Source organism: Asanoa siamensis, from assembly GCF_016862555.1.
GTDB lineage: Bacteria > Actinomycetota > Actinomycetes > Mycobacteriales > Micromonosporaceae > Asanoa > Asanoa siamensis.
Genome location: NZ_BONE01000047.1, coordinates 1 through 55,938, shown reverse-complemented (window position 1 = coordinate 55,938; position 55,938 = coordinate 1). Strand labels below are relative to the sequence as shown.

Genomic DNA, 55,938 nt, shown 5'->3' with positions numbered 1-55,938 from the left:
GCAGCCCAAACCCCTTTGCAGCAGTCCGCAGTTCCCGCGCAATCTGACTACTACGCAATAACCATCACGGACTGCAACAGCATCACCGAAGCGCGGATCAGCCTCCGGCGCGACTCGCTCAGTATCAAGTACGGACCCAACGGCATCGGGAAGAGCACCATCGCCCGTGCCCTCGTCCTCAATACCCAGGACGAGGGTGCCCTGCGAGAGCTACTCCCTTTCAAGTACCGCCGGGGTGACAGCGGAAAATCGCCGATGGTGCTGGGCGCCGACGAAATCAGGAACGTCTTGGTCTTCGATGAGCGGTACGTCTCCCAGTTCGTCTTCCAACAAGACGAGGTGGTCAAGAACAGTTTCGAGATCTTTATTAAGACGCCGGAGTACCAAGCGGGCGTCGAGGAGCTTGAGGCGATCTTCGAGAACCTGAAGGCACTCTTCTCGGAGAATAAGGCGTTGGATGCTGCGATAGCCAGCTTCACCGAGTTGCGCAACGCCTTCATCATCACCAGATCCGGCGCGATCGCGAAGACCAGCAAGGGATTCAAGGCGCTCAGCATGGGCGGGAAACTAACCATGATCCCGAAGCGCCTCTCTGGCTTCGAGAAGTTCCTCCGCAGCAAGGACCCTGCGGGTTGGCTGTCCTGGCAATCGAAGGGCACGAGCTACCTCGATTTGTCTGATAACTGCCCCTTTTGCTCGATTCCCGGCGTGAACAAGGAGACCGCTGTCCACGTCTCTGCGGAATACGAATCAGCTGCAGTCAAGAATATGAGCGCGCTGCGTCATGCCATCGACCATCTGGCGCTATTCTTCGTGCCCGAGCGTCTTAAACAACTGCGAAAGATCACGACAAGCCTGGATGAGCTGTCCCTAGAGGAAGATCAGTTCCTGGCGAGCTTGCGAGGCCAGGTCGAGACGCTTCTGGACAAGTTCACCGCGCTCAAAGGGCTCTCGTTCGTTTCTCTCCGCGATGAGCCCGACGTAGACAAGGCGCTTCGGGGTCTGAAGATCGAGTTGGAACTTCTTGATGCGCTCAATTCTGAGGACACCCGGGTTGTGGTGGAAGGACTGAACGCGGAGCTTGATCATGTTGCCCAGCGGATCAACGAGATCAAGAGGCGGGTGGGCATCCAGAAGGCAGCGGTGGCGAAGTCGATCCGGCGGAACCAGGATGAGATCAACGAGTACCTTCGGTCCGCTGGCTACAAGTACGCTGTGCGGATCGAGTCCAGGGGCGAGTCCTATCGGATGATCCTTGAACACCAGGATTCTCCGGGTCACCTGGAAGCTGCTGGCAGGCATCTGAGCTACGGCGAGCGTAACGCCTTCGCGCTTGTTCTGTTCATGCATCAGGTCCGCCGCGACGCGCCTGACCTCGTCGTCCTCGATGATCCCGTGTCGAGTTTCGACAAGACGAAGAAGTTCGCCATCCTCCACAAGCTCTTTCACGGCAAGCAGAGCCTCCGGGGATTCACCACGCTGCTCCTGACTCACGACATCGAGCCTGCCATCGACATCGTCCGAACGGCGACGTCGGGGCAATTCCTGGCAGCCACTCCCGCCGTCCACTTCCTCCAGAGCCGGGAGGGTCAGGTGGAGGAGAAGCCCATCAAGCCCGCAGACATCATGACGTTCTCTCAAGTCTGCGACGAGAACATCGGCTCATCCGCCGACCCGGTAATCAAGTGCATCTACCTCCGCCGCCGCTACGAGGTCCACGGCGAGCGCGGGGCGGCGTACGACGTTCTCTCAAGCCTTCTCCACGTTCGGGATGAACCCAGCTCGAAGGGCGAGAAGGGCGAGTTCATCCCCCTTGACGAGGATGAGCGCCAGCAAGCGATCGCCGAAATCCAGAAGGTGATCCCCAGCTTTGACTACGACGTGCTCCTGGCGCAGCTCAAAGACCTGGAGGTCCTGAAGGTCAAGTTCGACGCCACGAACGTGGGCTACGAGAAGGTCCAGATCTTCCGCATCGCCTCAGAGCTTGACCCCGATGCCCCTGGCGGCGATGCCGCCTTCAAGAAGTTTGTCAACGAGTCCTACCACATCGAGAACGAGTACGTGATGCAGCTGAACCCGCGCGAGTTCGACGCGGTCCCGGAGCACGTCGTCCAGATGTGCGCGGACCTTCTCGTTTAGCGCGGCCACAGACCCAGTACGATCGCTTCCGCACCCACCAGGCCGAGTCCTGCAAATCGCGTTGACGGCCAAGCTCGACATTCCGAGACCAATGATTGCGCTCTTGCTATTGCCGACATCTACAGGTGTGCGTTCAGCCCCGGCGGAGTTCCGCCGATGCACTCTCATCGGCAGAACAGGACGCGACGACGCATCAGGGGCGGATGGCGGATCATCAGTTTGCACGCTCGGCCCGGCTAGATCCTGCCGATGCCCGACGCCGAGCGTGGGCGCTGGGTGGCCCAGCTCGTGCCGAACCACCCAACGGCGCGGGGAACGTTTGGTTGTCGCTGCTCAGGGCTGTCGTAGCGGTGGCAAGGCGTACGTCGCTTCGATGATCAACACGCCCTGTGGGGTGGCGCAGTTCTTTTTGGTGCCCCCGGCAGGATTCGAACCTGCGCCCCCGCCTCCGGAGGGCGGTGCTCTATCCCCTGAGCTACGGGGGCTCAGCGACCGAGAAAGAGTAGCAGGGATCGCGCCGGGTGGGTGCGGTGGGCACCCGTGAGGTGCCGTGTCGGGGGTCCGAGCTGCGGTGGAACCTGTCCCTTCAGCGGATGCGCCGGGTGTCAGCCGCCGAGAAGCATGTGTCGTCCGGGCACGTACGGAGGCTGGAGGATCATGCGTTGGCGGCCCACGCTCGCGCTCGCCGCGGTGGCGGTGGGTGCTGGCCTGCTCCTGGGGGCCGGGCCGGCCTTTGCCGACCAACCGGCGCCCGCCGGGTCGGGCGCCCGCCGCGTCGAACTGACCCGCCCTCCCACGCACCCGGCGAAACGCGACCAGGAAGCTCGGGCACAGACGCGGGCCAAGCCATCGGGTACGACCAGCCCCAGCCACCACTCCGCAACGTCACCCACCGATCCGCAACAACGCCTACCGGGATCGTCTGGGACCTCACGCGGGACGGCCGGGACCCCGGCCGCATTGGCCGAGTCCTCGCCCTCGTCGGCGGGACCGGCCTTCGTCGGGGCGGCGGTCAACGCTCCGCATGCTGTGACGAGGCCGGCATCGGCGGGCCGCGCCCAGCCGGTCCCGACTCCGCCAGGAGCGGCAGCTGCGACGCCACCGGGACTGCCGCGACGGACTGTCCCGGGAGCGGCAGCAGCGACGCCACCCGGACTGCCGGGCCGGACTGCGCCAGGAGCGGCAACTGCGGCGGCACCGGGACCGCCTGGCCGAACTGCGCCACCAGCGGCAGCAGGGACACCACCCGGACTGCCGGGACCGACGCCGTCCGGGTCAGTGGGCGGACCAGTGGTCGGAGCCCTGGATGCTCCGCCGGCCGACCTGGCCAAGGATTCAGCCGTAGGGTCGCCGCCGCGAGGTGAGCGTCCGGTCCCCGCGCCGCGGGTCACCGGTGGTCCGGCTCACGCGGTCGTTCGGGTCGCCGCCGACGGGGCCGTCACCGGGGTCTTCCGTCAGGCCGTCCGAGATGGCGACAACGGCGACGTCGAGAGCCCTCCGTCCGTCCCCGGCACCGGTGGCGGCGACGGCGGTACCGGGCCGCAGGCCACCGGCATGGCCGTCGGAGTCGTTCTGCTCGTCGGTGTCGGCCTTATCGCCGCTGGTATCGCGCTCGTTGGCCTTCGTAACCGTCGTGACATGGCCGACCAGAACCACCACCACTAGACCTCGCCGACACCAACCGCGGCCAGGCGGCGCTTGGTCGCGCCGGCCACCAAAGGCCGGTGCCGAACCAGAGCGACCCACGACCAGCAGGCACGACCGCCAAATGCCAGGGAACTACCGCCGCTCGCAGCTTGGCATCGCGTGCAGGACCACCCGGGGTGGCAGGCGCCGGGGTAGCTGCCAGGTCGCCCACGAGCCGTCCACCACCGCGTGCACCGGGCGGGTGGGGTTCAGGCCCAAAAGGAAATCGGTCCGCAGCGTCGCTGACGGGCCGCCGGGGGCTATCACGAAGGACAGGCGCTGCCGCCCAGATGGGCCCGTCACCGCGCAGACCACGTCCGCCGCCGGTGTCACCCCGTAGAGGCGCGAGCGGCCGATCCAGTGCGGCTCCGACCGGTGGGTCGCCGCCTTACGGGCGATGGCCGGGAACGCCGTCTCCACCCACCGCGCCACCGGCGCCGCGCACAGCGGGCACGCCCGCGACGACGGCGGGCGGAAACCGGCACCCCACGACGCCAGCAACCGGGTCGCCCGCGCGGACGACAGCGTCACCCCCAGCAGCGATCCCGCCAGACCCACCACGGACCGCCGGGTCCACAGCGGCCCCGCCAGCGCGTGATCAGCCGGCCGACCCGCGCGGATCGCCTCGATCAGGGCCAACTCCTGCGCCCGCGTCAAACAGAACCCGCCGGAAGCGCGAGGACCCGCGGCCAGGGCGCCGTCACCGCCGATGCGCTCGCGGCGGCACCAGCTCAGCGCCGAGCCGCGCGGGTCGAGCAGTGCCCCCATGACAGCTCAACGACGCACGCCACCAGGAGGTAGCGCAAAGTAGTCAGGAAACTACGCTAAGCACCGATCTTGGTGAGGATCTGCTGGATGAACTCCAGCTCCGAACGCTGGCCCTTGGCCATCGCCTCGGCCAGCCAGGTCACGTCCGGGTCGTGGTTTTCCGCCAGAAGGCCCTCGACCATGTGGATCCCGCCCAGGTGGTGCTGTTGCATCAGGCGCAGGTAGAGCCGGTCGAAAGCAGGCCCCGTGGCGTCCCGCAACGCCGTCATGTCGGCCGGGCTCGCCATTCCCGGCATCAGCCCGTTCTGCAGCAGGCTCGCGCCGTCCTTCATCCAGGCCATCGGCCGCTCGTGGCCGGTCGGCTCGAGCCCCCACGTGCGCAGCCAGGTCTGCATCATGCCGATCTGGGCCTGCTGCGCCTGGACGATCTCGCCCGCCAGCAGGCGCAGGTCGGGCTGGGTGCTCTTGTTGAGCGCCAGCATCGACATCTCGACCGCCTGGGCGTGGTGCGAGGACATGTCGCGGGCGAAGCCCGCCTCCACCGAGCCTTCGCCGGGGTGGTTGCGCGACTGCGCGAACCACCCCGCGCCGAAGGCGACGGTGAGCAGGAGCACGGCCGCGACGACGGCGGCCGCCAGGGTCAGCGGCCGCCAGCGCCGCGGCGGCGCCACCTCGTCATCGTCAGGCGAGGAGGAGGCGTCGACCGCGGCGTCGTACGTCGTGCTCATCGATCACTGCCCTTGCGGTTGCTGCTGAAGCTCTCGAGGGGTCGTGCCGGTCGCGGTGACGCCGCCCGAGCAGCCGACACCGGGCTCCTGGGAGGCGTTGACGCGCAGCGCGCGGATGAACTCGTCGATCCGGCTGTCGCTCGCGTTGTCGACCTTGAGCTGGTAGCCCCAGGCCTGCAGCGAGATCGCCTTGTCGAGCCCCGGGAACGGGCTCATCATGGTGAACTCCTGGCCCTCGACCTTGCCAGCGAGCGCGTCGACCTGGTCCTTGGGCAGGTCAGGCCGGTACGTCACCCAGACAGCGCCGTGCTCGAGGCTGTGTACGGCGTTCTCGTTGGCGATCTGCGCGTCGTACACGTTGCCCATGCAGTTCTGCCACGAGACGTTGTGGTCGCCGGCGACCGGCGGCATCTGCGCGTATTGAATTGTGCCGCTCTTGTGCGACCGCGTGTCGTACAGCTTGGGGTCGCTCGTGCGGAAGTCGCTGATGCCCGAGATGTTCTCGGCCTTCTCCTGCCACGTCTGCGGGCCCACGGTGACGGCGTAGACGCCGTACCCGATGATCGCGGCCGCGATCACACCGACCGCCGTGAACAGCGCGATCGGGCCCCAGCTGCGGCCCTGGCTGACCTTGACCGGCTTGATCGGCTTGCGCGGCCCGCCGCCACCGGGCCGGCCCTTTCCGCCGGGACGGTTGCCGGAACCACCGGAACCACCGGAACCACCGCCGGAACGCGCGCCACCACGCGCGGCGGGTGGGCGACCCGCACCGGCAACGGCCTTCTTGGCAGCGGGCGGCGCGGTCTGACGGCTCGAGTCGCCGGCCGGAGTGCTGATGCTCATGGTGCCTCGTCAGTTCGGTCGGTGATGGGGGGATGCATCATCGGGCGCGCAGGGTCGCCACCGAGTGACAGAGTCTACCCCCGCTAGCATGGATCAGTGACTCCCGCCAAGCTCGCCGAGGTCGTGCTCGCCGCCGCCCGCGCCGTCTTCACCGGACGCGGCCTTGATCTTTCCGCCCTGCCTGAGCGCACCGCGGTCGAGCGACCCCGCAACCCCGAGCACGGCGACTACGCCTCCACGCTGGCCCTTCAGCTCTCCAAGAAGAGCGGCGTGCCGCCGCGCGAGTTGGCCGCGGAGGTCGCCGACCAGCTCGGCCGCGCCCCAGGTATCAAATCGGTAGAGATCGCGGGGCCCGGCTTCCTCAACATCCGGCTCGACGCCGCGGCCGCCGGCCAGCTCGCCCGCGTGGTGGTCGAGGCCGGTGAGGCCTACGGGCACAGTGAGCGGTTCGCGGGCCAGCGGGTCAACCTGGAGTTCGTCTCCGCCAACCCGACCGGCCCCGTGCACATCGGCGGCGTGCGGTGGGCCGCGGTCGGCGACGCGTTGAGCCGGCTGCTGCGGGCGGCGGGCGCCGACGTGACGACCGAGTACTACTTCAACGACGCCGGCTCCCAGATCGACCGGTTCGCCCGGTCGCTGCGGGCGGCCGCCCGCGACGAGCCGACGCCGGAGGACGGCTACCGGGGCGCCTACATCGGCGAGATCGCCGCCGCGGTCGCGGCCAAAAACCCCGAGGCGGCCGAGAAAGACGAGAAGGACAGCCTCGAGATCTTCCGCGTCGACGGCGTCAACATCATGTTCGACGAGATCAAGTCCTCGCTGTCCGACTTCGGCGTGCACTTCGACGTCTACTTCAACGAGAAGCAGCTCCACGACGAGGGCGAGCTCGACCTGGCCCTGGAGCGGCTGCGCGCCGAGGGCCACATCTTCGAGGCCGACGGCGCCGTCTGGCTGCGTACCACCGATTTCGGTGACGACAAGGACCGCGTGCTGCGCAAGTCCGACGGCGACTGGACCTATTTCGCCGGCGACTGCGCCTACTACCTCGACAAGCGGCAGCGCGGCTTCGACCGGGTCGTGATCATGCTGGGCGCCGACCACCACGGGTACGTGGGCCGGATGCGCGCGATGTCCGCGTGCTTCGGCGACGACCCCGACAGCAACCTCGAGATCCTCATCGGACAGTTGGTCAACCTGGTGGAGAACGGCGAGGCGCTGCGGATGTCCAAGCGCGCCGGCACCACGCTGACGCTCGAGGACCTGGTCGACAAGATCGGCGTCGACGCCGCCCGGTACGCGCTGGCCCGCTACTCCATCGACTCCCCGATCGACATCGACGTCGAGCTGTGGACGAGGTCCACCCGGGACAACCCGGTCTACTACGTGCAATATGTGGCCGCGCGCACCGCCAGCGTGGGCCGCAACGCCGCCGACGTCGGGTTGACCCGCGGCGCCAGCGACGCGTTCCACCCCGAGCTGCTCGACCACGAGAAGGAGCTCGACCTCCTCAAGTCGCTCGGCGACTACCCCGCGGTGATCATCGCGGCGGCCGAGCTGCGCGAGCCCCACCGGGTGGCCCGCTACCTCGAGGACCTCGCCGGTGCGTACCACCGGTTCTATGACAACTGCCGGATCCTGCCCTACGGCGACGAGGAGATCACCGACACGCACCGCGCGCGTCTGTGGCTCAACGACGCCACCCGCACGGTCATCGCCAACGGACTGGGGCTGCTCGGCGTCACCGCACCTGAACGGATGTAACAAGGAACATGAGGGCGCACGAAGCTGGCGCGCTGCACGGGGAGCTCGGCAATCGGGGGCCCGCCTGGTTGCGTACCCCTGATGACGTCAATGCGTTGGTGCCACAGCTCTGGCCGAGCGGTGTGACGCGCGACGAGGCCGGCGGGCTCACCGTCAGCGGGCTCACGGTCAAGGACATCCAACAGGAGTACGGCACGCCCGCGTACGTGCTCGACGAGGACGACCTGCGGGCCCGGGCCCGGGCGTTCAAGGCCGCGTTCGCCGGGCACGACGTCTACTACGCGGGCAAGGCGTTCCTCTGCCGCGCCGTCGTGCGTGCGATCGAGGAGGAAGGGCTCTCGCTCGACGTCTGCACCGGCGGCGAGCTGGCCACCGCGCTGTCGGCCGGCATGCCGGCACCGCGGATCGCCTTCCACGGCAACAACAAGTCGCGGGTCGAGCTGGAGCGGGCGGTCGACGCGGGCGTCGGCCGGATCGTGGTCGACTCGTTCGACGAGATCGACCGGCTGACCGCGATCGCCCGCTCGAAAGGCGTCAGGCAACCCGTTCTGGTACGCGTGACCGTCGGCGTCGAGGCGCACACCCACGAGTTCATCGCGACCGCCCACGAGGACCAGAAGTTCGGCTTCTCGGTCGGTGGCGGAGCGGCGTTCAAGGCGGTCGCCAAGATCCTCGACGACGACGTGCTGGACCTGCGCGGCCTGCACTCGCACATCGGCTCCCAGATCTTCGACGCGAGCGGCTTCGAGGTCGCGGCGCGGCGCGTGCTCGCCCTGCAGGCACAGGTCCGCGACGCGCGCGGGATCGAGCTGCCCGAGATCGACCTCGGTGGTGGCTTCGGCATCGCGTACACGACGCAGGACGACCCGGCCTCGCCCGCGGACCTGGCCGAGCGGATGCTCAAGATCGTCGACGACGAGTGTGCGGTTCTGGATCTTGCTGTGCCGAAGCTCTCCGTCGAGCCCGGCCGGGCCATCGTCGGTCCGGCGATGTTCACGCTGTACGAGGTCGGCACCGTCAAGGACGTCGACGGCCTGCGCACCTACGTCAGCGTCGACGGCGGGATGAGCGACAACATCCGGACAGCGTTGTACGGCGCGTCCTACTCGGCGACGGTGGCGGGCCGGGAGTCCGGCGCCGACCCGATCCTTGCCCGGGTGGTGGGAAAACATTGTGAGTCCGGGGACATCGTTGTTAAGGATGAATTCCTGCCCGCCGACGTGCAGCCCGGAGATCTTCTCGCAGTGCCCGGCACCGGTGCCTACTGCCGGAGCATGGCCAGCAACTACAACCACGTGCCACGGCCGCCGGTGGTCGCCGTCCGCGGTGGCGAGGCACGGGTGATCGTCCGGCGGGAGACCGAAGCCGACCTCCTCGCATTGGATGTGGGATGAGTAGAAGCGTGCGCCTGGCTCTGCTGGGTTGCGGCACCGTGGGCACCGAGGTCGTCCGCCTCCTGCACGAGCAGGCGGCCGACCTGACCGCGCGGGTCGGCGCGCCGCTGGAGATCGTCGGCATCGCCGTCCGGCGACCCGGCCGCGACCGGGGCGACCTGCCGGTCGATCCCGGCCTGTTCACCACCGACGCGCTGGGCCTGGTCAAGCGCGAGGACGTCGACGTGGTGGTCGAGGTCGTGGGCGGCATCGAGCCGGCCCGCACGTGGCTGGTCGAGGCGCTGCGGGCCGGCAAGAGCGTGGTCACCGCCAACAAGGCGCTGCTCGCCGAGGACGGTGGCACGCTGCACGACGCGGCCACCGAGGGCGGCGCGGACCTCTACTACGAGGCTTCCGTGGCGGGCGCGATCCCGCTGCTGCGGCCGCTGCGCGAGTCGCTGCAGGGCGACACCGTGACCCGGGTCACCGGCATCGTCAACGGCACCACCAACTTCATCCTCTCGGCCATGGACGCGACCGGCGCCGGCTTCGAGGAGGCGCTGGAGGAGGCGACGGCGCTCGGGTACGCGGAGGCCGACCCGACCGCCGACGTCGAGGGCTTCGACGCCGCGGCCAAGGCGTCGATCCTGGCGTCGCTCGCGTTCCACACCCGGGTCGGGGCGGCCGACGTCTACCGCGAGGGCATCACCGCGGTGTCCGCCCGGGACGTCGCGAGCGCCAAGCAGATGGGCTGCACGATCAAGCTGCTCTGCATCGCCACCCGGGCGCTCGACCAGGACGGCAAGGCGTCGGTCAGTGTCCGGGTCCACCCGGCGATGATCCCGACCAGCCACCCGCTGGCCAGCGTCGGCGACGCGTTCAACGCGGTGTTCGTCGAGGCCGAGGCGGCCGGCCAGCTCATGTTCTACGGCCGGGGCGCGGGCGGCGCGCCGACGGCCAGCGCGGTGCTCGGCGACATCGTCGCCGTGGCCCGCAACCGCCTCGCCGGCACCCGGGCGGCGAGCGAGTCCAACTACGCCGACCTGCCGATCCGCCCGATGGGCGAGGCGGTCACCCGCTACCACGTGAGCCTCGACGTGGCGGACCGCGCCGGCGTGCTGGCCACCGTGGCCGGGATCTTCGCCAAGCACGACGTCTCGATCGCCACGGTCCGCCAGTCGGGCCGCGGCGACGACGCCGTGCTGGTGATCGTCACCCACGGCGCCCCCGACGCGGCCCTGGCGGCGACCGTCGAGGAGCTGCGCGGCCTGGAGTTCGTCCGGGCCATCGCCAGCGTCCTGCGGGTCGAGTTCTAGCCCTCCACCAACAGCCGGGCGTAGTTCGCCATCGATCGCTGGTAGCGCGGCAGGTGCGGGGCGAGCGCCGCGACGGCCACCGAGACGGCCTCCCGCTCGCGCCCGACGTCGGTCAGCGCGAGCGCGAGGGTCGCGGCGATCGCGTCGTCGAGCTCGTCGCTGCCGGCGGCCCGCTCGGCCGTCAGCAGCTCCACGCTCTCCTGCGCCCGCCCGATGTTCCGCAGGGAGCTGGACATCTGGATGACCGCGCGGCGCCGCCGGATGCCGGTCAGCCCGATCTCGAGCGCCCGCCGGTAGAGCGGAACGGCGCGGTCGGAGTGTCCGGTGGAGTCCCAGGCGCAGGCCCGCTCGAACAGCGCTTCGGGGCTGTCGGCGGGCAGCTCGTCCGCGAGCCCGCCGATCAGCCGCACGAACGCGTCCGGCTCGTGGCTGTCCAGCTCGGCCCAGGCCGCGGCCACCCGGCGCTCCCAGTCGGCGGTGGTCATCTCTGCTGTCTCCGTCCCTCGATCGTCACAACGGGCCCCATCCTGGGCGGCCTGGCTAAACTGCCACCAGTGATTCGGCGGTCGCCGAATCTTCTAGCTCACGGGAGCGCGGCATGCCGGTCACCCTGCGGTTCACCGCCGCCGACCTGCTGCGCTGCCGCTTCGCGATCTCGCCGGCGTTCGAGACGATCTCGGCGATCCGGCTGACGTCGGCGGAGGAGGCACCGGGCCAGCACGCACGTTGGCTGACCGGCGTCGCGGACCGGGTCGCCCGCCTGGACCTGCGGCCGATCACGCTGCTGCAGCCGCGGCGGGGTTACACGCCCGACTTCCTGGCGCCACCACCGATCGGCCCGCTGGCGACGATCGACGACGACCTGGCCCGGATCGCGGCGACGCCGCCCGACCGGGTCGCGGCGGAGATCGGCCGCTCGCTCGGCGAGCGCCCCGGCGCGGCCGACACGGAGGTGGGCAGGCGCCTGCTCGGCGACCCGGTCGAGGTGCTGGCCCGGCTGACCGACCTGATCCGCACCGTGTGGCGGGAACTCGTCGAGCCGGTCTGGCCGCGGGTACGCGCCCTGCTCGACGCGGACGTCAGCTTCCAGACGAGACGCCTCGCGGAGGGCGGCCTGGACCGCCTCTTCGCGGAACTGCACCCGACGCTGCGCTGGCACGACAACACCCTGACCCGCACGCGCGGGGACGCGGAACACCGCGACCTCGCGGGCGCGGGCCTGCTGCTGATGCCGAGCGCGTTCAAATGGGACCAGGTGGTGGTGGTCCTCGACGAACCATGGCAGCCGACGGTCATCTACCCGGCCCGCGGCACGGGCGGCCTGTGGCAGGAGCCGCGCGGCACGACGGACGTGGCTTTGGGCCGCCTGATCGGCCGCACGCGGGCGGCGCTGCTGATCGGCCTGACGGACCCGGCCACGACCACGACGCTGGCCCACCGCCACGCCCTGTCGCCGGCAACGGTCTCGGAACACCTGACGGTGCTGCGCGAGGCAGGCTTCGTCACCAGCGAACGCCACCGCCACGAGATCCGCTACCGCCGCTCACCCCTGGGCACCGCGGTGATGGACCGAATGCTCGATTAGCCGGGCGACAGCCACGCGGTGGAATGGCGGCAACACGCAAGGTGACCGCACTCAGATGAACGGCGTACCTCATACGGTGCAAGCTGGATTTGCCCGATGGTGATGATGCCGGCGCCTCCCTATAGTCATACCTATTAGCCCGAATGACCCGCTTATGAGTACCTGACATGCCGAATTGCGACACACCCGTAACCTCGCTAATCCGACCCGGTTAGGCAGGAGTGGTTGACCCGACAGGAGATCTACGAAAAGGATCCGCACAATGGCGGAAGTCAGCGCGAACATTGCCCCGACGTCACGCGCGGACGTCCTTCGTCTCGCCGCGGTCCAATTGTCTTATACGCCGAATCTGAGCACTGTCAGAGGTTCGCATTGGGCGCCTGACGAGCCGTTGCTCGACTGGGCCGCCCCACTGGCGTCGAAGGGCGGCCATGCGATCGCCGACCTGCATCTGGACGGAAGCCTCAGCGATGCCACCGGGCGAGCGATCGACAAGGCGCGGGACCGCGCGATCGAGAATCTCCGCCTGAAACTGAAGCAGATCCTCGACTTCCTCGTCGCCGAGCGCGTGGACGTGGCGGTATTTCCCGAGTATCTGGTGCCGGTCGATCTCGTCGAGATCCTGGTTGGTTACCGCGAGAAACTCGCGTTGTTCGCCGGTATCGGCGAACTCCGCGACGACGCCGATCTGGAGACCTTGAGCAGTTTGGGGTTCGGCGGTTCGGCGGCCGTGCGAAACAACTGCGCCGTCTACGTGGACGCCAAACAGCTCCACCTCGTGACCAAGAAGTTCGGGGCCGAGGGCGAGCATCTAACTCCGGGCACGGGAATCGACGAGGTCAAGCTGACCGCTCACGACCGTCAATATGTCGTGGGTCTGGCGATATGCATGGACTACCTCAAGGCCGGGTACGCGTGGCGGGACAACGGCGGTACGCCACAGCTCGCTCTCGTCGCGGCCATGACGAACCCGGTCGCCGACTTCTACGCCAAGAACCGTGATTTCGTCACCGTCATCGCCAACCGCGCGGACGCGGGTGGCAGTGCGATCGTGGTGCCCCGGATGGGTGGCCTGGACTTCATCGACGACAAGGGGACGCAACCCCTTCCCCCGGCGGAAGGCGTGGTGATAGCCGACTGCACGGGCTACGCGGCCTCGCCGAGCTCGACCACGCCGACGCACAACCGCATCGTCCACCGATCGGCCATGCTCTACGGCGCGCCGGGTCGCGACCGTGCGGAGCTGAGCGCCTCGTCGATCGCGGAAGAGCTGTCCGGTTGGGAGCTCCCGCTCCAGAAGGACGTGGTGGGTGCCTATCTGAGCGCCGCGCAGCGCTATGTCGCCGATACGAAAGGCGTCAACGAGCTGTTGCGCACCGCAGTCGACGCGTTGCACGTCCGTTATCGCAACTTCCGCGACGCGGAGGGCCTGCGGCTCCTCAAGACGCACCTCCGGCTGAGCCAGGTCGAGTCGGAGAGCGAGCAGCGCTACCGGGTGCTGGGCGCGTTGCTGGACATCTGGCAACCGGCGCTGAGTCGGCAGGACTCGCCCCTGGGTCTGGGCGGCCACATCGACGCCCTGCGGAAGCTCCGCGGCAGGCTCGAGCCCGACGTGCGCCCCGAGCTGCGGGCCACCGTCCAGGGCACGCACGTCGACAGCAACGGGGCGATGCCGGGGCTCGGCTCGACGTTCTTCAAACGGCGGCTGATCCCGCGCAACGGGGTCGACCCGCTGGCCGGGTTCGCACAGCAGTTGAACGTCCTGCGTGGACTGTCGTTGAGCCACGACGAGTCGGTGCGCCTGATCTACCGGTTGAGCACGACCGAGCGAACCGGCGGGGGACTCGTGCCGACGCTGGACGCACTGGCGATCACCGAGTCCGACGACCTCGGCCACCAGATGGACCTGGCGGACGGGCTCGGGGCCCAACTGGAGGTGGCGCTGCAGGCCGGTTGGCGGCTGTCACCCACGTCGGCGGAGCCGACGTCCAACCTGCCCTACGGCTACGAGCTCCGCCCGCACAACGACGTCACGCCGTTCAGTGCCGAGGACTGGAGCCACGTGGTCAGCTACCTGCAACTGCAGCGCGGGCCGATGAGCCTCCAGCTCACCTGCCATCGCGTGCTTGCCAAGGATCCCCAACGTGAGCCGAGCCACGAGGACGTGGGGCTGCGGTCCTTCCTGTCGGAGACGGATCGGCGGGCCGCCGCCTTCCTGCGGCGGGCCGCGGCCGAGGATCGCGCCGCGAAAGCGAACCTGGAAGTCGCGATCCTGGTATCCGCCGCGACTGAACTCGGTCCGCACGTGCTGGGTTCGATCGGCAACGCGATCTTCGGCGCCGAGCCGTTCGACGTGGTGCCGGCGGACGGCGCCCACCCCGCCGGCGACGGCCCCGCCCAGACCGGACTCCGCCCCGCGGAAGCCCTTCGTCTTTTCCATCCGCCGTTCGAGTTGCTGCGCCGCGAGGACGATCTGGCCGTCGAGACCGCGCCGCTGGACGGGCTGGCCGAGGTCAACCTGCCGGCGCACGGCGTGTATCTGGGGACATCACCGACCACTGTGGATCGTGCACAGGGCGGCCTGGACATCAGACTGCCCACCGAGGCACGGCTGCGGCATCTGCACATCATGGGGCAGACCGGCGCGGGCAAGACCAACCTGCTGAAGCTGATGGCCCGGGAGGACCTGCGACAGAAACGCGGCATAGCGGTAATAGATCCACACGGTGATCTCGTCGATTTTCTGCTGGGCCATGTCGCGGACCGCGAGAATGTCGTTTTGCTGGATTTCGAGAACGAATCGCATCTGCCGGTACTCAACCCGCTCGACCTGGACGTCAAGGCGGGCGACGACCGTATTCTCGCCATGGAGCGTTTCATCCAGCTGCTGATAAAGCAGTCACCGTACGAGTCGTACGGGTCGCGGTTCGAGGATCTCATGCGGCTCACGCTTGAGTCGATCAACGATGAAAGCTATCCTCTCAAGGAACCAACGATCCTCGATATTGTCCGTATCCTTCGTAACGATAAGAGTCGACGATGGATAAGCCACTCCCTGGCCGACGTCGCGCTCAAGGACCGCTGGTTGAACTTCGACGGACTCAGCCGCGCGGACATCTCACAGGTGCTCACCCGCGCGCTGTCCAAGTTCAGCGAGATCTCCCACGAAGGCGTGCTGGGCCACGTGCTCGCGGGTGGTCCGTCGTCCGTCTCCATCGACCAGGTCGTCCATGGCGGCGGCGTGCTTCTGGTCAAGATCCCGGAATACGCGCTGAGCCGGTCGGCGGCCGCGCTCCTCGGCAACTTCATCCAGGAGCGCATTCTCGCCGCGGTCTACCGGCGGCACGCGGCGGGTGGCGAGCCGCAACCCTTCTATCTCTATGTCGACGAGTTCCAGTTCTTCGCCGAATGCGGCTTCGAAACGATGATCGCGGAGGGCCGGAAATTCGGCCTCGGCCTGGTCCTCGCCAACCAGAGCCTGCATCAGTTGACCGACTCCCGATTCACGAAGAGCGAATCGAAACAGCTTTACGAGGCGGTGATGAGCAACGTGGCCAACCGCGTGGTGTTCAGCGCTTCGCCGAGTGACGCGAAATTGCTCAGCAAAGAAATGGGAGTCGACCCGAAATGGCTGCGGAACCCGGGGCGCTACCACGCGGTGGCCCAGGTGCTCCTCGGCGAACGGAGCACCACGCTGAGCCTCGGCATGCCACCCGCCAGCCCCGACAAGGGCTTTCCCGGCGCACGCCGGCTGATCGAGACCAGCATGATCGACGAGAAGATGTGGCTGAGTCGCGACGAGGTGCGGCAGGCGCGCATCAGCCGTGACAGGCGCATCCGGATCGCGTCCGGCGACTTCTTCCCGCCGACGGAGAGCGACCCGGAGTTTCCCGACGACCCATATCAGACAAACCGGTAGGAAACGACACGGCATGCCATGATTCGAGTTGACGAAGCCGCCGACGGGGCGGGCACGAACCGCGACGGGGCCGGAAGAAGGGGGTCGCGATGACCACGCCGAACACGCCGGAGGAACGGACCATCGTCGACGACCTGGCCCAGGTGCACGCGGCGTTACGCGTGCACTCGCACTTCTTCGAGCAGCACGGCCTGGCCGACCTGACCGACGACGAACGCCTGTCGGTCCGCGAGGATCTGGAGTTCATCATCGGACGGTTGATCGTGCAGAACTGCGACGACACCCAACTCGAGAAACTCGAGCAGGAGGTACGCAGCAACGGCACGATGGCGGCCCTGAGGTGGCTCTACTCCGCGACTCCCCACACCTTCCGCGACGCCGTGCACACAGGCCTCTTCCAGCTCGTCGACAGGCTTCGGAACCGCTACCGCCAGCCGGTCGCGCGGGCGCACAGACCCGTGCTGGCCGGGGAGCGTGGTGGTGAGAGCGTCCTGTCCAGACGCGAGCACAGCGCGCGGTGACGGCGCCATGAGCTCCGCGTCGATCTACGTGGCGGTGCTGTCGCCGGTCGTCAGCCTCTGCGTCGCCGTCTGGGGCTTTCGCCGCACGACCAGGGCCGACCGGCTGAAGATGTTCCTGGACCTGCAGGAGCGCTACCTCGCCTCGTCCGCCCGCGCCGGCCGCCGGGTCATGCACCAGTGCCTGCCGGGCCTGACGGAGGAGACGTTCGACCAGCTCACCGAGGAGCAGCGCCGCGATCTCCATCATGCCTTGGCGGTCATGGAGACCATCGCCATCGCGTGGGAGGCCGGCCATGTCGAACAGTCGATCATCTTGAACGCGATGGGCCGGTCGTTCTCGTCCGCGATGCACAAGAGCCGGTCCTACATCGACTATCAGGCGGGCCTGCGTGGCTTCCGGCCCTACCCGCGGGCCAGCCGACTGGCCGGCGAGCTGCACCGCGCGATCGAAGCCGGTGCGTCCACCCCGAGGACGCCTCGCCAGGTTCGTCCCCTGACGAGAGTTAAGGAACATTTAGGAATGTAAACCAATCCACCGCCGCGCTTTCGAACGTATGCATTGGTGCTGTGACTGGGCAGTCCCGATGGTTTCGAGGAGCGGTGTATGTACAGGACAAGCAGGACGACCGGCCGGGGGCGGAAGGTTGTTCTCGGTGGCGCGGCGGTGGCTCTGGTCGCGGCGGCGTTCGCCGTCTGGACCGGGCTCGGGAACGCTGGCGAGAGCTGCGCCGGGCTGGATACCGCTCTGCGTAACAACCTGAACTTCATCGCCGCCCAGCGGGCCGCTCCCGATGCCCAGTCCGAAGCGCGGATCGCCAACCGGCAGGCCGTCGTCGATCTCATCCAGCAGCGCCGCGGCACCGCCGGTTGCACCGCGAACGTCGTCGCCGATCCGGTCGCGCCGGCGCCCGCCCAACCCGCCGAACCCGCTCCGGCCACGACCGCACCGGCCGCCAAGCCGCCCACGGGCGACCAGCCGGAAAACGGTGAGGTCGTCTGCAACGGCTCGACCGTGACGTTCTTCAACGAGGCCGCCGCGCCCGGGGCCTCGAGTGGGACCTTTCCCGTCGGCACGCGGTTGCGCGTCACCAACCTCGACAACAACCGCAGCACCACCGTCGAGGTGACCGGGCCGTCGGGTAGCTGCGTGCTGCTGAACAACGCCGCCTACGAGCAGGTTCGCGAACCCGGCAAGAACCTGATCCGGCGCGCCGTGATCGAGCGGGTGGGCTGAAGGAAGAGCGGCTGTGACCGTCGAAGCCGACGGTCACAGCCGCCGAACCTCACGCGCAGGCGGCGTTGAGTTCCGCCACGGCCGCTTCGAGCTTCTTCTTGCTCGGCTTGGCGTTCGCCGACTTGTTGTACTCGTCGCTCAACGCCATCATCTCCTTCTGCACCTTCTCGGCCGCGGCGCCGACCGGGCCGCTCGCGCCGATCGAGTGCGAGATGACCACCGCCGACGCGGCCGCCCACTGGGCGCTGACCGCGATGTGACCCGCCGGCGGGCCGATCTTCTCGGTCTCGACGAGCGTCTTCGCGTTCTCCGCGATGTCCTTCTTGATGTCCGCGCACGCCTGCACCGTCGCCGCGTCGGTGGTCGGGGCCGCACTCGTGGGCGCCGCGCTGGTGACCGCCGGAGTCGGCGCGCCGGTGGCCTGCGCCGGGCCTTCCGATGTGGACGCCTGCTCGCAACCCGACACCGCGATCACCACCGCGACAGCGAACCCGGTCAGGACGAAACGATTCCGATGCATGTGTTGCCTCCCCGTGAGCGTCGTACCCGGGGCCGCACGCTATCAGTCACGGTCGAACATGTGGATCAATAAATGCGACCGCCGTCCCGAGCGGTGGAACCCGCGATCCGGGTTATGGAGATCACTTAGCGTGTGCCTACGCTGGCGGTGACCGATTTCAGCGAGGAGAACGCCATGTGGCGGGGACTGATCGACGCTTATCGTGACCGGCTGCCGGTGACCGAGGCAACCCCGGTGGTCACGCTCTACGAGGGCAACACTCCGCTGCTGCCCGCGCCCGTGCTCTCCTCCCGTACCGGCGCCGAGGTCTTCCTGAAGGTCGAGGGGGCCAACCCGACCGGTTCGTTCAAGGATCGCGGCATGACGGTCGCCGTCTCCAAGGCGGTCGAGGCCGGCAACAAGGCGATCATCTGCGCCTCCACGGGCAACACCAGCGCCTCCGCCGCCGCGTACGCCGCGCGGGCCGGGCTGACCTGCGCGGTGCTCGTGCCCCAGGGCAAGATCGCGCTGGGCAAGCTCGCCCAGGCGCTGGTGCACGGTGCGAAGCTGCTCCAGGTCGCCGGCAACTTCGACGACTGCCTAGGGCTCGCCTCCAAGCTGGCCGTCGAATACCCCGTCGCACTGGTCAACTCCGTCAACATCGACCGCCTGCACGGCCAGAAGACGGCGGCGTTCGAGATCGTGGGCGCGCTCGGCGACGCCCCGGACATCCACTGCCTCCCCGTGGGCAACGCCGGCAACATCGCCGCCTACTGGATGGGCTACCAGGAGGACGCCGCGGCGGGAAGGGCCACCCGTACGCCCAGGATGTTCGGTTTCCAGGCCTCCGGAGCCGCACCGATCGTGACCGGCAGCGTGGTCCGCGAGCCGTCGACGATCGCGACCGCGATCCGCATCGGCAACCCCGCGAGCTGGACCAAGGCCGTCGACGCCCGCGACCAGTCGGGCGGGCGGATCGACGCCGTGACCGACCGCGAGATCCTCGCCGCCTACCGGATCCTGGCCCGCGAGGTCGGCGTCTTCGTCGAGCTCGGCAGCGCGGCCAGCGTCGCCGGCCTGCTGCAGAGCGCCGAGGCGGGCCTGATCCCGCGCGGCGCGACCGTGGTCTGCACGGTCACCGGCCACGGGCTCAAGGACCCGGAGTGGGCGATCTCGACGGCGCCCGCACCCACCACGATCCGCAACGACGTGCTCGTCGCCGCGCGGGCGCTGGACCTCGCATAGCCGCTCAGGACCTCGCACCCCGCGCGGAAGGGTGACAACCGGCTACGCCAAAATCTTCCGCATGTCGCTACTCGCCCGGCTCAGTCTTGCCAACCGGGGTCTCGTCGCGCTGATCGCGGTGGTCATCACCCTGTTCGGCGTTTTCACCCTGCCCCAGCTCAAGCAGCAGCTCCTGCCTTCGCTGGAGTTCCCGGGCGCGTTCATCGTCGCCGCCTACCCGGGCGCGTCGCCGGACGTCGTCGAGCAGCAGGTCACCGAACCCCTGGAAAACAGCATCCAGGGCATCGAGGGCCTTTCGAAGGTCAACTCGACGAGCCGTGAGGGTTCGGCGACGGTCCAGGTCGAGTACGAGTTCGGCACCGACCTGGACAGCGCCGTCAACCAGATGCAGACGGCGATCAACCGCATCCGGCCGCAGCTGCCCGACAACGTCGACCCGACGGTGTTCGCCGGCAGCACCGACGACCTGCCGGTCCTGGTGATCGCGGCCAGCATCAAGGACGACGAGCGGGCGCTCGCCGACCGGCTGCGCACCCAGGTCGTACCCGAGCTGGAAGGGGTCGACGGCGTCCGCACCGTCAACGTCTCCGGCGCGCGCGAGCAGATCGTCAAGATCACGCCGAACCCGGCGAAGATGGCGGCGGCCAAGGTGAGCCCTGCGGCGATCCCGACCGCGCTGCAGACCAACGGCGTGACCATCCCGGCCGGCACGATCAGCGACCAGGGCAAGACCTACGCGGTGCAGACCGGCGGCGCGATCGACTCGATCGACGACCTCAAGGCGATCTACCTGCCCGCGGGCCCCGGCGGCAAGGCGACCAAGCTGGGCGACGTCACCGACGTGGTCGAGGACCTGGCGCCCGCGACCTCCTTCACCCGCACCAACGGCACCGCGAGCCTGGGCATCGAGATCTTCGGCTCGCCGGACGGCAACGCGGTGCAGACCTCCCACGAGGTGCGCGACAAGCTCGCCGACCTGGGCGCCGCGGCCAACTCCGACCTCACCGTCGTCTTCGACCAGGCGCCGTTCGTCGAGAAGTCGATCGACAGCCTGACCACCGAGGGCCTGCTCGGCCTCGTGATGGCCGTGATCGTGATCCTCGTCTTCCTGCTCTCGGTGCGCTCGACGCTGGTCACCGCTGTGTCGATCCCGCTCTCGGTGCTGGTCGCGCTGATCGTGCTCTACCTGGGCGACTACTCGCTCAACCTGCTCACCCTCGGCGCGTTGACCATCGCGGTCGGCCGGGTCGTCGACGACTCGATCGTCGTGCTGGAAAACATCAAACGACATCTCGGGTACGGCGAGAGCAAGCGCACCGCGATCCTCACCGGTGTCCGCGAGGTCGCCGGCGCCGTGACCGCCTCGACGCTGACCACGGTCGCGGTGTTCGCGCCGATCGCCCTGGTCGGTGGCTTCGTCGGCCAGCTCTTCGCGCCGTTCGCGATCACCGTGACCGTCGCCCTGCTGGCCTCGCTGCTGGTCTCGCTGACCGTGGTCCCGGTGCTGGCCTACTGGTTCCTGCGTCCGGCCGGCACCGGCGCCGACGAGCAGCGGGTCCGCGCCGAGGCCGAGGCCAAGGAGCTGCGCAGCCCCCTGCAGAAGGCGTACCTGCCGGTCATCCGGTTCGCCACCGTCAAGCGGTGGACCACCGTCGCCATCGGGCTCGTGGTGCTGTTCGGCACGTTCTTCCTCGGCACCCGGCTGGAGACCAACTTCCTCGACGACAGCGGCGGCAACAGCCTGGCGATGCAGCAGGAGCTCGCGCCCGGCAGCGGCCTCGCGCAGACCGACGCGGCCGCCAAGGAGGTCGAGGCGATCCTCGCCCGCACCGACGGCGTCGAGTCCTACCAGGTCAGCGCCGGCGGCTCCGGCCTGCCGTGGGAGGGCGCCGCCGGCGGCCGCAGCGCCAACTACTCGCTGACCCTGCGCGAGGGCGTCGAGTCCAAGGACGTCGAGGCGAAGCTGCGCGACGAGGTCGGCAAGCTCTCCAACGCCGGCGAGTTCACCTTCGGCGGTGGCGGCGGTGCGCAGGCCGACCAGCTCGCGATCGTCGTCCGCGCGGCCGACCAGGCCACCCTGGCGTCCGCCGCCGAGCAGGTGCGGGCCGCGCTGGCCGACACCGCCGGCGTCGTCGACGTGCAGAGCGGGCTGTCGGAGAGCTCGACGCGCTTCGACATCACGCTCAACCGGGACGCGGCGGCCGCGTACGGCATGACCGACGCCTCGATCGGCCAACTCGTCGCGGCCACCATGCGCGGCGCACCGGCCGGGCAGATCACCGTCGACGGTCAGCGCGTCGACGTGGTCGTGCAGGGCGGCACCCCGCCGGCGACGGTCGAGGAGCTGCGCGCGCTGCCGGTGGGCCCGGTCCGCTGGAACGGCCGGCCGGTCACCCTCGGCTCGGTGGCGACCGTCGAGAGCGCCCAGGGTCCCCTGGAGATCAATCGGATCGACGGCGACCGCAGCGTCACCGTCACGGGCACGGCGACCGGCTCCAACCTGGGCAAGACGACGGCCGACCTGACCAAGCGCCTCGACGCGCTGACCCTGCCGGGCGGCGCGACCTGGGAGGTCGGCGGCGTCAGCGCCGACCAGGCCGACGCGTTCGCCGACCTGCTGATGGCGGTCCTCGCGGCGATCGCCATCGTCTTCGTGATCATGGTGGCGACGTTCCGCAGCCTGGTGCAGCCGCTGATCCTGCTGGTCTCGGTGCCGTTCGCGGCGACCGGTGCGATCGGCCTGCTGCTGGTCACCGGCACCCCGATGGGCGTGCCGGCGCTGATCGGCATGCTGATGCTGGTCGGCATCGTGGTCACCAACGCCATCGTGCTGATGGACCTGATCAACCAGTACCGCGACCAGGGCATGAGCGTGAAGGACGCGGTGGTCGAGGGCGGCCGGCGCCGCCTGCGGCCGATCCTGATGACCGCGGTGGCGACGATCTTCGCGCTGCTGCCGATGGCGCTCGGCCTGACCGGCGAGGGCGGCTTCATCTCGCAGCCGCTCGCGGTGGTCGTGATCGGCGGCCTGATCAGCTCGACGCTGCTCACGCTGGTGCTCGTGCCGACGCTCTACACGATGGTCGAGGGCACCAAGGAGCGCATCCGGCTCCGCCGGGCGGCGAAGACCGCGGCCGCCGCCGAGCCCGAGCCGAGCAGCAGCAACGGGCACAAGACCTTCGACGACGTGGCGCCCAACCAGGTCGCGACGCCGGCCGGGTCGCCGCTGCAGCGCACCGCCGACCCGGACCCGAGCCGCCCGTCGGCCGCGCTGATCGAGGGCACCGACCAGTTCGAGGTGCTGCGCCTGCCCCGCAACCGGCCGCGACCGCCCAGCGAGGACTGAGCCGAGCGGAGGAGCGGGGGTAACTTCTCGGAGTGCCCCCGCTCCTTTCTCTTCTGGTCCGCAACCCGGACTTCCGCCGGCTGTTCGTGGCGGAGCTCGTCGTCTTCGGCTCCGACTGGTTCGTCATGGTGCCGTTGCTGGTGCTGCTGCCCGAGCTGACCGGCAGTGGCACCTGGGGCGCCTTCGTGCTCGCCGCCGACACCGGGATCACCGCCCTGGTGCTGCCGTACGCGGGCACGATCGCGGACCGCCTCGACCGGCGTCGCGTGATGATCACCGCCAACGTGGCCTGCCTGGGCGTGCTGCTGCTCCTGCTGCTCGTGCGCGGCCCCGGCACCGCCTGGCTGGCGATCGCGGTCGTCGGCGGCATGGCCGTGGCCAAGGGCTTCTACTCGCCGGCCGCCTCCGCCGCACTGCCCAATGTGGTCCGTCCCGAGGACCTGGGGCTCGCCACCACGCTCGCCGGCTCGGCCTGGGGCACGATGGCCGTCCTCGGCGCCTCGCTCGGCGGCATCCTGTCCGCGACGCTGAGCCCGTACGCCTGCTTCTGGATCGCGGCCGTCGCCGTGGCGGGCGCCGCGGTGCTGGCCACCCGGATCCGCGGGCCGCTGCAGGCGCCGCGGGACGCCGACGAGCCGGCGGCGCAGGCGTTCGCCGCGATCGGCGAGGCGCTGCGTTACATCGCCCGCCGCCCGACGGTGCTGGCGCTGGTCACCGTGAAGTCCGCGGTCGGCCTGGGCAACGGCGTGCTGACGGTGTTCCCGTTGCTCGCCGCCGTCTACGGGGCCGGGCCGGTGGGTGCCGGGCTGCTGTTCGCGCTGCGCGGGCTGGGCGCGGTGGTCGGCCCGTTCGCGCTGCGCCCGGTGCTGACCCGGCGGGCCCTGCTGCTGCCGGGGCTGGCGCTGTCGATGTCGGCGTACGGGCTCGCGTACCTCGGCGTCTCGGTCCTGACCTGGTTCCCGCTCGTGCTCGTGCTGGTCTTCCTGGCCCACTTCGCGGCCGGCAGCAACTGGACGATGTCCAACTACGCGCTGCAGACCGAGGTGCCGGACCGGCTCCGCGGCCGGGTCTTCGCCACCGACCTGATGGTGGCGACGCTGGCGGTCTCGCTGAGCCAACTCGCCGTGGCGACGGTGGTCGACACCCTCGACGAGCGGGTCATCCTGGCCGGTTGCGGCGCGGTGACGCTGGTGTACGCGGTGGGTTGGTGGCTGGCCACCCGACGGCTGTCGCTGACGAGCGCTCCTGCGGTATCGTAGTGATATCACTTTGATACTGGGGAGGGTCACCATGGAGAAACGCGCCTTCCGGCTACCCGGATTCCTTGCTCTGCTGGTGCTGCTGGTGCTGGCGGCCGTCGCCGTGGTGATCGGTGTCGTGACACCCGGCCCGGCGACCATCACCCTGGCCGGCGTGCTCGGGTTCGTCGTGCTGGTCGCCGCGACAGGGTTCGTCGTGGTCAACCCCAACGACGCGCAGGTCGTGCAGTTCTTCGGCCGCTACGTCGGGTCGGTCCGGGAGGCGGGGTTCCACTGGACCTGGCCGCTGACCGACCGGCGCCGGATCACGTTGCGGGTGCGCAACTTCGAGACGCAGAAGCTCAAGGTCTCTGACGCCGACGGCAACCCCGTCGAGATCGGCGCCGTGGTCGTCTGGCGCGTCGTCGACTCCGCGAACGCCGCGTTCGGCGTGGACGACTACGTGCGCTACGTCGCGGTGCAGGCCGAGGCCGCGGTACGGCACATGGCCACCACCTATCCCTACGAGGCGCACCAGCCCGGCGCGACCAGCCTGCGGGACAGCACCGTGGTCAGCGAGCAGCTCACCGCGGAGCTGGCCGAGCGGTTCGCGCTGGCCGGCGTCGAGGTGCTCGAGTCGCGGGTGACCCACCTGGCGTACGCGCCGGAGATCGCGCAGGCCATGCTGGCGCGCCAGCAGGCGTCCGCCATCGTCTCGGCGCGTTACAAGATCGTGGAGGGCGCGGTCGGCATGGTGTCCGGCGCGCTGGAGCAGCTCAGCGCGCAGCACGTGGTCGAGCTCGACGAGGAGCGCAAGGCGCAGATGGTGGCCAACCTGCTGGTGGTGCTCTGCGGCGACCGGGCCGTGGCGCCGGTGGTCAACGCGGGCACGCTCTACTGACCGGGATGACCGAGCGCAAGAAGCTGCTGCTGCGGCTCGATCCCACGGTCTACGACGCGCTGGCCCGGTGGGCGGCCGACGACCTGCGCAGCGTCAACGCGCAGATCGAGTACGCGCTGCGCCAGGCGCTGCGCGCGGCCGGCCGCCCGGTCCGCGCGCCGACGGACTCCGACGACCGGTCTTCGTAAATCTGTCGGTGCCGCGTTCTAGAGTGCGGGCATGGGTGTGACCTTCGTCGACGGCGCCGTGCGGGTGCGGGTGCCGGCGACCAGCGCCAACCTCGGTCCTGGCTTCGACGCGCTCGGGCTGGCCCTCGGCCTGCACGACGACGTCGCCGCCTGGGTCACCGACCGCGGTTGGCACGTCGACGTCGCGGGCGAGGGCGCCGGCGAGCTGCCGACCGGCGCCGACCACCTGGTGGCGCGTGCGATGACCGCGACGTTCGAGCGACTGGGCGGCGCGCCGCGCGGCGTCGCGATCGAGTGCGTCAACCGCATCCCGCAGGCGCGCGGGCTGGGCTCGTCGTCGGCGGCCATCGTGGCGGGCGTCCAACTCGCCCGCGCGCTGGTCCGCGACGGCACCGCGCTGCTCGACGACGCGGGGGCGCTGGCGCTGGCGGCCGAGTTGGAAGGGCATCCCGACAACGTCGCGCCCTGCCTGCTCGGCGGGTTCGTCATCGCCTGGGCCGACGCGGGTTTCCGGGCCGTGCGGCTCGCACCCGACGAGCGGGTCCGGGCGACCGTTTTCATCCCGTCGCAGCGCGGTCTGACGGCGCAGGCGCGGGCGGCGCTGCCGGCGACGGTGCCGCACCACGACGCGGCGTTCGGCGCGGGCCGGGCGGCGCTGCTCGTGCACGCGCTGACCGCCGAGCCCGACCTGCTGTTCCCGGCGACCGAGGACAGGCTGCACCAGGGCTATCGGGCGCCGGGGATGCCGGCGACCGCGGCGCTCGTCGATGAGTTGCGCGGGCGGGGAGTGGCGGCGGTGGTCAGCGGCGCCGGGCCGACCGTCCTGGCGCTCACCAGCGGCCCGATCGATCCGCCTGACCTGGGAATAGATTGGCGCGTGGTCGAGTTGGCGATAGACGTAGCCGGCGCCAGGATTGGTTCAGGTAGACTCGGACACGCCGAGCGGGCCCCTGTTGCCGCAGGTCGGAAGAGTTGATTACGCTCTAGACCTAGCACAGCCGCGAAGCATTCGATCTGCGGGGCGGCGCATCCCCGAAGCTATCGACGGTAAATCCGTCAATTTCCTGCCTCGGCTTACGCCGCACCACATGCCACCGCGATGAGTTGGCGTGCTAACCCCGTAACGCGTCGAGCGAGGCGGGTGCACCGAGGCCGCCCGGCCACCTGATCTACCCAAACCCGGGCAGCTCCGGCCTATCGAGGGAAGGAATCCATTGAGCGACACCACCGACGTGACGTCGGATGTCACCAACGTCGCTGACGACGCCACGACCACCGGCACCCGACGCCGGCGCGGCAGCGGGCTGTCCGCGATGCTCCTGCCGGAGCTGCAGAGCCTGGCCGCGTCCCTCGGCATCTCCGGCACCGCCCGGATGCGTAAGGGCGAGCTGATCACCGCGATCTCCGAGCGCCAGAACGGCGGCGCCGCCGCCGCTTCCGGCACCCCGCGGCCGCGGGCGGAGTCCGAGACCCCGGCGCCCGAGACGGCCCCGGCCGGCGGCCGCGCGGCCAAGTCCGCTCCGGCAGCGCAGTCGGCTCCGGCCGGTGCCACGGCCGCCCAGTCGGCTCCGGCCGGTGCCACGGCCGCCCAGTCGGCCGGCGGCTCCGCCGTGGCGACCATCGAGGCGCCTGCCGCCACCGTCGCCGCCGAGGCCGGCCCGCGCACGCGGCGCAGCCGCTCGTCGGCCACCGCTTCCGCGACCGTCGAGCCGCGGGTGGAGGAGCGGGAGGACCGCGACGACCGTGACTCGCGGGGCGACCGTGACTCGCGGGGCGAGCGGGACAACCGTGACCGCGGCGACCGCCACGAGCGCGAGGAGCGGTCCAGCCGCAACGACCGCGGCGACCGCAACGAGCGCGGTGACCGTGGTGAGCGCGCCGACCGTGGTGACCGCAACGAGCGCGGCCAGCGTGACAGCCGCCGCGGCGACGGCCACGGTGACGGCCGGCGCGACGGCCAGTCCGACAGCCAGCGCGACGGCGGGCGTGACCGCGACCGCGACCGCGATCTCGACGGGGACGACGACGGTGAGGGCGGCGGCCGGCGGAGCCGGCGCAGCCGGTTCCGTGACCGCCGGCGTGGCCGCGGCGACCGGGCCGAGGGCGGCGAGGGCCGTGAGGGCGGCCGTGAGGCCCGCGACCCGCAGGTCAGCGACGACGACGTGCTCGTGCCCGTCGCCGGCATCGTCGACGTGCTCGACAACTACGCGTTCGTCCGCACCACGGGCTACCTGTCCGGCCCCAACGACGTCTACGTCTCCATGTCGCAGGTCAAGAAATACGGCCTGCGCCGGGGCGACGCCGTCACGGGCGCCGTGCGCCAGGCCCGCGAAGGCGAGCAGCGGCGCGACAAGTACAACCCGCTGGTCCGGCTCGACACGGTCAACGGCATGGACCCGGAGGAGGCCAAGCGCCGCCCCGAGTTCTACAAGCTGACCCCGCTCTACCCGCAGGACCGCCTGCGGCTGGAGACCGAGCCGCACATCCTGACCACCCGGGTCATCGACCTGATCATGCCGATCGGCAAGGGGCAGCGCGCGCTGATCGTGTCGCCGCCCAAGGCCGGCAAGACGATGATCCAGCAGGCGATCGCGAACGCGATCACCCGCAACCACCCTGAGGTGCACCTCATGGTCGTGCTCATCGACGAGCGCCCCGAAGAGGTCACCGACATGCAGCGCTCGGTCAAGGGCGAGGTCATCTCGTCCACGTTCGACCGGCCGCCGCAGGACCACACCACGGTCGCCGAGCTCGCCATCGAGCGGGCCAAGCGGCTGGTGGAGCTCGGCCACGACGTGGTCGTGCTGCTCGACTCGATCACCCGCCTCGGCCGCGCCTACAACCTGGCGGCCCCGGCGAGCGGCCGGATCCTCTCCGGCGGCATCGACTCGACGGCGCTGTACCCGCCGAAGCGCTTCCTCGGCGCGGCCCGCAACATCGAAAACGGCGGGTCGCTGACCATCATCGCCAACGCGCTGGTGGAGACCGGTTCCATGATGGACACGGTCATCTTCGAGGAGTTCAAGGGCACGGGCAACGCCGAGCTCAAGCTGGACCGGAAGATCGCCGACAAGCGGGTGTTCCCCGCGATCGACATCCACCCGTCCAGCACGCGCAAGGAGGAGATCCTGCTCGCGCCGGAGGAGCTGGCGATCACGCACAAGCTCCGCAAGGTGCTGCACTCGCTCGAGTCCCAGGCGGCGATCGACCTGCTGCTCGACCGGCTCAAGCAGTCCCGCACCAACATCGAGTTCCTGCGCACGATCGCCAAGTCGACACCGGGAGAGTGAACCCGGTCGCGACCGCGACATCCGGAACCGGCCCTACCTTCGCAGGTAGGGCCGGTTTCATGTTTTCGCAGGCCCGCAGGTGTCCCGTGTGTGCACCACCCGATCGCACAAGCTGTCCGATCGAGGCATGACCCCAGGTGAAACTCTGCTCACACTGCGCTCCGGGAGCTGCCCCCCGACTGCGGCGGCATCACCGTGCGCTCGTGTTGGACGACGTCATCAATCTGGGAGGCGCGATGACGACACCTGGTTACCGTGATACGCCCCCCGAGTCGTGGGATCCCGAGGCGCCGGTCGACTTCGCCGAGGCGGAGGAGTTCCTCCGCATGTGCTACGGCGACAACCGCAAGCTCGGCTCGGTGAAACCGCGGCTGGCGGTGGTCCGGGCGCAGATCGCCGCCACCGGCACCTACGTGCACACGCCGGACGAGCTGGCGTACGGGGCGCGGGTCGCCTGGCGCAACTCCAGCCGCTGCATCGGCCGGCTCTACTGGCGCAGCCTGGTGGTCCTCGACCGGCGCCGGGCGCGTACACCTGAGGAGATCTTCGCTCTGGTCGTGCGCCACCTGTGCATGGCCGGCGGCACCGCGGCGGCCAACCGCGAGCCCGGCGCCATCCGGCCGGTGATCTCGGTGTTCCCGCAGGCCCAGCCCGGGCGGCCGTACGCGCGGATCTGGAACGAGCAGCTCATCCGCTACGCCGGCTACCGCGACGTGAACGGTGGCGTGACCGGCGACCCCAAGGCGGTCCGGTTCACGGAGTCGATGCGCGACCTGGGCTGGCGCGGCAAGGGCGACGCGTTCGACGTGCTGCCGGTGGCGATCGAGACGCCGGCGCACGGGGTGCGGCTGTTCGAGCTGCCCGAGCGGGCGGTGCTGGAGGTGCCGCTGGCCCATCCGGACTACGGCTGGTTCGCCGAGCTGGGCCTGCGCTGGCACGCGGTGCCGGCGATCTCCAACATGCGGCTGACGATCGGCGGGGTGCACTACCCGCTGGCGCCGTTCAACGGGTGGTACATGGGCACCGAGATCGGCGCCCGCAACCTGGCCGACCCCGACCGCTACAACATGATCCCAGTGGTCGCCCGGATGCTGGGCCTCGACACCTCGAAGCCCAACACGCTCTGGCGCGACCGGGCGCTGGTCGAGCTCAACCGCGCGGTGCTCTGGTCGTTCGAGCGGGCGGGCGTGAAGATCACCGACCACCACACGGAGTCGGACCGCTTCCTGGCCCACATCCGCAACGAGACGAAGTCGGGGCGCGAGGTGCCGGCCGACTGGAGCTGGATCGTCCCCCCGATGTCGGGCGGCGCGACCGGGGTGTTCCACCGCTACTACCACGAGGCCGACGAGCGGCCCAACTTCTATCTGGACGCCGACGCGCGCGCCCTGGGCGTGCACGGGCACCGGGCACAGCTCGCCACCGAGCCCACGGAGCAGGCGGCGGCCCGACCGGCGGCCACACCGGAGGCGCCGGCGCGCGTGGTGCCGCTCCAGGAACGCCGCGCGCCGGCCGTGCCGGCCCAACCGCCGTCACCCGCCGACCCGTCCCGCGTGGTCCCGTCGCCCACGTTGCGCCCAGCCTGCCCGGTGCGCCACTAGGTCCGATCCCGCAGACGCCGGGCGGCTGCGCGGTGGGGCAGACGGGGGACGGCGGCTCCGTCATGATCGGCGCATGCCTCTGCCGATTGATGTCGACGCCGTGGTGTTCGACTGCGACGGTCTTCTCGTCGACACCGAGCCCGGTTGGACCCGGGCCGAGACGGCGATCTTCGCCGAGCACGGCTTCTCCTTCGGCGTCGCGGAGAAGGAGATCGTCATCGGGCGCACGCTCGACGCGGCCGGTACGGCGATGGCCGACTACTTCGGGCGGCCCGGCGAGGGGCCGCGGCTGGCCGCCCGGCTGCGCGACCTGGTGGCCGGCGAGCTCGCGGCCGGGGCGCCGGCGCTGCCCGGCGCCCGGGCCCTGGTGGAAGCGCTGCGCGGCCGGGTGCCGATCGCGGTCGCCAGCAACAGCCCGCGGTCCTTCGTCGCCGCCGCGCTGGCCTCGGCCGGTTTGACGGACCTGTTCGCGCACGTGCTGGGAGCCGAGGACGTCGGCAACCCGAAACCCGCCCCCGACCTCTACCTGGCCGCCTGCGCCACGCTGGGCGCCGGCCCCGCCCGGAGCGTCGCGTTCGAGGACTCCCGCACCGGTGTGGGCTCCGCCCGCGCGGCGGGGTTGCACGTCGTCGGTGTCCCGTCGCTGCCCGGCCCGCCGCTCGATGTCGACTCGCTGTTCACCACGCTCGCCGACCCGGCCCTGGCGGCGTGGGCACGCGCCGCGCGACCAACCGCGGGTCTGGTGTCTGGCGGGAGCGACGGTCGCGCCCACCGCGGACCCGAGTCCTGATCCCGTTCTGTCAGAAATCGCCTTCGGCGACCTGGAAGACGGTCAGGCCGAGGTCGCGCCACATCTTCACGACGTGCTGGCGGTCGTCGAAGACGCCGACGACCCGGTAGTCCGCGGCGATCTCGCGCTGGAAGATGTCGCGTTTGACCACCGCGTCGCGGCGGGAGTCGCCGTAGCCGCGCATGTGCAGCGCCAGGTACGGGACCCCGACGTGGGACGCGAGCCAGGCCTCCGTGTCGGCGCGGGCGCTCTCCTCGCGGCCCGTGCAGTAGATCACCGCGTACCCCGCCGCGTGCATGGCGCGGACCGCGGCGATCACCGCCGGGTTCGGCTCGTCCTCGATGACGCGTTCCAGGTCGAGGTGGTGGCGGTCGCCCAGCAGCGCCACCGTGCCGTCGATGTCGACGAGGACCACCTCCGGCGCGGACGGCGGCGGCACGTACAGGTCCGTCGACGGCGCGGTCGAGACGACCGGCACCGGCAGGGGGAGCGAACGCCCCGCCAGGTAGCGCCGGTGCATCGACCGGATCGCCGCCTCGCCGACCCGGTCCTCCTTCGGCCGCGTGGCGTCCCGGCGGACGCACTCGTCGACCGGTACGTCGGTGAAGTCGCGGACCTCGAGCACGGCGCCGTGCCGGGAGGCCATGAACGCCCAGTCGCGCATCACCCGGGGGATCAGGTTGGTGTCGTCGACACAGACGTCGACCCCGGCCTCGAGCAGGTTGCCGACCAGCGTGAACGAGGCGATCGAAACCTCGCGTTCGGCGCGATCGGTCAGCAACGGCTCACCGTGCAGCATCCGGCGCAACTCGTCGCGGTTGACCCGGACCACCCAGGGCTGCAGGCCGCGGGCGTAGGTGGTCTTGCCGGACGCGGGCAGCCCGCGGGTGACGATCAACCTGGGCACGCGGGACGGCATGGGTTCAATCATGACCGACGGGAATGCACACCCCGGGGGCCGCGTTTCACCCGGCGGACCACTGCATGGCAGACTGGTCAATCGGCCAAGGTTCCGGTTCACGTCCGTTCGGTGGACGACCCGGCGACCATCGACGAAAGGACCGAGGCGGCATGAAGCCCGAAATCCACCCGCAGTACGTGTCGACGCAGGTCACCTGTTCCTGCGGCAACACGTTCACCACCCGCAGCACGGCGAAGAACGGTCAGATCCACGTCGAGACCTGCAGCGCCTGCCACCCGTTCTACACCGGCAAGCAGCGCGTTCTCGACACCGCCGGCCGCGTGGCCAAGTTCCAGCAGAAGTACGCCAAGGTTCAGGCCAAGAAGAAGTAGCTACGCCGACGGCGCCCCCCTCGCGGTCCTGCGGGGGCGGGCGCCGTTTCGTGTCGGCACGAGCCTGGGACCAACAGAGGGGTACGGACGATGAGCGTGGATCGACTCGCGGGGTTGCTCGACGAGTACGGGGAGCTGGAGAAGCGGCTCGCCGACCCGGCGATCCACGCCGACCAGAACACGGCCCGCCGGGTCGGCCGGCGGTTCGCCGAGCTGGCTCCGATCCGGAAGGCCAACGACGAGCTCGAGCAGGCCCGCGCCGACCTCACCGCCGCGCGCGAGCTGGCCGCCGAGGACCCGTCGTTCGCCGCCGAGGCCGAGTCGCTCGCGGCCGCCCTGCCGGCGCTCGAGGAGCGGCTCGCCGAGCTGCTGATGCCGCGCGACCCGCACGACGCCAAGGACGTGATCCTGGAGATCAAGGCGGGCGAGGGCGGCGAGGAGTCGGCCCTGTTCGCCGGCGACCTGCTGCGGATGTACACCCGCTACGCCGAGCGGCACGGCTGGGTCACCGAGGTGATCGACGCGCAGGACTCCGACCTCGGCGGCGTCAAGGACGTCTCGCTCGCGGTCAAGACGCGCGGGGTGCCGGACGGCGGCAACGGCGTGTGGTCGCGGCTCAAGTGGGAAGGCGGCGTCCACCGCGTCCAGCGGGTGCCGGTCACCGAGTCGCAGGGCCGGATCCACACCTCGGCGGCCGGCGTGCTGGTGCTGCCCGAGGCCGAGGACGTCGACGTGTCGATCGACCCGGGCGACATCCGGGTCGACGTGTTCCGCTCGTCCGGGCCGGGCGGGCAGTCGGTCAACACCACGGACTCGGCGGTACGCATCACGCACCTGCCCACCGGCATCGTGGTGAGCTGCCAGAACGAGAAGAGCCAGCTCCAGAACCGCGAGCAGGCGATGCGGATCCTGCGGGCCCGGCTGCTGGCCGCCGCGCAGGAGGAGGCCGACGCGGCCGCGTCCGACGCCCGCAAGGCGCAGGTACGCACGGTCGACCGCTCCGAGCGGATCCGCACCTACAACTTCCCGCAGAACCGGATCAGCGACCACCGCATCGGCTACACGGCCTACAACCTGGACCTGGCGCTGGCCGGCGAGTTGGACGGTGTGCTGGACGCGCTGACGGAGGCGGACCGCGCGGCGCGGCTGGCGGGCGAGACGGAGCTGTCCCGCCACTGACCGTGGCGTTCCGGCTTTGACCGGGCGTTGCGGCCCTGTCCGCGGTTCGGCGTGTTATCCCGGACCTGCGCGGGCCAATCGGTCCACCCGGCGGAGTGCGTCGGGGATCCGGTGCGGGCCGGCCATCGCCCTGATCAGCGCGGCGCCCTCCTGCGCCGGGATGCCCGCGGCGGTCACGTGGAGCGGGCGGGCGCCGCCGCGAACGACCGGGATCGCATGCGTCGCCGAGCGGAACGCGGTCTTCGCGACACCCACGACCGGCACGCCGAGCGCGGCGTGCAGATGGGCGCCGAGCCCGGGGCGACCCGCCGGGTCGAGGTCGACGTAGCCGTCCACCACCAGCAGGTCGACCGGCGCCGTCGTGGCCAGGACCGCGCGGAGCGCCGGGAGTTCCCGTTCGAAGAAGAACCCCGGCCGGTACGCCGGCACGGCGTCGACGGTGGCCACCCGCTCCTCGACCAGCGTGGCGAATTGCGGCTCCGCGGCGACGACCAGCGCGGCCCGCGCGCCGCCGGCGGCGGGGTAGTGCGCGTCGACGGCCGCGTACCGGCTCACTGCTTGGCGCGGTGCTGGAACCCGAGCAGGGCCGTACGGACCGCGTCCTTCGTCGTGTCGTAACTGAAACCCGCCGACGCCAGCGCCCGGCCGGCCGCCGTGTCCGGCAGGCGCAGCAGCCCGAGCAGGATGTGCTCGGTGCCGATGTAGTTGTGGCCCAGGTCGAGCGCGGCCTGGGTCGTCTCCTCGAGCAGTTGCTTGGCGTCGGCGGAGAACGGCACGTGGTCGGGCACCGGGTCGGCCTGGCCGGGCAACCCGGCGGTGACGGTCTCGGCCAGCGCCTTCGGGTCGGTGCCGAGCGCCGCGACCAGCTTGGCGGCCAGCGCCTCGGTGGCGCCGAGCAGCGTCACCAGCACGTGCTCCGGCTCGACGGCCGGGTTCTGCCGCTGCCGGGCCAGCGCCTGCGCGTCCTTGACGACCTGCCCCGCCCGCTCGGTGAACCGGGCGAACCGGCCCGGGCCGCCGCGCTGCTGCGCGGCCTGCTTGGAGACGCCCATGGCGTCCCCGATCTGGCTCCAGGACGCCCCGGTCTGCCGGGCCGCCCGGATGAAGTGGTCGATGAGCTGGTCGCCCAGGTCGCCGAGGGCACGGGCCCGGGACCGCGCCTCCCCGACCCGGGCGACCGGATCGGCGTGGGGCAGGTCGCCTTCGAGCTGGGCGATGAGTTCCTCGACGGTCAGGTTGAGGGGTGCCATGCGTCAAGTGTGGGTTGACGAACCACCGATCGTCAAGGCTGGGTTGACGCCAGAAACCCGGATTCTGTCCTGTTATGTGGCTAATGTGGCGTGTGTGAGGTGGTTTCGGCTCGCGGCCGCTTCGGTGCCACTCGCGCTGCTCGCGCTGCCCGGGGCCGCGTCGGCGGCCGTGTCGCAGTCCGCGGCCGTGTCGCCGGCCGCGCCGTCGACCTTCAGCACCGTCGACGTCGCGGTGACCGGCACGATGACACCGGCGGTGGTCGCGTCCGGCCGGGACGCCACGTTCACCGTCACCGCCCGCAACAAGGGCTTCCGGCGAGCGGACGCGGTCCGCGTCGCGGTGCCCCTGCCGGCCCGCATCATCGTCGCGGCGCGGTCGGCCAGCCAGGGCGTCTTCGACGGTCTGACGTGGACGGTCGGCTCGATCGGGGTACGCCGCGACGCGCGGCTGACCCTGCGCGTGCGGGCGACCGGCCCGGTGACCGCGACGGCGACGGCCGCGCTGATCAGTTCCTTCCCCGCCGACCGCGACGAGCGCGACGACGTGGCCACGGCGCCGCTGAAGGTCAGCGCGCCGCCCGGAGCCAAGGTGCCCCGCGCCGACCTCGCGCTCACAGCTCAGGTCGCGCCGACGCTGGCCGGACCGGGGGATCCGGTGACCTACGCGGTCACGGTCACCAACAAGGGCCCCGACGCCGCGCTCGACGTGGAGGTCGCCGACCCGGTGCTGGTCGGCACGTTCCTCACGTCGGCGGCGACCGTCGGCCAGGTGACGGGTTTCCCGCCGCGCACCGGCGCCGCGACCACCGCCGCGCGCTGGCGGGTCGGGTCGCTGGCCGTCGGCGCCAGTGCGACGTGGACGGTCCGGACGCTGGCCGTGGTGACCGGCCGGGGCGACCCCGTCGTGCTGGTCACCCAGAGCGGAGCCGAGGACCCGAGCCCCGCCGACACCGTCGGCCGGGCGGCGCCGGTCGTCTCCGCCGCCGACCTGTCGCTCACCCGCGAGGTCGACAACCTGACCCCGGTCGTCGGCCAGCCGGTCACGGTGACGGTGACGGCGGGCAACGCCGGCCCGGACCTGGCCCGCGGGGTGACCGTCACGGACCCACCGAACGACGGGCTCGTCTTCGTCTCGGCGGCGGCGAGCGTGGGCCGGTACGACGAGGAGGACGGCCGCTGGCTGGTCGGCGATCTCGCGGCCGGTGCGGAGGCGACGCTGACGATCCACGCCCGGGTGGCGGTCGCCGGCGCGCTGGCGAGTCGGGCCACCGTCGAGGCGCGGCCGCCCGACCCGAACGGTGCCGACAACCTCGCCGAGACCGTGCTGAGCACGAGCGGCGGCGAGGCGCCGCACATGCCCGTCTTCCGAAGGGGCTTTCCCCTGCCGTACACGGAGATCAGGCTCTCCATGATGGAGGCGACGGTGGTCGGCGGCCTGCTGATCGCGCTCGGGTGCGTGCTCCTGCTGCACGTGGCCGCGGACCGGCGCCGGGTCTAGGACGCGGCGCGGGGCCGGCGCTTGGCGCGGAGCATCTCCCGGTCGGCGATCTCGAAGGCCTGACCCAGGGCGTCGCGTAGCGCCGGGCCGGAGCCGTTGACCTCGGCGAAGCCCACACTCACGCCGACCGGCGTGCCCGGCACCAGCGCGTGCCAGTCTTCCGCCGCCACGGCCGCGGCGACGCGCCGGGAGACGTCAGCCGCCTCGGCCATGCCCGCGCCCGGCAGCACCACCACGAACTCGTCGCCGCCGTAGCGGGCCACGAAGTCGCCGCGGCGCATCACCCGGTGGATCACCCCGGCGATGCGCTGCAGCACCAGGTCGCCCGAGTGGTGACCGTGCTCGGTGTTGACCGCCTTGAAGCCGTCGAGGTCGCAGACGCCGATCACGGCCCGCTCGCCGCGGGAGACCATCGCGGCCACGTAGCGCTCGAGCTGCCGGCGGTTGGGCAGCCCGGTCAGCGGGTCGGTGAGGGCCTCGCCGGCGAGCTGCGCGGCCGTGCGGCGCAGCTCCTCGCGCTCGATCTGGGCCGCGATGCCGTCGACGTAGACGGTCTGCAGCCGGTCGCTGCGCTGCGCGGCGAGCCGGAACGCCTTGCGGTCGGCGCGGTGGGCGGCCTCGTGGTCGCCGGCGCGGGCGAAGGTCAGGCTGCGCAGCCGCTCGGGCTCGGCCGCGCCCAGCGTCTGCGGCGAGATCGTGACGTTGCCGAGCCGGCGCAGCGCCTCGGTCGCGCGGCCGCCCGCGATCGCCACGCACACCTCACCGAGCTGGCGCAGGTCGCGGGCTCGGGCGCCGTCGCCGCCCGCGGCCAGCAGCGCGTGCACGTCGAGCCGCTCGTCGATCGCCTCGCCGAGGGCGCCCCGGCGGGCCGCGGCGTAGCCGTAGGCGGTCACCGTGGACGGTCGCAGCCGGGCGCCGTTGTCGGCGTCGAGGAACCGGCACAGGTCGGCGCCGATGTCGCGGAGCACCCGCAGGCAGCCGTCGGAGTCGCCGGAGTGGTCGAGCGCGACCGCGTTGCGCAGCCGGATGCCCGGCGCGGCGAACAGCTCCTCGGGCAACCCGGCGGCCGTGCCGATCTGCCGGGCCCGCTCGATCGCGCCCAGCGCGTAGCCGTGGAAGCTCAGGTAGGAATAGGCCATCGCCAGGTCGTGCCAGCCCCAGGCGGTGTCGCCGTCCGGGTCCTGCACGCGGCCGAGGTGGCTGGCGCTCTGCACGAAGTGGGTGACGCAGCGGTCGAGGGCACCCTGGTGGTGGGCGGCGAGCGCGGCCAGCGCGTGCGCGTGGCCCAGCACGTAGGGGTCGCCGACGTCGCGGGCGGCCTCGAGCGCACTGTCGACGGCGCTCGAGTATTCGGCGGTGCGGCCGAGGTTGATCACGGCGGAGAGTCGTTGGATCAGGGCGTCGGTGCGGGCCTGCGCGTCGGTGGTGGCGACGAGGACGTCGTCGAGCAGCAGGCAGGCATCGGCCGAGCGGCTCCGCATCATCAGCGAGCGTGCCTGGCGCAGCGCGTCAACCTGGTCAGGGACCCGGTCGAGCCAACCCACCGAGTGACCCCCTTCTGCGACCTTCGCGGTGTCGAACGTCAATGATTATCTCGTGACGGGCCGCCGACAACAGCCGACCGAAGGTACGACGATCCGCGTCGCACCTATGATCGCCGATGCGAGCCGCAGGCTGGCGTCCGCGGGGGTCGAATCACCGCGAAACGACGCCGAGCTGCTGGCGGCCTTCGTCCTCGGCGTGTCGCGCGGCCGGTTGTTGCTCGTCGACCGGGTCAGCGCCGCACAGGCCGCCGCGTTCGGGAGCCTGGTCGCGCGGCGGGCCGATCGCGAACCCCTGCAATACATCACGGGTACGGCGGCCTTCCGGCACCTGGAGCTCGCGGTCGGTCCGGGCGCGTTCGTGCCCCGACCGGAGACCGAGCTGCTCGCCGGCTGGGGGATCGACGCGGCCCGCGAGCTGCCGGAGCCCGTGGTGGTCGACCTGTGCGCCGGCCCGGGCCCGATCGCGCTGTCGATCGCCACCGAGGTGCCGGGTGCGACGGTGTACGCGGTCGAGAAGTCCCCGGCCGCACTCGCCTGGCTGCGCCGCAACGCCGAGGAGCTCGCGCTCGGCACGCATGTCGTGGCCGGCGACGTGACCGACCCCGAGCTGCTCGCCGGCCTGCGGGGCCGGGTGGACGTGCTGCTGAGCAACCCGCCGTACGTGCCGGAGGGGACGCCGGTCCCGCCCGAGGTCGACCGGTTCGACCCGGCGACCGCGGTGTTCGGCGGGCCGGACGGGTTGGCGGTGGTGCGCCCCGTGCTGGAGCGGGCGGCCGAGCTGCTGCGGCCGGGTGGCGTGGTCGCGATCGAGCACGACGAGGAGCACGCGACGGCGCTACCGGCGCTGTTGGCCGCGCAGGGGCAGTTTGACCGGATTGCCGGGCACGTGGATCTCACCGGCCGTCCTCGATTCACCACTGCCCGGCGCAGCGGGGACAGCTCGTCGTGGCAGACTGGCTCCTCGTGATGCTCTATGACTGCCGGTCGAGCGCTGACCGCGACCGGGGGATCGCCGCGGCGATCGAGGCGGTCAAGTCCGGCGAGCTCGTGGTGTTCCCGACCGACACGGTCTACGGGCTGGGCGCCGACGCGTTCACCCCGCACGCGGTGTCGCAGTTGCTGACCACCAAGGGCCGCGACCGAGGTGCCGCGCCGCCCGTCATGGTCGGCTCCCGGCACACCCTCGACGGCCTCGTCTTCTCGCTGCCGCAGGCCGCCCGCGACCTGGTCGAGGCGTTCTGGCCCGGCCCGCTGACGATCATCGTGGAGCACTCGCCGACGCTGCAGTGGGACCTGGGCGAGACCGGCGGGCAGATCGCCGTACGCATGCCGCTGCACCCGGTCGCCCTCGAGGTGCTGCGCGAGACCGGCCCGATGGCCGTGCTCGCCGCCAACAAGGGCGGGCTGCCCGCGCCGACCACCGCGGAGGAGGCGCGCACGCAGCTCGACTACGCGGTCCGCGTCTACCTCGAGGCCGGCCCGAGCGCCGACCCGGTGCCCAGCGCGATGGTCGACGTGACCGGCGACGTGCCGCGCCTGCTGCGCGAGGGCGGCATCCCGATCGAGAAGCTGCGCGACGTGGTGCCCGGCCTCACCGGCCCGGGGATGTGACCGTGCCGCCGTTCACCGTCCTGCACGTGTGCATGGGCAACATCTGCCGGTCGCCGATGGCCGAGCGGCTGCTCGCCCTCGCGGTGACGCAGCGGTTGTCCCGCGTGCCCGCGGGAACGGCCGCGCCCGACGCCGACGCCCTCGTGTTCAGCCACAGCGCCGGCACCGGCGGCTGGCACGACGGCGAGGAGATGAACCCGCCGGCGGCCCGCCAGGTGCGCGCCCGCGGCGGCGACCCGACCGGCTTCGGCGCCCGCAAGCTGCTCTCCGAGCACATCGACGCCGCCGACCTGGTCCTCACGGCCACCGCCGACCAGCAGGACTACGTGGTCGCGCTGCGCGCCGACGCCGCACCGCGCACGTTCGTCCTCGGCGAGTTCGGCCGCCTGCTGCCCGCGGTCGACCCCGCGGCGCTGCCCGACGGCGAGGTCACCCCCGACGCCGTGTACGCCCGCGGCGTGGCCCTGGTCGAGGCGGTCGACGCCGCCCGCCGGGGCGCCGCACCGCTGCCCGCCGACGACCTCGACGACCCGTGGGGCCGCGGCGACCAGACGTTCAGCCGGGTGGCCGACGAGATCGAGGAGACCGTCGTGCCGCTCGCCCGCCTGCTCATCCCGTCCTGAGGGGACGTTCCATGGTCAACGCCCGCTGGCTGGCGCCGGGATCGCCGTCCGGGCTGCTCCGGCTCGCCGACGCGGAGGACGTGGCCGCCACGCTCGCCGGTGGCGGGCTGGCCGTGCTGCCGACCGAGACCGGCTACATGCTGGCCGCCGCCGCGACCATCGAGGCCGCGGTGCTGCGGGTGTTCCAGGCCAAGCGCCGCGACGTCAACCACCCGATGCACATCGCCTGCGCGTCGCTGTCGATGGCGGGCCACTACGCGAAGCTGACCCCCGAGGCCCGCCGGGTGATCGGGGCGTTCACGCCGGGGCCGCTGACCGTGGTCGTCGAGCAGACCAGCGAGCTGCCCGACCGGCTGGTGACCCACCAGGGCACGGTCGGCATCCGGGTGCCGGACCACCCGGCCACGCTGCAGGTGATCGCGGCGGCCGGCGTCCCGGTGACCGCGACCAGCCTCAACCCGTCCGGTGCGGAGTCCCGCCCGGTCGACGAGGAGGCGCTCGCCGAGCTCGAGTGGGTCGCCGGCGAGCACGTGCCGGTCGTGGTCGACCACGGGTCGATCCGGCACACCCTGGCCTCGACGCTGGTGACGCTCACCGGTCCCGACGGTCCGCGGGTGCTCCGGGAAGGCCCGGTCTCGGCGGCGCAGGTGAGGGAAGTCCTGGGTCAGTAGGTCGCTCGGCGCCGAGCGCGATGTTCCGGGCCATCCCGCCGAAGATCATCGCGTGGAACGGCGAGACCGCGGCCCAGTACGCGTGCCCGGCCAGCCCGTGCGGCAGGAACACGGCCCGCTGCCGGTAGCGGGACCCGTTCGGGCCGTCCGGCTCGGCGCGCAGCTCCAGCCAGGCCCGGCCGGGCAGCTTCATCTCGGCGCGCAGCCGCAGCAGCTCACCCGGCACGATCTCCTCGACCCGCCAGAAGTCGAGCGCGTCGCCGACGTGGAGCCGGTTCGGGTCGCGCCGGCCGCGGCGCAGGCCGACGCCGCCGACCAGCCGGTCCAGCCAGCCGCGCACCTCCCAGGCCAGCGGGAACGAGTACCAGCCGTTGTCGCCGCCGACCCCCTCGATCACCCGCCACAGCATCGCCGGGTCGGCGGCGACCTCGCGCTCCCGCAGGTCGGTGTAGACGCTGCCACCGGACCACTGCGGATCCGTGGGCAGCGGGTCGGCCGGGGAGCCGGCGCCGGACCAGCGGGTCTCCACCTCAAGGTCGCGGATCTTGACCAGGGCCAGCTCCACCGCGCGGTCGAAGCCGATCAGGCCGTCGGGCGGGTCCGGCACGTACGCGGCGATGTCGTGCTCGTGCGCCACCGCCTCGTGGATCAGGCTCTCCACCAGCGGGCGGGCGATCGAGTTGGGCACCGGGGTCACGAAGCCGACCCAGAGCGAGGAGAGCTTCGGGGTCAGCGGCCGGACCGGGAGGATGACCCGGCGGGGGAGTCCGGCCACCGCGGCGTACCGCTGCATCATCTCGGCGAAGGTCAGCACGTCGGGGCCGGCGATGTCGAAGCCGCGGTTGACGTCGGCCGGCAGGTCCGCGGCGCCGATGAGATAGCGCAGCACGTCGCGGACCGCGATCGGCTGGATCCGGTTGCGCACCCAGCGCGGCGTGACCATCGCCGGCAGCCGCTCGGTGAGGTAGCGCAGCATCTCGAACGAGGCCGAGCCGGAGCCGATGATCACGGGCGCGCGCAGCACCGCCGTCGGGGTGCCGCTGTCGAGCAGGATCCGGGCGACCTCCGCCCGCGAGCGCAGGTGGGCCGAACTGCGCGCGCCCGGCGGTGGCTCGGGGCCGCCGAGGTAGACGATCCGGCGCACCCCGGCTGCGCGGGCCGCTGTCGCGAACGCCTCGGCGTTGGCGCGGTCGAGATCCTCGAAGTCGGGCCGGCCGAGCGAGTGGACGAGGAAGTACGCGACGTCGACGCCCTCGAACGCGGCCGGCAGCGAGTCGGGGTCACCCAGGTCGCCCCGCGCCACCTCGACCCGGTCGGCCCAGGGCACGTCCCGCAGCTTCTCCGGGGACCGGCTCAGGCAGCGGACCTCGTGACCGGCGTCGAGCAGCCGGGGCGCGAGGCGGCCGCCGATGTATCCGGTCGCGCCGGTGACCAAGCACTTCATCCCTCCCACTATGCGGGTCGGGACGGCCGCTCGCGCGGTATCCGGAACGTCACCCAGAGTTCGCTCCGAGTTTTCCGGACGCGCCGTTTTTGCCGGCGATATCCGAATCGGTGGCACGTTTTCCGGCGCCTGGCGGGTCGCACGTAGACTGCGACGCGATGTCGACGACCCCTGCCCCTGACACGACCGCCACCGAAGCCGGCGCCGGCGCGGCCGAAGCCGATCGCAACTGGCGGCTGCGGCACCTGCCGCCCATCCTCGTCGCGGCCGCGGTGATGACCGTGGGTGCGGCCGTCCTCGGTGGCGTGCTCGCGGGTGGTGTCGGCGCGTTCGCCGCTCCACTCGGTGTGCTGATCGCGACCGCCAGCTTCCTGGCGTCGACGCTGGCGATCGCCTGGGCCGACAAACTCGACACCAAGCTGGTCATGCCGTTCGGCATGGGCGTCTACGTGGCGAAGCTGAGCCTGCTGGGCGGCATCATGCTGGTCGTCGCGACCACCGACTGGGCGGGCATCAAGCCACTGTCCGCGGGCATCGTGGCCGGCGTGTTGGCGTGGACCGCGACCCAGATCTGGTGGATCGTGACCGTGCACGCACCGAGATTTCGTCGTTAACGCGACCCTTGGGTGACCCCACTTGGCGGGTCCGAGGAGTAGCGTGAGCGCAGAGGCAGATTCATCATCCCATTCCCCCCGCGCGGCCTGAGCGTGCGGGGGTCGAGTCTTCTCCTCCCTCTACCGGCTGATACGGTTCCCGCGTCATGGCCGGTGACCCACCCTCGCAACACTCCGACAAGGACCCCGACGTCACACCGACGGGGGCCGACCTCGGATGGACGGCGCTGTCCTACCTCATCGGGGGGATGGCGGTGTGGGGGTTCATCGGCTGGCTGGTCGACCGGGCGGTCCACACCGGCGGCGTGATCACCGGCATCGGTGTGGTGATCGGTTGCGCCGGCGGGATCTACCTGGTCATCAAGCGGATCGGGGCCCCACCACCGGGGCCCGGAAGTTCATGAGGGAAGGGACGCGGTGATCGGACAGGCGGTCGCTCTCAAGAGCGACGTTCCGTTTCCACCTGAGGTAGGCGACTTCTACCTGCCCTCGATCGTGCCGTGGGGCGGGCTCGACTCGCTGTGGTTCACGAAGATCACGGCGCTGGTGTGGGTCAGCACCGCCCTCATCATCGTCTTCTTCCTGCTCGCCTACCGGAAGCCCAAGCTGGTGCCGGGCAAGGCGCAGTGGATCGCGGAGTCGACGTACGGCTTCGTGCGCAACAACATCGCGGTCGAGATGCTCGGGGCCCGCGGCGTGCGGTTCGCGCCGTACCTCGCCACGCTCCTGCTGTTCATCGTCTTCAACAACCTGTGGAGCATCGTTCCGATCGCCCAGATCTCGCCGAACTCGCACATCGCGTTCCCGGCGTTCCTGGCGCTGATCAGCTACGTGCTCTTCAACTACGTCGGCATCAAGAAGTTCGGGTTCCGCAAGTACATGCGCAACTCGCTCATCCCGCCGGCGCCGTGGTTCGTACTGCCGATCCTCATCCCGATCGAGTTCTTCTCGACCTTCCTGGTGCGGCCGTTCTCGCTGGCCGTCCGGTTGTTCGCCAACATGTTCGCCGGGCACATGCTGCTGCTCGTCTTCACGCTGGGCGGCTTCGCCATGCTCCAGGCGAACACGGCTCTGGCGCCCATTTCGGTGCTGTCCTGGTTGATGACCATCGCGCTGACGCTGCTCGAGCTGTTGGTGATCTTCCTGCAGGCCTACGTCTTCACCGTGTTGACCGCGAGCTACATCCAGGGCGCGGTCTCGGAGGAGCACTGATCCCCGGCCCCCGGGGCAGTGGTCCACCACCGCACCAACAGTTGTCCGTCCCGCGTGAACGTCACGCGTGATAACCAGGAGGAACCTCAGCAATGGACATCGCCGCAGTTGAGGGCAGCGTTGCCGCTATCGGTTACGGCCTCGCCGCCATCGGCCCGGGCATCGGCGTCGGGCTGATCTTCGCGTCCTACATCCAGTCCACCGCCCGTCAGCCCGAGTCGTCCCGCATGACCCTGCCGTTCGTCTGGATCGGCTTCGCCGTCGTCGAGGCGCTGGCGCTGTTCGGCATCGCGTTCGGCTTCATCTGGGCCGGCTGACCCAGCGCAACCGCAGGAGGTTTCCATGAACCTAAGCGCAGCAGTCGAGCACAGCCCGATCCTGCCGCTCTGGCAGGAGATCGTGGTCGGTGGCGTCGCGTTCGCGGTGCTCTGCTTCGTGCTGATGAAGTTCGTCTTCCCGCGCATGGAGGAGACCTTCAAGGCCCGGGTCGACGCGATCGAGGGCGGCCTCAAGCGGGCCGAGGACGCCCAGTCCGAGGCCAACAAGCTGCTCGAGCAATACAAGGCGCAGCTGGCCGAGGCACGTACGGACGCCGCGAAGATCCGCGACGACGCGCGGGCCGACGCCGAGGAGATCCGTCAGGAGATCCAGGCGCGGGCCCGCGAGGAGTCCGACCGCATCATCGCCGCCGGGCGCGAGCAGCTCAACGCCGAGCGCCAGCAGATCGTTCGCGAGCTGCGGGCCGAGGTGGGCACGCTCGCCGTCGACCTGGCCGGCCGGATCGTCGGTGAGTCGCTCTCCGACGAGGCGCGCCGCCGCGGCACGGTCGACCGGTTCCTGTCCGAGCTCGAGTCGACCGGGAGCCGCTGATGCAGGGCGTCAGCCGGGAGTCTTACCGCGCCGCCGCGGAGCGGCTGGACTCCTACGCGGCCTCGGCGCCCGCCGCCGACGTCGCGACGACCGGTGACGAGCTGCTCTCGGTCGCCGACGTGCTGCGCCGGCAGCCGACGCTGCGCCGGGCGCTGTCCGACCCGGGGCGGCCCGGCGACGACCGGGCGGAGCTGATCCGCTCGCTGCTGACCGGCAAGGTCGGCGACGAGACGCTCGGCGTGGCGACCGTCCTGGCCGGCGGTCGCTGGTCGGCCGCGACCGAGCTGCTCGACGCGACCGAGCGACTGGGCGTCGAGGCACTGCTGGCCAGTGCCGACCGCGCCGACGACCTGGCCGAGGTCGAGGACGAGCTGTTCCGTTTCGGGCAGGTCGTCGACGGCTCGCCGGAGCTGTCCGGAGCGCTCTCCGATCTGGTCGCCCCGCCCGCGCAGCGGGCCGACCTGGCCAAGGCCCTGCTGGACGGCAAGGCCAAGCCGGTAACGCTGCGGCTGGTCGAGGTGGCGCTCGCCGGATTCGGTGGTCGGTCGTTCCAGGCGGCTTTGTCGCGCATGGTGGAAATGTCCGCAGAACGGCGCGATCGCCAGGTCGCTTATGTCACCGTCGCGGCACCGCTGTCCGATGACGAGGAGCGCCGGCTGGGCACCAAGCTGTCACAACTGTACGGTCGAGACGTCACTGTCAAGCAGACGGTCGATCCGCAGGTGCTGGGCGGCATGAGTGTGCTTGTCGGCTCCGACCTTTACGACGGCACCGTCCTGCGCCGCCTCAACGACACCCGCAAGGCGCTCTCGCAGCGCTGACACCCCGCCCGCTTAGACCCTGACACCGCACCGGTAACCCGGGCCTGAATAGAGGAAGCAGAGGATGGCCGAGCTGACCATCTCGTCGGAGGAAATCCGCGGCGCCCTGGAGCGCTACGTCTCCTCCTACACGCCCGACATCTCCCGCGAGGAGGTCGGCACCGTCGCCGACGCCGGTGACGGCATCGCGCACGTCGAGGGCCTGCCCTCGACCATGGCCAACGAGCTGCTGGAGTTCGAGGACGGCACGCTCGGCGTGGCGCTGAACCTCGACGCCCGCGAGATCGGTGTCGTGGTCCTGGGTGACTTCGCCGGCATCGACGAGGGCCAGCGCGTCAAGCGCACCGGCCGCGTCCTGTCCGTGCCGGTCGGGGACAAGTTCCTCGGCCGCGTGGTCGACGCGCTCGGCAACCCCGTCGACGGCCTCGGCGAGATCGAGAACGAGGGCTTCCGCGAGCTCGAGCTCCAGGCGCCCAACGTCATGGCCCGCCAGTCGGTCAGCGAGCCGCTGCAGACCGGCATCAAGGCGATCGACGCGATGATCCCGATCGGCCGTGGCCAGCGTGAGCTGATCATCGGTGACCGCAAGACCGGCAAGACCACGATCGCGCTCGACACGATCCTCAACCAGAAGGCCAACTGGGCCTCCGGTGACCCCAAGAAGCAGGTCCGCTGCATCTACGTCGCGATTGGCCAGAAGGCCTCGACCGTGGCGTCGATCAAGGGCATCCTCGACGAGGCCGGCGCGATGGAATACACCACCATCGTCACCGCCCCGGCGTCCGACCCGGCCGGCTTCAAGTACATCGCGCCCTACACCGGGTCGTCGATCGGCCAGCACTGGATGTACGCCGGCAAGCACGTCCTGATCGTCTTCGACGACCTGTCGAAGCAGGCCGAGGCCTACCGCGCCGTGTCGCTGCTGCTGCGCCGCCCGCCGGGCCGCGAGGCGTACCCCGGTGACGTCTTCTACCTGCACTCCCGCCTGCTGGAGCGCTGCGCGAAGCTCTCCGACGAGATGGGCGGCGGCTCGATGACCGGCCTGCCGATCATCGAGACGAAGGCCAACGACATCTCGGCCTTCATCCCGACCAACGTCATCTCGATCACCGACGGCCAGATCTTCGTCGAGCCCGACCTGTTCAACCAGGGCGTGCGGCCGGCCATCAACGTCGGCACCTCGGTGTCGCGGGTCGGTGGCGCCGCCCAGGTGAAGCCGGTCCGCAAGGTGTCCGGCTCGCTGCGGCTCAACCTGGCGCAGTACCGCGAGCTCGAGGCGTTCGCCGCGTTCGCGTCGGACCTCGACCGCGCGTCCCGCGCCCAGCTCGAGCGCGGCGCCCGCCTGGTCGAGCTGCTCAAGCAGCCCAACTACTCGCCGTACCCGGTCGAGGAAGAGGCGGTCGTGGTCTGGGCGGGTGTCGAGGGCAAGCTCGACGACATCGCGGTCGGCGACGTGCGGCGGTTCGAGGCGGACTTCCTCGACCACGTGCGCCGGCACGACAAGGCGACGCTGCAGGCGATCGCCGACGGCCAGTGGGACGACGACATCATCGGCGCGCTCGACAAGTCCATCTCGGACTTCAAGGCGAACTTCCTGGCCCGTGGCGAGACCACCACGGTCAACGAGCCGCCGGCCGAGCCCACCGAGGGCGAGCTCGAGAGCGAGTCGGTGACCCGGTACACCGACCAGCCGGCAGAGAAGGCGTAGGCACCGCATGGCGGCCCAGGTACGCGTCCTTCGCCAGCGCATCCGCTCGGCGAAGGGCATGAAGAAGATCACCAAGGCGATGGAGCTCGTCGCGACGAGCCGTATCGCCAAGGCGCAGGCGCGGGTCGATGCGTCGCTGCCCTACGCCCAGGCGATCACCGGCGTGCTGTCGGCGCTGGCGTCCAACGCCAGCGTCGACCACCCGCTGCTCACCCCGCGCCCGCGGGTGCGCCGGGCCGGGGTGCTGCTCATCACGAGCGACCGGGGCCTGGCCGGCGGCTACAGCACCAACGCGATCCGCACCGCCGAGTCGCTCGTCGCGCGGCTGCGCGAAGACGGCAAGGAGCCGGTGCTGTACGTCATCGGCCGCAAGGGCGTCGGCTACTACCGGTTCCGGCAGCGGCCGATCGAGGCGAGCTGGACCGGCTTCTCGGAGCAGCCGACGTTCGAGGACGCCCGCGACGTGGGTGAGACGCTGATCGAGGCGTTCACCCGCGGCGCGGACGACACCGACGACGGCCCGGGCGCCGACGCGGTCACCGGGGTCGACGAGCTGCACATCGTCTACACGCAGTTCAAGTCGCTGCTGACCCAGACGCCGGTCACCCGGATCATCGGCCCGATGCAGGTCGAGGAGCGGCCCAAGTCGGAAGGCCTGCTGCCGGCGTACGAGTTCGAGCCCGAGGCCGAGGCGCTGCTCGACGCGTTGCTCCCGCGCTACGTCAACACCCGCATCTACGCGGCCCTGCTGGACTCCGCGGCCAGCGAGTCGGCGGCGCGCCGGCGGGCGATGAAGAGCGCGACCGACAACGCGGAGGACATCATCCAGACCTACACGCGCCAGATGAACGCGGCGCGGCAGGCCGGGATCACCCAGGAGATCAGTGAGATTGTCGGCGGCGCGAACGCGCTGGCCGCGGCGGGAAGTGAAGCGTGATGACTGCGACTGTTGAAACTGAGACCACCACGGCCGCCGGCCGTGTCGTCCGGGTCATCGGCCCGGTCGTCGACGCGGAGTTCCCGCGTGACGCGATGCCCGAGATCTACAACGCCCTGCACGTGAAGGTCTCGCTGGCCGAGGGCGACAAGACGCTGACCCTCGAGGTCGCGCAGCACCTCGGCGACAACATGGTGCGGGCGATCTCGATGCAGCCCACGGACGGTCTGGTCCGGGGCGCCGAGGTGGAGAACACCGGCTCGGGCATCACCGTGCCGGTCGGCGACATCACCAAGGGCCACGTCTTCAACGCCATCGGCGAGGTGCTCAACCTCAAGGAGGGCGAGAAGTTCGAGGTCAAGGACCGGTGGCCGATCCACCGCGAGCCCCCGAAGTTCGCCGACCTCGAGCCGAAGACCGAGATGCTGGAGACCGGCATCAAGGTCATCGACCTGCTGACGCCGTACGTGAAGGGCGGCAAGATCGGCCTGTTCGGCGGCGCGGGTGTGGGCAAGACGGTGCTCATCCAGGAGATGATCACCCGTGTGGCCCGCAACTTCGGCGGCACCTCGGTGTTCGCCGGCGTCGGCGAGCGCACCCGTGAGGGCAACGACCTCATCACGGAGATGGCCGAGTCCGGCGTGCTCCCGCAGACGGCGCTGGTGTTCGGTCAGATGGACGAGCCGCCGGGCACCCGCCTGCGCGTCGCCCTCTCCGCGCTGACGATGGCCGAATACTTCCGCGACGTGCAGAAGCAGGAGGTGCTGCTCTTCATCGACAACATCTTCCGCTTCACGCAGGCCGGTTCCGAGGTCTCCACGCTGCTGGGCCGCATGCCGTCCGCGGTGGGTTACCAGCCCACCCTGGCCGACGAGATGGGCCAGCTGCAGGAGCGGATCACCTCGGTCCGGGGCCAGGCGATCACCTCGATGCAGGCGATCTACGTGCCCGCCGACGACTACACCGACCCGGCGCCGGCCACCACGTTCGCCCACCTGGACGCGACCACCAACCTGGAGCGGTCGATCTCCGACAAGGGCATCTACCCGGCGGTGGACCCGCTGGCGTCGTCGTCGACCCTGCTCGCGCCGCAGTTCGTGGGCCAGGAGCACTACAACGTCGCCTCCGAGGTCAAGCGGATCCTGCAGCGCTACAAGGACCTGCAGGACATCATCGCCATCCTCGGCATGGAGGAGCTCTCCGAGGACGACAAGGTGACGGTGCAGCGGGCCCGCCGGATCGAGCGGTTCCTCTCGCAGAACACCTACGCCGCGGAGCAGTTCACCGGCGTCCCCGGCTCGACGGTTCCGATCAAGGAGACCATCGAGGCGTTCAAGAAGATCTCCGAGGGCGAGTACGACCACTTCCCCGAGCAGGCCTTCTTCATGTGCGGCGGGCTCGAGGACCTCGAGCGCAAGGCCGCGGAGCTGATGAAGGACTGAGCGTCCTCACGCAGAGCGATCCAGGCACCCCGGTGGGTGCCTGGATCGTTGCGTTTTCGCACGGTGTCGTACCCGGGCAGCCGTACTCAGACATGAGATATAGGCTCTCGGGCGCAACGGCGAGCCCCCTTACGCACGTCTCCATATCGGAGACCCGGCATACGGGCATCGACGAGAAGGAGTTCTGATGGCGAGAAGGTCGGGCAGCGGTTCATCGGGCCGCTCGACCGGGCGCGGTGCGACCGGCAAGGCCACACCCGGCGCCGCTCCACCGGACTTCGGCGCACCCGCGGGCACGACTTCGGGCGGCAAGAAGCCGCGGAAGCGGTCGGGGATCCCGCGCTGGGCCCGCTACTGCACGATCCTCGGCGCGATCCTGATGGTCGCCAGCGGTGGCCTCCTGGTCACGTCGGAGGCGCTGCTGGCCCGCTACGAGGGCGCGGTCACCACCGAGGACCTCTTCGGTGACGGCGCCAAGGTCGAGAAGAAGAGCGACATCAAGGGCCCGCTCAACATCCTGCTGGTCGGCATCGACCCGCGCAACGACACCACGTTGCCGCTGGCCGACTCCGTCATGATCATGCATATCCCGGCCGGGCTCGACCGCGGCTACCTGTTCTCCCTCCCCCGCGACACGGTGGTCGACATCCCGGCCTTCCCCAAGGCGGGTTACAACGGCGGTCGCGAGAAGCTCAACGCGGCGATGTCGCACGGGGCACGGGTGCCGGGCGGTGGGAAACCCGACAGGGCCAAGGGCTTCGAGCTCCTCTCGAAAACGATCAGCAACTACACCGGCATCGCGCGGTTCGACGCCGGCGCGATCGTCAACTTCGCGGGCTTCAAGAAGATCGTCGACGCGATCGGCGGCGTCACGATGTACGTCGACGAGGCCGAGGTGCTCTCGGAGCACCTGCAGCCAAACGGCAAGGCGCGCCCGAAGCGCAACTGCGGCGGCTGCGCGCACCCCTACTACGGCCCGCAGGCCAAATACACCAAGGGCACGCACAAGTTCCAGGGCTGGCAGGCGCTCGACTACGTGCGACAGCGCTACACGGTCGACGATGGCGACTACGGCCGCCAGCGCCACCAGCAGCAGTTCGTCAAGGCGATGGCCCAGCAGGTGCTGAGCAAGAACGTCATGACCGACCTGCCGAAGCTCGACAAGGTGCTCCGGGCCGCCGGCGAGGCGCTGGTCTTCAACGGCCGCGGCTACAGCGTCGCCGAGTTCGGCTTCGCCCTCAAGGGCATGCGGCAGGACTCGATCACGATGATCAAGCTGCCGGGCGGTGGGGTCAACGAGAACGGGAAATACGCGGGCGAGGCGCTGCAGCCCGTCGCCAAGGAGTTCTTCGCATCGATCAAGGCCGAGACGACCGACGCCTTCATCGCGAGCCATCCGGATCTGATCAACCGCGACAAGTGAGCTTGCTCGCGTCCGGGGGTGCCACCTTTCACAGGTGGCACCCCTGCTCCGTCTCCGGCGGCCGCGCCGATTAGACTTCACTCCAATTCCACCGCGACACCGGGCGACGATCCCCTCGCCCCGGTCCGGCGTCGAAGAGGAGCCAACGTGGCAAATCAGCTCCATGTCGAGCTCGTGTCCGTCGAGCAGAAGGTGTGGACAGGCGAGGCCGAGATGCTCGTCGCCCGCACCACCGAGGGCGAGCTTGGTGTGCTGCCGGGCCACGCCCCGCTCCTGGGCCAGCTCGCCGAACCCAGCCAGATCCGCATCAAGATCGACGGCGGCCAGCAGCTCGCCTACGACGTCGCGGGCGGCTTCCTCTCCGTAACGGAGACCGGCGTCACGGTCCTGGCCGAGAGCGCCACCCCAGCCGAACCCGCCGCGCGCTGACGACGGGCCAGGCCGATGGAGATCTTCGAATGGATCGCGATCGGCCTCGGGCTGTTTCTCGCCACGATCGTCCTGTTGTTCGCCCGGCGGGCGTATTACGCGCGCGCCGGCGGCACGATTCGCTGTGACCTGCGCATCTCGACGTTCCTGCACGGGCGCGGCTGGTCACCCGGCTTCGCCCGGTTCGTCGACGACGAGATGCGCTGGTACCGCCTGTTCAGCCTGGCCATCCGCCCCAAGCGGGTGCTGTCGCGGCGCGGCCTGACGGTCGCCAGCCGCCGCCTGCCGGAGGGCCAGGAGCAGCTCACGATGCCGACCGACTGGGTCATCCTGCGCTGCGTGGGCCACCAGGCCCCGGTCGAGATCGCGATGGCCCTCTCCACGGTGACCGGGTTCTCGTCGTGGATCGAGGCGGGGCCCCCGGACTACCAGAGCCCCCGCCTCACCATCTGGCCGCCCGCGGCCTAGTAGTCGTAGAACCCCTTGCCGGTCTTCCGGCCGAGGTCGCCAGCGACCACCATGCGCTGCAGCAACTCCGGCGGGAAGAACTTCTCGTCGGCGGTGTCGGTGTAGATGTTGCGGGCCGCGTGCAGCATCACGTCGACGCCGGTCAGGTCGACCGTGGCCAGCGGGCCCATCGCGTGCCCGAAGCCGAGCCGGCAGGCGGTGTCCAGGTCCTCGGCGGAGATCACGCCGGACTCGACGAGCTTGACCGCCTCGAGCGCCAGCACGGCGATGAGCCGGGTGGTGACGAACCCGGCGACGTCGCGGTTGACCACGACGACGGTCTTACCGATCTCCTCGGCGAACGCCTTCGCCTTGTCGAGCGCCTCGTCGGACGTCTTGTATCCGCGTACGAGCTCACAGAGCTTCATCATGGGTACGGGCGAGAAGAAGTGCGTACCCACGACCGACTCGGGCCGCTGCGTGGCCGCCGCGATCTGGGTGACCGGGATGGCCGAGGTGTTGGTCGCCAGCACGGCGTCGGCCTTGCAGATCTTGTCGAGCTCCCGGAACACCTCCTGCTTGACGTCGAGCCGCTCGAACACGGCCTCGACCACGATGTCGGCGTCCGCCGCCGCGCCCAGGTCCGTGGTGGTGGTGATCCGCCCGAGCAGCGTCTCGACCTCGGCGCCCTCGATCGTGCCCTTGGCGACCATCCGCTCCAGCGACTTCTGGATGCCGGCGACCCCACGCCCGATCGCCGCGTCGTCGAGATCGCGCAGCGTCACCTCCCACCCGGCCCGCGCCGCCACCTGGGCGATGCCCGAACCCATCAGCCCGGCCCCGATGACCGCCAGCCGACCCGCCATGCTGTTCTCCCTTGAGTCGAAGCCCGTATGCCTTGCAACTTAGTCGCCCGGGTGAACGATCGGTCAGTCCACCGCTGTGACCGAGTCCACGCCGGACAAGGTTCTTGACTGACAGACTGGGCTCATGCCGGTTGGCGCCCGCGCTCGGCCCGGGAGGCGCCGCGGCCCGGGCGCGCCCGCACGGCCACCGGCGCCGCGACACCCCGCACTGACCGCGCGCCGCCACCGGCGCCGAACTCGAGGCGGCGGGGGGCCGGAAAATGGACGCGAAACAGGGTGACGAGGTACCCGACTTCGGCCTGCTGGTGACCGTGGCCCAGACGACCACGGAGGCGGACGCGGAGGAACTCCGCCGCCGCCTGTCCGCGAACGGCATCCGCTCCACGGTGGCCCCGGGCACAGCCGACCGCACCCGCATCCTGGTCTTCCACGAAAACGCGGCCCACGCCCGCCGCCTGGTAGGCGGCGGCGCCCTGGACACAAGCCCGGACTAACCCACCGAGCCTGGCCCGCGCCTTGTCCGACCCAGCGTGCGGCTGGCAACGCATGCCCGTCGCGGGCACCCGCTTGTCCGACCCACCGTGTGGTCGGCAGGCCCACGCCGGAGCTAGAGGATGGACCCGGCCGCCGCGTGTGGTCGAGGCAGCCGCGGGCTGGCCGGCGGCCCCGCCTCATCGGCAGGCGGGGCCGAACGCGAGCGCCCGGTTGACCCGATCCCCGCCGCTTCGCGCGGTGAGGGGTGTGCTGTTCGGGCGAACATGTTCTCGCATGTAGCTACATGCCTGCGCATGTGCGCTCCCTGCCCCTCCCCGTCGGACGGCGGGGTTGTGGGTGGGAGGGACTGATTGGGCGATCTAGAAGGAGAACTGGGGGTCTTCGGGGGCTGCGGCGCGTTGGACTTCGACGCCCAGGGCGGACAGGTCGCCTACGAAGTCTGGGTAGCCGCGGTCGATGTGGTGGACGTGGGAGATCTCCGTGATGCCGTCGGCGCAGAGGGCGGCTATCACCAGGCCCGCGCCCGCGCGGATGTCGGTGGCGCGGACCGGGGCGCTGGACAGGCGCTCGCGGCCGCGTACGACCGCGTGGTGGCCGTCGGTTTTGATGTCCGCACCCAGGCGTGCCATCTCGTTCACGAACATGAAGCGGCCGTCGAAGATGTTCTCGGTCACCAGCGAGGCGCCGTCGCTGACCGAGGCCAGGCCGATCGCCATCGGGAGCAGGTCGGTCGCGAAGCCCGGGAACGGGAGGGTGACGACGTCGACTGCTTTGGGGCGGTCGTCCATGCGTACGCGGAATCCGGTTTTTTCGGGCTCGACCACGCCGCCGGCGGAGACGAGCTTGTCGAGCGCGATGTCCAGGAACGCGGGATCGACGCCGTTGACCAGGACGTCGCCGCGGGTCATGGCGGCGCCGAAGGCCCACGTGCCGGCGACGATGCGGTCGCCGACGGTGGCGTGGCGTACCGGGGAAAGGGCCTCGACCCCCTCCACCCGCAGCGTCGACGTGCCGACGCCTTCGATCTTGGCGCCCATCGCGATCAGCATGGAGCAGATGTCGACGATCTCGGGCTCGCGGGCGGCGTTGTCGATCTCGGTGCTGCCCTTGGCGAGTACGGCGGCCATGACCAGGTTCTCGGTGGCGCCGACGCTGGGGAAGTCGAGCCAGATGGTGGCGCCCTGCAGGCCCTGCGGGGCCGAGGCGATCACGAAGCCGTGCTCGCCGGAGATCTCGGCGCCCATCCGGGCCAGGCCGGCCACGTGCATGTCGAGGCCGCGGGAGCCGATCGCGTCGCCGCCCGGGTGCGCGACCCGCACGTAGCCGCGGCGGGCGAGCAGCGGCCCGAGCACCGCGATCGACGCGCGGAGCCGGCGGACGAGGTCGTAGTCGGCCTCGGTGCCCGGTTCGTCCGGTACGTCGATGTTGACCACCACGGACGGCGGCGGCCCCTGCCGGCCCGCCGGCACCTCGTCGGGCGTGATCTCCACCTGACAACCGAGCCGGCGGAGGACCTCCGCCATGATCGCGATGTCGGTGATCCGCGGGACGTTGGTGATCACGGTGCGCCCCGGCGCGAGGAGCGCGGCGGCCATCAGCTTGAGTGCGGAGTTCTTGGCGCCGACGACGGCTACCTCGCCGTTCAGCCGCGCGCCGCCCTCGACCCGGATCAGATCCACGTCGGCAATGGTAGGAGTCACGGGTGGTGCCCCGGCCTCGAGGTCGTTCCGAGAGGGCGTCCGTAGGCTGTTTGTCATGGCCGTCCACCTCACCCGCATCTACACGAAGGCCGGCGACACCGGCTCGACCCGACTGGTCAACAACGAGCAGGTGGCGAAAACCCACCCGCGGATCACGGCGTACGCGGACGTCGACGAATGCAACGCCGCGCTCGGCGTCGCTCTGGCGCTGGGCTCGCTGTCCGAGGAGGTGCGCGCGGTGTTGTCCCAGATCCAGAACGACCTCTTCGACGTGGGCGCGGACCTGGGAAATCCGGTGGAGCCGTCGCCGGCGTACCCGCCGCTGCGGGTGACCGAGGAGTACGTGACCCGGTTGGAGGGCTGGTGCGACGAGTTCAACGGCCGGCTGTCCACGCTCGCCTCCTTCGTCCTCCCGGGCGGCACCGCGGGAGCGGCGCTGCTGCACGTGGCACGCACGGTCGCCCGCCGCGCGGAACGCGCCGCCTGGTCACTGATCGCGGAGGATCCGGACCGAACCAGCACGCTCCCGGCAAAGTATCTCAACCGGCTCTCGGACTTGCTGTTCATCCTGTCAAGAACAGCCAATCCCGACGGCGATGTGCTCTGGGTTCCTGGTGGCAAGAAGTAGCAGGTCGGGGCGGTGATCTAGGTCCTCGGCCGGGGCGCGACCGCCGCCTCCGGTGAGGAGATCCGCGGTCGTGCACTGCGTAGCAGTGCGCAGGCGCCGCTGTCCCAGGCCCGCGTCTGGCCGTCCAAGTCGATACGGCCGCGCGGAGCGGTCCGCACGGGCTGTCCCTCGCAATAAATCATTGCAACGATTGCAAGCTAGCTGTGACGCTAGGACATAGCTAAGCCGCGCCCGCGCAGGGCCGTGTCAGGCGTGCCTGGCC

General features: G+C 70.6%; 53 protein-coding genes and 1 tRNA gene (1 of these 54 only partly in view). 39 read left to right on the top strand and 15 right to left on the bottom strand.

The features are described 5' to 3' along the window. Nucleotides 1-2,139 carry the 3' portion of an AAA family ATPase gene (locus Asi02nite_RS26275; RefSeq protein WP_203716581.1) on the top strand. 9 nt of this gene lie to the left of the window's left edge, so the window shows 2,139 of its 2,148 coding nt (coding positions 10-2,148); its start codon lies off the left edge, out of view; its stop codon occupies nt 2,137-2,139. Between the two features lie 410 nt (nt 2,140-2,549). Here the strand turns inward: Asi02nite_RS26275 and Asi02nite_RS26270 are convergent. From Asi02nite_RS26270 to Asi02nite_RS26245, 6 genes are all read right to left on the bottom strand, one after another. Further along, nucleotides 2,550-2,624: transfer RNA gene (locus tag Asi02nite_RS26270), tRNA-Arg, on the bottom strand. 527 nt (nt 2,625-3,151) lie between these two features. Continuing rightward, the gene (locus Asi02nite_RS26265) at nt 3,152-3,382 is read right to left on the bottom strand and encodes a hypothetical protein (protein ID WP_203716580.1); all 231 of its coding nucleotides are present in this window, start codon (nt 3,380-3,382) and stop codon (nt 3,152-3,154) included. Nucleotides 3,383-3,474: 92 nt separating this feature from the next. Then, the gene (locus tag Asi02nite_RS26260) at nt 3,475-3,798 is read right to left on the bottom strand and encodes a hypothetical protein (RefSeq protein ID WP_203716579.1); all 324 of its coding nucleotides are present in this window, start codon (nt 3,796-3,798) and stop codon (nt 3,475-3,477) included. 120 nt (nt 3,799-3,918) lie between these two features. After that, nucleotides 3,919-4,593: a COG3415 family protein gene (locus tag Asi02nite_RS26255; protein WP_203716578.1), complete on the bottom strand. Its 675-nt coding sequence runs from the start codon at nt 4,591-4,593 to the stop codon at nt 3,919-3,921. A 56-nt stretch (nt 4,594-4,649) separates the two neighbouring features. Next, nucleotides 4,650-5,321, bottom strand: a complete 672-nt coding sequence (locus tag Asi02nite_RS26250; RefSeq protein WP_203716577.1) for a DUF305 domain-containing protein — start codon at nt 5,319-5,321, stop codon at nt 4,650-4,652. A 3-nt stretch (nt 5,322-5,324) separates the two neighbouring features. After that, entirely contained in the window at nt 5,325-6,164 is an 840-nt protein-coding gene (locus Asi02nite_RS26245) for a thioredoxin-like domain-containing protein (protein WP_203716576.1), read from the bottom strand. A gap of 96 nt (nt 6,165-6,260) precedes the next feature. On the opposite strand from Asi02nite_RS26245, the gene argS reads away from it, so the two are divergent. From argS to Asi02nite_RS26230, 3 genes are read left to right on the top strand one after another with little or no spacing between them, the layout of a single operon-like run. After that, entirely contained in the window at nt 6,261-7,925 is a 1,665-nt protein-coding gene (argS, locus tag Asi02nite_RS26240; protein ID WP_203716575.1) for an arginine--tRNA ligase, read from the top strand. Nucleotides 7,926-7,933: 8 nt separating this feature from the next. Further along, nucleotides 7,934-9,319 (top strand): diaminopimelate decarboxylase, encoded by a 1,386-nt coding sequence (lysA, locus tag Asi02nite_RS26235; RefSeq protein ID WP_203716574.1) that lies wholly within the window; start codon nt 7,934-7,936, stop codon nt 9,317-9,319. Next, nucleotides 9,316-10,614 carry a homoserine dehydrogenase gene (locus Asi02nite_RS26230; RefSeq protein ID WP_239127104.1) on the top strand — a complete coding sequence of 433 codons (1,299 nt, stop codon included), beginning with the start codon at nt 9,316-9,318 and terminating at the stop codon, nt 10,612-10,614. The genes lysA and Asi02nite_RS26230 overlap by 4 nt, the downstream gene beginning before the upstream one ends. Here Asi02nite_RS26230 and Asi02nite_RS26225 read toward each other — a convergent pair. Continuing rightward, nucleotides 10,611-11,099, bottom strand: a complete 489-nt coding sequence (locus Asi02nite_RS26225) for a tetratricopeptide repeat protein (protein WP_203716573.1) — start codon at nt 11,097-11,099, stop codon at nt 10,611-10,613. The genes Asi02nite_RS26230 and Asi02nite_RS26225 overlap by 4 nt on opposite strands. Before the next feature lie 113 nt (nt 11,100-11,212). Between Asi02nite_RS26225 and Asi02nite_RS26220 the strand changes: the two genes are divergently transcribed. The 5 genes from Asi02nite_RS26220 to Asi02nite_RS26200 all read left to right on the top strand — a co-directional run bounded on the left by Asi02nite_RS26220 (nt 11,213) and on the right by Asi02nite_RS26200 (nt 17,873). Further along, nucleotides 11,213-12,199, top strand: coding sequence for an ArsR/SmtB family transcription factor (locus tag Asi02nite_RS26220; protein WP_203716572.1), 987 nt, complete (start codon nt 11,213-11,215; stop codon nt 12,197-12,199). Nucleotides 12,200-12,461: 262 nt separating this feature from the next. After that, nucleotides 12,462-16,118, top strand: a complete 3,657-nt coding sequence (locus Asi02nite_RS26215; protein WP_203716571.1) for a helicase HerA domain-containing protein — start codon at nt 12,462-12,464, stop codon at nt 16,116-16,118. Between the two features lie 89 nt (nt 16,119-16,207). Next, nucleotides 16,208-16,639, top strand: a complete 432-nt coding sequence (locus Asi02nite_RS26210; protein ID WP_203716570.1) for a hypothetical protein — start codon at nt 16,208-16,210, stop codon at nt 16,637-16,639. 7 nt (nt 16,640-16,646) lie between these two features. Next, nucleotides 16,647-17,165, top strand: coding sequence for a DUF4760 domain-containing protein (locus Asi02nite_RS26205; protein WP_203716569.1), 519 nt, complete (start codon nt 16,647-16,649; stop codon nt 17,163-17,165). Nucleotides 17,166-17,243: 78 nt separating this feature from the next. Then, nucleotides 17,244-17,873, top strand: a complete 630-nt coding sequence (locus tag Asi02nite_RS26200) for an SCO2207 family protein (RefSeq protein ID WP_203716568.1) — start codon at nt 17,244-17,246, stop codon at nt 17,871-17,873. 49 nt (nt 17,874-17,922) lie between these two features. Here the strand turns inward: Asi02nite_RS26200 and Asi02nite_RS26195 are convergent, their stop codons facing one another. Further along, nucleotides 17,923-18,393: a hypothetical protein gene (locus tag Asi02nite_RS26195; RefSeq protein WP_203716567.1), complete on the bottom strand. Its 471-nt coding sequence runs from the start codon at nt 18,391-18,393 to the stop codon at nt 17,923-17,925. A gap of 174 nt (nt 18,394-18,567) precedes the next feature. Here Asi02nite_RS26195 and thrC point away from each other — a divergent pair, with 174 nt between their 5' ends. The 9 genes from thrC to Asi02nite_RS26150 all read left to right on the top strand — a co-directional run bounded on the left by thrC (nt 18,568) and on the right by Asi02nite_RS26150 (nt 30,971). Continuing rightward, on the top strand, nt 18,568-19,617 hold the full coding sequence (thrC, locus tag Asi02nite_RS26190; RefSeq protein ID WP_203716595.1) for a threonine synthase: 1,050 nt from the start codon (nt 18,568-18,570) through the stop codon (nt 19,615-19,617). Nucleotides 19,618-19,678: 61 nt separating this feature from the next. Beyond that, nucleotides 19,679-22,963, top strand: coding sequence for an efflux RND transporter permease subunit (locus tag Asi02nite_RS26185; protein ID WP_203716566.1), 3,285 nt, complete (start codon nt 19,679-19,681; stop codon nt 22,961-22,963). A gap of 32 nt (nt 22,964-22,995) precedes the next feature. Continuing rightward, nucleotides 22,996-24,222, top strand: coding sequence for an MFS transporter (locus Asi02nite_RS26180; RefSeq protein WP_203716565.1), 1,227 nt, complete (start codon nt 22,996-22,998; stop codon nt 24,220-24,222). Between the two features lie 31 nt (nt 24,223-24,253). Continuing rightward, the gene (locus tag Asi02nite_RS26175) at nt 24,254-25,102 is read left to right on the top strand and encodes an SPFH domain-containing protein (RefSeq protein WP_203716564.1); all 849 of its coding nucleotides are present in this window, start codon (nt 24,254-24,256) and stop codon (nt 25,100-25,102) included. 5 nt (nt 25,103-25,107) lie between these two features. Continuing rightward, complete coding sequence (locus Asi02nite_RS26170; protein WP_203716563.1) at nt 25,108-25,290, top strand: type II toxin-antitoxin system antitoxin; 183 nt, start codon at nt 25,108-25,110, stop codon at nt 25,288-25,290. A gap of 31 nt (nt 25,291-25,321) precedes the next feature. Next, a complete protein-coding gene (gene thrB, locus Asi02nite_RS26165) occupies nt 25,322-26,266 on the top strand; it encodes a homoserine kinase (RefSeq protein WP_203716562.1) in 945 nt (314 codons plus the stop codon). A 238-nt stretch (nt 26,267-26,504) separates the two neighbouring features. Next, nucleotides 26,505-28,580: a transcription termination factor Rho gene (gene rho, locus Asi02nite_RS26160; RefSeq protein WP_203716561.1), complete on the top strand. Its 2,076-nt coding sequence runs from the start codon at nt 26,505-26,507 to the stop codon at nt 28,578-28,580. A 236-nt stretch (nt 28,581-28,816) separates the two neighbouring features. Beyond that, a complete protein-coding gene (locus Asi02nite_RS26155) occupies nt 28,817-30,181 on the top strand; it encodes a nitric oxide synthase oxygenase (protein WP_203716560.1) in 1,365 nt (454 codons plus the stop codon). 73 nt (nt 30,182-30,254) lie between these two features. Continuing rightward, nucleotides 30,255-30,971: an HAD family hydrolase gene (locus tag Asi02nite_RS26150; RefSeq protein WP_203716559.1), complete on the top strand. Its 717-nt coding sequence runs from the start codon at nt 30,255-30,257 to the stop codon at nt 30,969-30,971. Between the two features lie 10 nt (nt 30,972-30,981). On the opposite strand, the gene Asi02nite_RS26145 is transcribed toward Asi02nite_RS26150, so the two are convergent. Further along, entirely contained in the window at nt 30,982-31,890 is a 909-nt protein-coding gene (locus tag Asi02nite_RS26145; protein WP_239127103.1) for a phosphatase domain-containing protein, read from the bottom strand. 152 nt (nt 31,891-32,042) lie between these two features. Between Asi02nite_RS26145 and rpmE the strand changes: the two genes are divergently transcribed. Then, a complete protein-coding gene (rpmE, locus tag Asi02nite_RS26140; RefSeq protein ID WP_203716558.1) occupies nt 32,043-32,264 on the top strand; it encodes a 50S ribosomal protein L31 in 222 nt (73 codons plus the stop codon). A 90-nt stretch (nt 32,265-32,354) separates the two neighbouring features. After that, nucleotides 32,355-33,443, top strand: a complete 1,089-nt coding sequence (gene prfA / locus Asi02nite_RS26135; RefSeq protein WP_203716557.1) for a peptide chain release factor 1 — start codon at nt 32,355-32,357, stop codon at nt 33,441-33,443. A 54-nt stretch (nt 33,444-33,497) separates the two neighbouring features. Here prfA and Asi02nite_RS26130 read toward each other — a convergent pair whose 3' ends face one another. Together Asi02nite_RS26130 and Asi02nite_RS26125 are read right to left on the bottom strand one after the other, a co-directional pair. After that, on the bottom strand, nt 33,498-33,998 hold the full coding sequence (locus Asi02nite_RS26130; RefSeq protein WP_203716556.1) for an endonuclease V: 501 nt from the start codon (nt 33,996-33,998) through the stop codon (nt 33,498-33,500). Beyond that, nucleotides 33,995-34,693 carry a Clp protease N-terminal domain-containing protein gene (locus tag Asi02nite_RS26125; protein ID WP_203716555.1) on the bottom strand — a complete coding sequence of 233 codons (699 nt, stop codon included), beginning with the start codon at nt 34,691-34,693 and terminating at the stop codon, nt 33,995-33,997. Before Asi02nite_RS26125 ends, Asi02nite_RS26130 begins: the two co-directional genes overlap by 4 nt. A gap of 94 nt (nt 34,694-34,787) precedes the next feature. On the opposite strand from Asi02nite_RS26125, the gene Asi02nite_RS26120 reads away from it, so the two are divergent. Then, nucleotides 34,788-36,191, top strand: coding sequence for a DUF11 domain-containing protein (locus Asi02nite_RS26120; RefSeq protein WP_203716554.1), 1,404 nt, complete (start codon nt 34,788-34,790; stop codon nt 36,189-36,191). Here the strand turns inward: Asi02nite_RS26120 and Asi02nite_RS26115 are convergent. Beyond that, nucleotides 36,188-37,735, bottom strand: coding sequence for a GGDEF domain-containing protein (locus Asi02nite_RS26115; RefSeq protein ID WP_203716553.1), 1,548 nt, complete (start codon nt 37,733-37,735; stop codon nt 36,188-36,190). The genes Asi02nite_RS26120 and Asi02nite_RS26115 overlap by 4 nt on opposite strands. 106 nt (nt 37,736-37,841) lie before the next feature. On the opposite strand from Asi02nite_RS26115, the gene prmC reads away from it, so the two are divergent. Genes prmC through Asi02nite_RS26095 form a run of 4 tightly spaced genes read left to right on the top strand, consistent with a single transcriptional unit; the run spans nt 37,842 to nt 40,640 of the window. Next, entirely contained in the window at nt 37,842-38,702 is an 861-nt protein-coding gene (prmC, locus tag Asi02nite_RS26110; protein WP_203716552.1) for a peptide chain release factor N(5)-glutamine methyltransferase, read from the top strand. After that, complete coding sequence (locus tag Asi02nite_RS26105; RefSeq protein WP_203716593.1) at nt 38,702-39,346, top strand: L-threonylcarbamoyladenylate synthase; 645 nt, start codon at nt 38,702-38,704, stop codon at nt 39,344-39,346. The genes prmC and Asi02nite_RS26105 overlap by 1 nt, the downstream gene beginning before the upstream one ends. Before the next feature lie 2 nt (nt 39,347-39,348). After that, the gene (locus Asi02nite_RS26100) at nt 39,349-39,969 is read left to right on the top strand and encodes an arsenate reductase/protein-tyrosine-phosphatase family protein (RefSeq protein ID WP_203716551.1); all 621 of its coding nucleotides are present in this window, start codon (nt 39,349-39,351) and stop codon (nt 39,967-39,969) included. Nucleotides 39,970-39,980: 11 nt separating this feature from the next. Next, nucleotides 39,981-40,640 (top strand): L-threonylcarbamoyladenylate synthase, encoded by a 660-nt coding sequence (locus tag Asi02nite_RS26095; RefSeq protein WP_203716550.1) that lies wholly within the window; start codon nt 39,981-39,983, stop codon nt 40,638-40,640. Here the strand turns inward: Asi02nite_RS26095 and Asi02nite_RS26090 are convergent. Next, entirely contained in the window at nt 40,561-42,084 is a 1,524-nt protein-coding gene (locus Asi02nite_RS26090; RefSeq protein WP_203716549.1) for an SDR family oxidoreductase, read from the bottom strand. The genes Asi02nite_RS26095 and Asi02nite_RS26090 overlap by 80 nt on opposite strands. A 158-nt stretch (nt 42,085-42,242) precedes the next feature. Between Asi02nite_RS26090 and Asi02nite_RS26085 the strand changes: the two genes are divergently transcribed. The 12 genes from Asi02nite_RS26085 (at nt 42,243) to Asi02nite_RS26030 (ending at nt 52,008) form a co-directional block, all read left to right on the top strand. Further along, entirely contained in the window at nt 42,243-42,698 is a 456-nt protein-coding gene (locus tag Asi02nite_RS26085) for a hypothetical protein (protein ID WP_203716548.1), read from the top strand. 146 nt (nt 42,699-42,844) lie between these two features. Then, the gene (locus Asi02nite_RS26080; RefSeq protein WP_203716547.1) at nt 42,845-43,102 is read left to right on the top strand and encodes an AtpZ/AtpI family protein; all 258 of its coding nucleotides are present in this window, start codon (nt 42,845-42,847) and stop codon (nt 43,100-43,102) included. A 13-nt stretch (nt 43,103-43,115) separates the two neighbouring features. Then, the gene (atpB, locus tag Asi02nite_RS26075; RefSeq protein WP_203716546.1) at nt 43,116-43,910 is read left to right on the top strand and encodes a F0F1 ATP synthase subunit A; all 795 of its coding nucleotides are present in this window, start codon (nt 43,116-43,118) and stop codon (nt 43,908-43,910) included. 92 nt (nt 43,911-44,002) lie between these two features. Then, on the top strand, nt 44,003-44,227 hold the full coding sequence (locus tag Asi02nite_RS26070) for an ATP synthase F0 subunit C (protein WP_089246440.1): 225 nt from the start codon (nt 44,003-44,005) through the stop codon (nt 44,225-44,227). 25 nt (nt 44,228-44,252) lie between these two features. Beyond that, nucleotides 44,253-44,780 carry a F0F1 ATP synthase subunit B gene (locus Asi02nite_RS26065; protein WP_203716545.1) on the top strand — a complete coding sequence of 176 codons (528 nt, stop codon included), beginning with the start codon at nt 44,253-44,255 and terminating at the stop codon, nt 44,778-44,780. Then, complete coding sequence (locus Asi02nite_RS26060; protein ID WP_373312329.1) at nt 44,777-45,601, top strand: F0F1 ATP synthase subunit delta; 825 nt, start codon at nt 44,777-44,779, stop codon at nt 45,599-45,601. Before Asi02nite_RS26065 ends, Asi02nite_RS26060 begins: the two co-directional genes overlap by 4 nt. Nucleotides 45,602-45,665: 64 nt before the next feature. Beyond that, nucleotides 45,666-47,309 (top strand): F0F1 ATP synthase subunit alpha, encoded by a 1,644-nt coding sequence (gene atpA / locus Asi02nite_RS26055; protein WP_203716543.1) that lies wholly within the window; start codon nt 45,666-45,668, stop codon nt 47,307-47,309. Nucleotides 47,310-47,316: 7 nt separating this feature from the next. Next, the gene (locus tag Asi02nite_RS26050; protein WP_203716542.1) at nt 47,317-48,246 is read left to right on the top strand and encodes a F0F1 ATP synthase subunit gamma; all 930 of its coding nucleotides are present in this window, start codon (nt 47,317-47,319) and stop codon (nt 48,244-48,246) included. Continuing rightward, complete coding sequence (gene atpD / locus Asi02nite_RS26045; RefSeq protein WP_373312327.1) at nt 48,243-49,688, top strand: F0F1 ATP synthase subunit beta; 1,446 nt, start codon at nt 48,243-48,245, stop codon at nt 49,686-49,688. Before Asi02nite_RS26050 ends, atpD begins: the two co-directional genes overlap by 4 nt. A gap of 187 nt (nt 49,689-49,875) precedes the next feature. Next, the gene (locus Asi02nite_RS26040; protein WP_203716540.1) at nt 49,876-51,111 is read left to right on the top strand and encodes an LCP family protein; all 1,236 of its coding nucleotides are present in this window, start codon (nt 49,876-49,878) and stop codon (nt 51,109-51,111) included. A gap of 147 nt (nt 51,112-51,258) precedes the next feature. Beyond that, nucleotides 51,259-51,540 (top strand): F0F1 ATP synthase subunit epsilon, encoded by a 282-nt coding sequence (locus Asi02nite_RS26035; RefSeq protein ID WP_203716539.1) that lies wholly within the window; start codon nt 51,259-51,261, stop codon nt 51,538-51,540. Nucleotides 51,541-51,555: 15 nt separating this feature from the next. Continuing rightward, nucleotides 51,556-52,008, top strand: coding sequence for a DUF2550 domain-containing protein (locus Asi02nite_RS26030; RefSeq protein WP_203716538.1), 453 nt, complete (start codon nt 51,556-51,558; stop codon nt 52,006-52,008). Here Asi02nite_RS26030 and Asi02nite_RS26025 read toward each other — a convergent pair. Next, nucleotides 52,005-52,853 (bottom strand): 3-hydroxyacyl-CoA dehydrogenase family protein, encoded by an 849-nt coding sequence (locus Asi02nite_RS26025; RefSeq protein ID WP_203716537.1) that lies wholly within the window; start codon nt 52,851-52,853, stop codon nt 52,005-52,007. The genes Asi02nite_RS26030 and Asi02nite_RS26025 overlap by 4 nt on opposite strands. A gap of 260 nt (nt 52,854-53,113) precedes the next feature. Between Asi02nite_RS26025 and Asi02nite_RS26020 the strand changes: the two genes are divergently transcribed. Then, nucleotides 53,114-53,347, top strand: coding sequence for a penta-EF hand family protein (locus Asi02nite_RS26020; RefSeq protein WP_203716536.1), 234 nt, complete (start codon nt 53,114-53,116; stop codon nt 53,345-53,347). A 360-nt stretch (nt 53,348-53,707) separates the two neighbouring features. Here the strand turns inward: Asi02nite_RS26020 and murA are convergent, their stop codons facing one another. Continuing rightward, nucleotides 53,708-55,105: a UDP-N-acetylglucosamine 1-carboxyvinyltransferase gene (gene murA / locus Asi02nite_RS26015; protein WP_203716535.1), complete on the bottom strand. Its 1,398-nt coding sequence runs from the start codon at nt 55,103-55,105 to the stop codon at nt 53,708-53,710. Between murA and Asi02nite_RS26010 the strand changes: the two genes are divergently transcribed. Further along, complete coding sequence (locus tag Asi02nite_RS26010; RefSeq protein ID WP_203716534.1) at nt 55,104-55,676, top strand: cob(I)yrinic acid a,c-diamide adenosyltransferase; 573 nt, start codon at nt 55,104-55,106, stop codon at nt 55,674-55,676. The two genes, murA and Asi02nite_RS26010, sit on opposite strands and share 2 nt — an antisense overlap. Nucleotides 55,677-55,938: the final 262 nt, after the last annotated feature.

Bases quoted from the DNA above. Each gene is read 5' to 3' on its own strand.
- Asi02nite_RS26255 (WP_203716578.1), bottom strand. From the start codon at position 4,593: ATGGGGGCACTGCTCGACCCGCGCGGCTCGGCGCTGAGCTGGTGCCGC.
- Asi02nite_RS26250 (WP_203716577.1), bottom strand. From the start codon at position 5,321: ATGAGCACGACGTACGACGCCGCGGTCGACGCCTCCTCCTCGCCTGAC.
- Asi02nite_RS26245 (WP_203716576.1), bottom strand. From the start codon at position 6,164: ATGAGCATCAGCACTCCGGCCGGCGACTCGAGCCGTCAGACCGCGCCG.
- lysA (WP_203716574.1), top strand. From the start codon at position 7,934: ATGAGGGCGCACGAAGCTGGCGCGCTGCACGGGGAGCTCGGCAATCGG.
- Asi02nite_RS26230 (WP_239127104.1), top strand. From the start codon at position 9,316: ATGAGTAGAAGCGTGCGCCTGGCTCTGCTGGGTTGCGGCACCGTGGGC.
- Asi02nite_RS26225 (WP_203716573.1), bottom strand. From the start codon at position 11,099: ATGACCACCGCCGACTGGGAGCGCCGGGTGGCCGCGGCCTGGGCCGAG.
- Asi02nite_RS26220 (WP_203716572.1), top strand. From the start codon at position 11,213: ATGCCGGTCACCCTGCGGTTCACCGCCGCCGACCTGCTGCGCTGCCGC.
- Asi02nite_RS26215 (WP_203716571.1), top strand. From the start codon at position 12,462: ATGGCGGAAGTCAGCGCGAACATTGCCCCGACGTCACGCGCGGACGTC.
- Asi02nite_RS26210 (WP_203716570.1), top strand. From the start codon at position 16,208: ATGACCACGCCGAACACGCCGGAGGAACGGACCATCGTCGACGACCTG.
- Asi02nite_RS26205 (WP_203716569.1), top strand. From the start codon at position 16,647: ATGAGCTCCGCGTCGATCTACGTGGCGGTGCTGTCGCCGGTCGTCAGC.
- Asi02nite_RS26200 (WP_203716568.1), top strand. From the start codon at position 17,244: ATGTACAGGACAAGCAGGACGACCGGCCGGGGGCGGAAGGTTGTTCTC.
- Asi02nite_RS26195 (WP_203716567.1), bottom strand. From the start codon at position 18,393: ATGCATCGGAATCGTTTCGTCCTGACCGGGTTCGCTGTCGCGGTGGTG.
- thrC (WP_203716595.1), top strand. From the start codon at position 18,568: ATGTGGCGGGGACTGATCGACGCTTATCGTGACCGGCTGCCGGTGACC.
- Asi02nite_RS26185 (WP_203716566.1), top strand. From the start codon at position 19,679: ATGTCGCTACTCGCCCGGCTCAGTCTTGCCAACCGGGGTCTCGTCGCG.
- Asi02nite_RS26175 (WP_203716564.1), top strand. From the start codon at position 24,254: ATGGAGAAACGCGCCTTCCGGCTACCCGGATTCCTTGCTCTGCTGGTG.
- Asi02nite_RS26170 (WP_203716563.1), top strand. From the start codon at position 25,108: ATGACCGAGCGCAAGAAGCTGCTGCTGCGGCTCGATCCCACGGTCTAC.
- thrB (WP_203716562.1), top strand. From the start codon at position 25,322: ATGGGTGTGACCTTCGTCGACGGCGCCGTGCGGGTGCGGGTGCCGGCG.
- Asi02nite_RS26155 (WP_203716560.1), top strand. From the start codon at position 28,817: ATGACGACACCTGGTTACCGTGATACGCCCCCCGAGTCGTGGGATCCC.
- Asi02nite_RS26150 (WP_203716559.1), top strand. From the start codon at position 30,255: ATGCCTCTGCCGATTGATGTCGACGCCGTGGTGTTCGACTGCGACGGT.
- Asi02nite_RS26145 (WP_239127103.1), bottom strand. From the start codon at position 31,890: ATGCCGTCCCGCGTGCCCAGGTTGATCGTCACCCGCGGGCTGCCCGCG.
- rpmE (WP_203716558.1), top strand. From the start codon at position 32,043: ATGAAGCCCGAAATCCACCCGCAGTACGTGTCGACGCAGGTCACCTGT.
- prfA (WP_203716557.1), top strand. From the start codon at position 32,355: ATGAGCGTGGATCGACTCGCGGGGTTGCTCGACGAGTACGGGGAGCTG.
- Asi02nite_RS26125 (WP_203716555.1), bottom strand. From the start codon at position 34,693: ATGGCACCCCTCAACCTGACCGTCGAGGAACTCATCGCCCAGCTCGAA.
- prmC (WP_203716552.1), top strand. From the start codon at position 37,842: ATGATCGCCGATGCGAGCCGCAGGCTGGCGTCCGCGGGGGTCGAATCA.
- Asi02nite_RS26105 (WP_203716593.1), top strand. From the start codon at position 38,702: ATGCTCTATGACTGCCGGTCGAGCGCTGACCGCGACCGGGGGATCGCC.
- Asi02nite_RS26095 (WP_203716550.1), top strand. From the start codon at position 39,981: ATGGTCAACGCCCGCTGGCTGGCGCCGGGATCGCCGTCCGGGCTGCTC.
- Asi02nite_RS26090 (WP_203716549.1), bottom strand. From the start codon at position 42,084: ATGAAGTGCTTGGTCACCGGCGCGACCGGATACATCGGCGGCCGCCTC.
- Asi02nite_RS26085 (WP_203716548.1), top strand. From the start codon at position 42,243: ATGTCGACGACCCCTGCCCCTGACACGACCGCCACCGAAGCCGGCGCC.
- Asi02nite_RS26080 (WP_203716547.1), top strand. From the start codon at position 42,845: ATGGCCGGTGACCCACCCTCGCAACACTCCGACAAGGACCCCGACGTC.
- Asi02nite_RS26070 (WP_089246440.1), top strand. From the start codon at position 44,003: ATGGACATCGCCGCAGTTGAGGGCAGCGTTGCCGCTATCGGTTACGGC.
- Asi02nite_RS26065 (WP_203716545.1), top strand. From the start codon at position 44,253: ATGAACCTAAGCGCAGCAGTCGAGCACAGCCCGATCCTGCCGCTCTGG.
- atpA (WP_203716543.1), top strand. From the start codon at position 45,666: ATGGCCGAGCTGACCATCTCGTCGGAGGAAATCCGCGGCGCCCTGGAG.
- Asi02nite_RS26050 (WP_203716542.1), top strand. From the start codon at position 47,317: ATGGCGGCCCAGGTACGCGTCCTTCGCCAGCGCATCCGCTCGGCGAAG.
- Asi02nite_RS26040 (WP_203716540.1), top strand. From the start codon at position 49,876: ATGGCGAGAAGGTCGGGCAGCGGTTCATCGGGCCGCTCGACCGGGCGC.
- Asi02nite_RS26030 (WP_203716538.1), top strand. From the start codon at position 51,556: ATGGAGATCTTCGAATGGATCGCGATCGGCCTCGGGCTGTTTCTCGCC.
- Asi02nite_RS26025 (WP_203716537.1), bottom strand. From the start codon at position 52,853: ATGGCGGGTCGGCTGGCGGTCATCGGGGCCGGGCTGATGGGTTCGGGC.
- Asi02nite_RS26020 (WP_203716536.1), top strand. From the start codon at position 53,114: ATGGACGCGAAACAGGGTGACGAGGTACCCGACTTCGGCCTGCTGGTG.
- Asi02nite_RS26010 (WP_203716534.1), top strand. From the start codon at position 55,104: ATGGCCGTCCACCTCACCCGCATCTACACGAAGGCCGGCGACACCGGC.
- murA (WP_203716535.1), bottom strand. From the start codon at position 55,105: ATGACAAACAGCCTACGGACGCCCTCTCGGAACGACCTCGAGGCCGGG.